Genomic DNA, 57,671 nt, shown 5'->3' with positions numbered 1-57,671 from the left:
TCGCGAGGCGAGCTCCATTGTCTTTTGATAGGCTTTGGCGCTGTCATAAATAAAGGGCAGTTCAAAATCGGAAAGATAGTTGCCAGCTACGAAGACACCGATCGAATCGATAACGGTGAATAGACCATCGGCAGAATGACCGGGTGCCAGATAGAAGTGCAAGGGCGTGGAACCGAGCGTGACCTGCTGGTATTCCTCCGTGATGACGATGTCCAGTGCGGGAAACTCGATCGGGTAGTCGCGCTTCAAGTAATAGGTCGCATCAAATTCGTGAATCAGCTGCAGCTTGTAATCCTTTTTGGGATGATGCTGCAAACCGTAGCTGCCAATCGTTTTGGCATCTGGAAAAGCCCGGTAGCCGATGATGTGGTCGAAGTCTCCGTGAGTAAACAGCAGGTAGAGCTCCTTGTCGCCGCGAATCGATTGCACGAAGCTTTGTATTTCTTGGATTTCGCCAGGGAGCCAGTTTGGATCGACGACGATTATCACTTCGTCCAACGAGATGACGGTAGTTGTGGTCTGAAACAGGGCGCTTTGAAAAACAGTGACACGATCATTTTTGTATTGAATCATGGGAAAAGGAGCTCCTTTCCGGGATCAAATAGATAGAGGCGATTACGCTGGGGGAGAGGCTGACGGAAAATTTCATCGCAAGGCGGAAGTTAGTCCTTTTGCGACAGGTTGTGCTTGAATGGGTTTCGCGGTCTTTGGGTCTAGTTCCTGCTTGGTTTCCCCGGGCTCGCTTCCCAAGTTACTTCGAAGTGGAGTAAATTTCAACCGCGCACCTCGCTGTCTTTTGTTACAATAAAAAAAGCAAACACATGATCGTGACGAGAGGATGAAAGGCATGCGCATTTTACATACAGCGGACTGGCATTTCGGGCGTCAGCTGGAAGGCAGGGACCGCCGGATCGAGCAAGCAGCATTTGTGGACGAGCTATGCCAGATTGCGGATGACAAAAGCGTGGATCTGGTGCTGATCGCGGGAGACGTATACGATTCCGTAAACCCTCCTGCCTGGGCGGAAGAGCTGTTTTACGAAGCGCTGGAACGATTGTCTGCGGAAGGCACTAGGGGAGTAGTCGTCATCGCGGGCAATCACGATCAGCCTGAGCGGGTGAGAGCGGCTGCGCCATTGGCTACGAAGCACGGGATTGTCCTGCTGGGTCTGCCAAAGGAATCGCCGCTGACCCCTGAGGAGACCGTAGAGGGGCGCGTGCGGATCGTCGATGGCGGTCCGTCTTGGCTGGAGCTTGCCGTGCCGGGGTGCGAGCATCACGCAGTCGTGCTGGCTTTGCCATACCCATCGGAGTCCCGCTTGAAGGAGCTTTTGTCCGAGAGCTTCTCCCAGGAGCAGATGCAGCTCGCTTTTTCCGAGCGGATCGGGCAGCTACTTACGGAGCTTTCCCGCCATTTTCGAGACGATACAGTCAACCTGGTCACGAGCCATCTATTTGTCATGGGCGGACTGGAGACGGATTCGGAGCGACCTATTCAAATTGGGGGAGCGATGACCGTGTCGCCGATGGCTTTCCCTGAGAAAGCAGATTACGTGGCGCTGGGACATTTGCACAGGCTGCAGAAGCTGCGGGAAAAGCCACTCGTGCGTTATAGCGGGTCTCCTTTATCCTACAGCTTTTCTGAGGCAGGACAGAGCAAAGCTGTCGTCTTGGTCGAGGTGGTACCGGGCAGTGAGGTGCAGGAGGAAATTATTTATTTGACGAGCGGTCGTCCATTGGCACGCTGGAAGGCGACCGAAGGAATCTCCCAGGTAGAGCAGTGGCTCGCAGAGGGCAGAGACGCGGGGGCATGGATCGATCTGGAGCTGCATGTATCTGACGTGATTGACCCGGCAGAATTTCAGCGTCTGCGCAAATTAAGCGATGATTTCCTCAAAATTCAGCGGGTCGTTGTGCGGGAAGACCGCCAGGATGAAGAGACTGAGCGGGTGGAGCTGGCCGAGCTGACACCGGAGCAGCTTTTCCGCCGCTTTTATGAAAGAAAACGGGGAGCACAGCCAGATGAGCGTCTGGTGGCGATGTTTGAGCGGCTGCTTGCGGAAACCGGTGGAGAGGAGGAAGCGCAGTGAGGCCGATACGATTAAAGCTTTCTGGAATGCACAGCTATCGGGAATTGCAGGAGGTAGATTTCGAAATCCTGTGCCAGGCTGGACTGTTCGGGATATTCGGTCCGACGGGAAGCGGAAAGTCTACGATTTTGGACGCGATTACGCTCGCTTTATACGGACAGGTTGTACGTCTGGGGGGAGGAAACCACCCCAAAGAAGTTCTCAATCAGCTGGAGCAGCGCGTCTTTGTGTCCTTTACCTTTGAGCTGGGAAAGGGCGAGGACCGCAAGCAGTACACGGTAGAGCGGGAATTTGGGCTGGACAAAAAGGGAAACAAGCGCCAGCCGGAAGTGCGCTTGATCCAATCGGGCGCCCTGACAGGTGAACCGGATGTCGTCCTCGAGTCCAAAGCGACAGCGGCTACAGCGGCGGTTGAGGAGCTGATCGGGCTGACACTTCAAGACTTTACGCGTGCGGTCGTCTTGCCGCAGGGGCAGTTTTCCCGCTTTTTGACGCTGAAGGGCAGTGAGCGAAATGAGATGCTGCAAAGGATGTTCCGCCTGCATATTTACGGCGAAAAACTGAGCGATCGCGTTCGTCATGCGCTGGAGCAGGCAAAGGAGCAGCTGCACCGTCTGCAGCTCGAGGCCGCAGCTCTGGGTGACGCAGGGTACGACGCCTTGGAGGCAGCCAGACAGACATGGACGGACGCAGCAGAAAAAGAACAGGAATTCCATTCGCAAAAGCGGGAGCTGGCTGAAAAGCTCAAGTCGCTGGAGCAGATTTACCGATGGCAGCAGGAGCTGGATACTGTACGCAAGCAGCTGGAGCAGTACACCGCGAGTCAGCCTGAAATCGACGCAAAGAAAACGCAAATTCGCGGGTGGGAGTCCAGTATTCGGGTATGGCCGCATGTGCAGCAGTGGGAAAGGCTGGATCAGGAGTGGCTCACGACAGGACAAGCAGTCGAGCGAAGCCGCGAGGAGCAGGACAGTGTCCGCGTACTGGCAGAAGCAGCCGAGCTGGAGTACCAGAAGGCCCAGGCATCTCTGCTTGCTCAGGAGCCTGACTTGACGCTGCAAAAGAGCAGACTCGCCCAAGCGGAAGAATGGGAGGCCGAGCTCGCGGCGATCCGGGCAGAATGGACAGGTCTGGAGCGGGAACGAGGCGAGATGATCGCTGCGCTGAACCAGACGGAGGAGCAGCTGGCTCGGGACGAGGAAGCGCTCCGGATTTGGGAGCAGGAGTGGAAGCGGCTGGACGAGCAGATGAAGCAGGCAGCGGTTACTCCAGAATGGCGCGATCAGGTGACAGCGGCGAGAGAAGCCAGACAGCAGTGGGAGCGAGAGATTGCCAAGCGCCAGGAGCTTCTGGACGAGGCGGTAGCTGCCGAACGACAGCTTCAGGAAGCGACGCAAAAAGCAGAGTACCATCGCAAGGCATGGGAAGCAAGTGCGCAAAAGCTCGAGCAGGCCAAGAACCGATGGAATTCGCCGGATTCCCAGCCGACGATGACTGATGGCGAATGGGAGCAGGCAAGAAGTAACCTAAACGAAATGAAGCAGGTTGGACGGCAGTGGCGTGAGCTAGTCCAGCAAAAAACAGACTGGAAGGATAAGTGGGAGCGCGCAAAGGCAGAGCAGCAGCACGCCGAAGACCGTTGGAGCGCCTTGCAAGCCGAGAGCGAGGCAAAAGAGGGGCAGGTGCTCAAGCAGCAGGAGAGCTTCCAGCGTCTGCGCGACTCGCTGGAGAGCTGGCAGCAGGAGAACATGGCACGTTATTTGCGCGAGCGTCTGGCGGACGGAGATGAATGTCCGGTATGCGGATCCACGCACCACAAGAGCGGGGAAACAGACCATGCGGGGCAGGAAGATGCACGCTCGGAAGGCGATGAGCTGCGTGCTCGCGTGAAAGCTGCGGAAGAGGCGTGGCGCGAAGCAGAACGATTGGCGCGGTCGGCCAAGGAAGCGCTGCTTACAGCCCATGTAGAGCAAAAAGCGTTTGAAGAGCGGCTCGCCACTTTGAAAAGCGAGTGGGATACGCTGGCTGCGCGCGAGGAGGCCCTCCAAAAAGAGTGCCGTGAAAACGGGGAAGCTTGGGCTTCGGTGGACTCTTTTGAAGATTTGCTGCGGGTGTACCAGTACGAGGAAAAAGAGCTTCTGGCAAAGCAGGCTGAGCGGGAACGTTTGAAAGAAGAGCGGGAAAAGCTTGCGCAAGAAATCGAGGTACTGCGTGAGGAAGAGGCAGGACAAAAAGGCCTGCTTGCACGAAGCGCGGTGATTGTAGAGCAGCTGGAAAAGGCGATCGCAGACGGAAAAAGCCGTCTGCAGGTCGCGGAAGAAAAGGTAAGGTATGCGGCGGAAGAGCTGGATGCCAAACGCAAAGACCTGCTGATCGAGGAAATCGAGCGCCACTTCGAGGAAATCGGCAGACGTGACCGGCAAATGGCAAGCCTGCAGAGTATTCGCGCGGAAAAAGAGCAGCTGCGAGTGACGCTTGCGACGCAATGCGATTCGGCGAAAGCACGCCGCAGCGAATGCAAGGCGCGGGAGGCGGCAGCGGCAGAAAAGCTTGCCGACCGCCAAAAGCTGTGGGAGCAAAAGCATGTGCAGTGGCTGGAGCGAACGGGGGGACAGCCTGCTCGCGAGCGCCTGCAAATGGTCGAGGAGACGCTCACAAAGCTGCGTCAGGCAGTTGTCGCGGCAGAAGAGAAACGGAAAGAGACTGCTGCCGTTCGAGAAAATGTCCAAAACAATTTGTTGAAGCATACGGAGGCATATGCAGTCCTGACTCGACAAAGATCCGAAGCATACGAAGCGATGCAGCAGGCACTTCGGGAAAACAGCATGGAATCCGCCGAGCAGGTGCGAAAGCTGTATGCGCAGCGCGATCAGCTGCAGGAGGCTGTTTCCGCAGTGGAAGCCTTTGAACGGGCGCGTGATCAGCAGCGCTATGACGAGGAGCGGCTCGTGCAATCTTTGGCTGGCCGCTCGGTATCCACTGAGGAGTTTTTGCTCGCCAAACAGGAGTGGGAGGCATGGGAGCAGACCTTCCTCGAGGTACAGAAGCAGGTTGCCGTAGCGAAGGAACAGGTAGACCGGATGGAGAGCAATCACGAAAAATGGCTGCTGCTTCAGGCACAGCTGGGAGAGCAGCAGGATGAGCAGAGCCGTCTGGAAGAGCTGAAAAAGCTGTTTGAAGCAAAAGCGTTTGTCCAGTTTATCGCTGAGGAAAAGCTGGCTTCGATCGCTCGGGATGCTTCCTATCACCTGAAGCGGATGACCGCCAATCGCTACGCGCTGGAAATCGGGGATGAAGGCGAGTTTGTGCTGCGAGATGAGGCAGCAGGAGGAATGCGCCGCCCTGTAAGCACGTTGTCAGGCGGAGAAACATTCCTGACCTCCCTATCACTGGCGCTGGCTCTCTCGATGGAAATTCAAATGCGGGGCGGGCGTCTGGAGTTCTTCTTCCTGGACGAGGGCTTTGGGACTCTCGACCCAGACCTGCTGGAAGTAGTGATGGATGCATTGGAGCGTCTGCGCATGGACGACTTTACGATAGGAGTCATCAGTCACGTCCCGGAAATTCGCGTCCGGATGCCGCGCAGGCTGGTCGTCACCCCAGCGGAACCAATGGGAGCGGGGAGCAAGATTCATCTGGAAATGGAATAGCGAGGAGAGAGAAAAATGGCCGTTCAATTTGTGCTGGGACGGGCAGGGACCGGGAAAACAACAGCGATTCACCAGCAGATTCGCGAGCATCTCTCTGCTAATCCGCTGGGAACGCCGATGATTTTGCTCGTTCCTGAGCAAGCCAGCTTTCAAGAAGAATACGCTTTGGCGACATTGCCCGGCTTAAATGGAGTTATGGGTACACAGGTACTCAGCTTTGGCCGGCTGGGGCATCGCTTGCTGCAGGAGCTGGGTGATTTGACGCTGGTTCCTGTAGACGATCTCGGCAAGCACATGGTATTGCGCATGCTGCTGGAGCGGCACAAGGATGAGCTGCAAATGTTCGCCCGTTCTGCTTTGCAGCCAGGCTTTGCCTCGCAGCTTGGCCGTCTGATCAGCGAGTTTAAATCGTATGGCGTGACACTTGCCCACTCGGAGAACTTGGAGTGGGGGAGTGCGAATTTAAATCAAAAGCTCCATGATCTTCGGCTGATCATGGCAGCTTACGAGGACTATTTGGCTGAGGGGTATTGCGATGCTGACGATATCCTGAATCGCGTAGCCACCATGATTCCTGACTCTGCCTACATCAAGAGCGCGGAGATTTACATCGACGGATTTACGGGCTTCACGAACCAGGAGCTGCGCGTGATCGAGCAGCTGATGCGCCATGCGAAAAAGGTAACGATCGCTCTCACCTTGGAGCCTACCGAACGCCATTCCTCCGTGGATGAGCTGGGATTGTTCCATCCGACCCTGCGAACCTACCAAGCACTTGAGCTGATCGCGCGGGAAGCAGGAGTTCGGATTGAGCAGCCGCTGCTGCAAAACGATTTGATTCGCTTTACAAATAGTCCTTGGCTTAAGCAAATCGAGCAGGTTTATTTTCAATGGGGAGATCCTGGAGCTGCTCCCGAGCCGAAGCGTGATAACGAGGTGGCGCTCCTGTCTGCCGCCAACAGGCGTTCTGAGGTGGAGGCAGTTGCGCTGCACATCGTAAAGCTTGCCCGGGAGGATGGGTACCGCTGGAAGGACATGGCGATTCTGTTGCGGGAGATCGGGACTTATGCAGATGAGATCAGCACGATCTTTACCGATTACGGCATTCCGCACTTTTTGGACCAGAAGAGAGGGGTGCTGCATCATCCTTTGGTGGAGCTTGTTCGTTCCGCACTCGAGGTCATCGTGACCAGATGGCGTTACGATGCCGTCTTCCGCTGCCTGAAGACGGATTTGTTTGCGCTGGATATTCTGGATGACAACGCGACACGAAAAGAAGTCGATCAATTGGAAAACTACGTGCTGGCACACGGGGTCTACGGCTCGCAGTGGGCGGACGATTCCGACTGGCACTTCCGCGGGGCAGCAAGAGCACAGGAGGACGCAGCAGCAGATGCTTTGCGACGCAAGTACAGTGCCCCGCTGCTTGCTTTTGAAAAGGAAATGAAGCAGGCGACGGGGATCAACGTACGGGCTATGACGATGGCCTTGTACAATCTGCTAGTTTCACTCGATGTCCCTGGCAAGCTGGAGCGTTGGCAGAGAAATGCGGAAGAATCAGGAGATCTGGATACGGCTCAGGTGCATGGCCAGCTGTGGACGGGCCTCATTGAACTAATGGATCAGATCGTGGAGGTTATGGGCGAAGAAGTCATGGATGTCACGACGTACGCACGCGTGCTGGACACGGGGCTAGAGACAATCGAGCTCGGCTTGGTTCCACCTGCACTGGACCAGGTGCTGATAGGCTCGATGGAGCGCTCGAGACAGCCGGACGTCAAAGCGTTGTTTGTGCTCGGGGTCAATGAGGGTGTCATACCGCTGCGACCAAAAGAAGAAGGCATTCTCGATGAATCGGAGCGGGAAAGGCTGGCAGAGATGGGGATCGAGCTGGCTCCCAGTGCCAAGCAGCGCTTGATGGCAGAGCCTTATTTGCTCTATCAGGCGATGACGCGGCCGTCTGAGCGCCTGATGCTCAGCTGTGCTTTGGCAGATCATGAAGGAGCGGCTCTCCTGCCTTCCTCGGTCTTTTCACGGGTAAAGGAAGTGCTGCCAGCGGTCTCGCACCAATTTTTCCATAACGAGCCGACGGGAGAAGCAAAGACCGATGCCTTTTTGCTCGGAAGCCCGCGACGTGTGTTTCACCATTTATTGACGCTTTTGCGCGGCATGAAAAAGACTGGGGAGCTGCCGGTATTCTGGTGGGAGGTCTACGATTGGTTTCTGCGTTCCTCCCGCGATGAGGCGAGAGAAAAATGGCTGCTGTCCGGTTTGCGTTACTCGAACCTGCCTGCCGAGCTGAAACAGGAGACAAGCTTTGGCTTGTACGGTACAGAACTGAAAATGAGCGTGTCACGTCTGGAGCGTTTTCAAGCCTGTCCTTTCTCGCATTTTTCCTCGCACGGCTTGCGGCTGTCCGAGCGTATGCTGTACAAGCTGGAGCGCTTCGATGTAGGGGAGCTTTTCCACGCCTCGATGAAACGGGCGGTGGAGAAGATGAACGAAGACAATCTGGAATGGGGCAAGCTGACGGAATCAAACAGCATGCAGCTGGCGAGCGACGTCATCGAAGAGCTGGTTCCCGCTACACGCAGCAGTATTTTGACGCGGACGGCGCGCTATCGCTACCTGTCAGGAAAATTAAAGCGAGCGGTAGGCAGGGCGATCTACGTCCTTGGCGAGCATGCCAAGCGCAGCCGGTTTGCTCCCGTTGGGCTGGAGGTTGCTTTCGGACCGAATGGGGACCTGCCTGGTCTGAGACTCAAGCTGGAGAACGGCGTGGATCTGCAATTGATTGGACGAATAGACCGGGTGGACCAATCGCTGGATGGGGACGTGCCGTATTTGCGGGTCATCGACTACAAATCCAGTCCCAAGCAGCTTCAGCTCTCGGATGTTTGGAACGGCCTCAACCTGCAGCTGTTGGTCTACCTCGATGTCGTGGTAGCCAATGCAGAGGAATGGCTGGGAAAACAGGCTGAAATGGGAGGAGTCTTCTACTATCAGGTAGCAGATCCGTTCGTGACGGCAAAACGGCTCCTGTCTTCCGATGAGGCGGCACGGGAGCGAGCCAAGCGCCTCCGCATGAAGGGCTTGATGCTGGCTGATCCCGAGCTGGCACGAATGATGGATGCTCATGTAGAGCAAGGGCCATCAGAGCTTTTGCCTTTTGAGATTAAAAAGGATGGGACGCTCTCTTCCCGCTCTTCCGTTGCGACAGCAGAACAATTTCAGTCGCTGACGACCTATGTGCGTGACACTGTGAAGGAAATCAGTACGCGAATGACCAATGGGGCCATTCACATCGACCCGTACTCCAACGGGACGATGACAGCTTGTGACTATTGCGCATACAAGCCAGTTTGTCAGTTCGATGGAGAGACGGGCGGCAACTCCCATCGTCAATTAACGAAATGGAACAACAAGCAGGTGTGGAGCATGCTTGAACAACAGCAGCTGACAGGAGAGGAGGGGATGAGCCTATGACGACACAACCGCCGGCACAGGCAAAGCCGGAGCAATGGACAGATGAGCAGTGGCAGGCGATCATCAAACGTGGTAACAACGTGCTTGTCGCCGCTGCTGCAGGCTCCGGGAAAACTTCCGTACTGGTAGAACGGATCATCCGCCGCATCATGGATGAGACAGAGCCGATCGGCGTCGACCAGCTGCTTGTCGTAACGTTTACGAACGCAGCTGCCGCGGAAATGCGCCATCGGATCGGCGACGCCTTGCGCAAGGCACTGAAGGAAGATCCCCATTCCGCTCATTTGCGTCGTCAGCTGGCATTGCTCCAACGTGCGACGATCACTACCTTGCATTCTTTTTGCTTGGGGATTTTGCGACAGTATTACTATCTGATCGATCTCGATCCGGATTTTCGCATTGCGGATCAGATGGAGGGGGAGCTTCTGCGGCAAGATGTCCTCGAAGAGCAGCTGGAGAGCTGGTACGAGGACGACGCCGACTTCCACGCACTGGCTGATGTCATGCTGGATGGGCAGGATGATCAGATTCTAGCAAATCTTCTTCTGCGTCTGTACGAGTTTTCGCGCAGTCATCCGGAACCAGCGCAGTGGCTGCAGGCTGCGGCTGACATGTTCGCGGAGGCAGGGAGGAAAGGAATCGACGGGCTGATGTGGGCGCGAAGTGTCTTGCGTTCGCTGGAGCTCGAGCTGGCAGGGCTTGCCGGCAAGCTGCAGCGTGCGGCTGCGCTCGCATCCTCGCCAGAAGGCCCTGCCGCTTACTTGCCGTTACTGGAGGCAGAAGCAGAGGCGCTCAAGCGCGCCCATGAAGCTTGTCGTGCTGGCTGGGAAGCGGCGCGACAGGCGGTCAACCTCGTCACCTTTGCCAAATTGCCGCCAGTGAAGGCCGCTGATACGAGCAAAGAAGTCAAAGAACAAGTGCAAGATCTGCGCAATAGTGTGAAGAAGTCTTTGGGCGATTTGGAGGAGCAGTATTTTTCCATGACAGCCGATCAGTATATAGCGGATTTGCATGCCATCGCACCTCATATGAATACGCTCGCCCGCCTGGTGACGGCATTTGCTGATGCATTCCAGCTAGAGAAGCGTTCACGGTCTATTGTGGACTTTGGCGATCTCGAGCATCTGGCCTTGCGCGTGCTCACGGAGAAGCAGGAGGATGGCACTATCGCACCGTCGCAGGTCTCCTTGCAGCTGCGCGAGCAATTTGCCGAGGTCCTCGTTGACGAATACCAGGATATTAACCTGGTGCAGGAGACCTTGCTGCAGATGGTATCCCGCGATGTAGCGACCAATGGTACAGCCAACCGTTTTATGGTAGGAGACGTGAAGCAGAGTATTTACCGATTCCGGCTGGCAGAGCCAAAGCTTTTCTTGGAAAAATATCTGACCTATCAAAAGGACAGCGAATCTTCCGAGCTGGCTGGCGATGAAGAGCCGATCGGTTTGCGAATCGACCTGGCTGCCAACTTCCGAAGCAGACGAGAAGTGGTGGATACCGTCAATTTCCTGTTCCGCCAGATCATGTCGCCGGGAGTCGGGGAGATTGATTACGATCCGTCCGCAGAGCTGATCAATCGGGCGAGCTATCCAGATGTGGAGGAAGGGCGGCTGCAGGCAGAAGTCCTTCTCATCGACAGGAAAAGCGATCTGACAGAACCAGAGGCTGCATCTGTTTCAGAGGGAAGCGAGGAGTCTGAAGGAGCCAGCATCCCGGATATTTCCATAGAAAATGCAGAAGAGGCGAGTGTAGCCCAGCTGGAAGCACGCCTGATCGCAAAACGGATACGGCGTTGGATGGAGCCTGGAGAGGGTGAGGCGCCGCTGCTCGTTTTTGATAAGAAGGCAGGAGGGCTTCGGCCGCTTGCGTACCGGGATATTGTGATTCTCCTGCGTGCCACCTCCGGCTGGGGAGAAACGATGCAGGAGGAGCTGCGTGAGGCGGGAATTCCCGTCTACGCCGAACAGACCGCGGGTTATTTTGCTGCAACAGAGGTCGAGACGATGCTCTCCCTGCTGCGAGTGATCGACAATCCCCTTCAGGATATTCCGTTGGCGGCGGTCCTTCGATCTCCCATCGTTGGCTTAAAAGAGGAAAATCTCGCGCAGATTCGGATTCGTTATGCGACGGGTCCCTTCCATCAGGCTGTCGTCCAGTACGCAGATGAACAAGCGGCAGATGAGGGCTGGGAAAAAAGGCTGCGCTACTTCTTTACGCGACTGAAGCATTGGCGGACGCAGGCTCGGCGCGGTGCACTATCAGAGCTTCTGTCTGTCCTGTATCGAGAGACAGGCTATCTGGATTACGTGGCTGCCCTGGAAAATGGCCAGCAGCGTGCGGCCAACCTGCGTGCCTTGTACGATCGTGCCCGTCAGTACGAAGCAGGCTCCTACAGAGGACTGTTCCGTTTCCTGCGCTTTGTCGATCGGATGCAGGAAGCAGGCAATGATCTGGGAGAAGCGCGGACGATCGGAGAAAATGAAGATGTCGTACGCATTATGACGATTCATAAAAGTAAAGGGCTGGAGTTCCCGGTTGTATTCGTTGCAGGGATGGGCAAGCAGTTCAATACGATGGATCTCAAAAGCCAATTTTTGCTGCACAAGGATCTGGGCTTTGGACCGATGGCTTTCGAGCCACAGCTGCAGCTGCGTTATCCGAGTCTCGCAGCGCTAGGGATTCGCCAGCAGCTTCGACGCGATATGCTCGCGGAAGAAATGCGTGTCCTTTACGTGGCGCTGACCCGTGCCCGTGAAAAGCTGATCTTGCTAGGCTCTTCCAAGAATCTGGTGAAAAGTATTACGGATTGGGGAAGACAAGGGGACGAAGAGCGGCTTAGCGACGAGGATCTGATTCAGGCAAAAGGCTACCTCGATTGGGTCGGCAGAGCTCTTTTGCGCCATCCGGCAGCTGACTCGCTTCGTTCATATCCAGAAGATCGGGGAACGGGAGAGAGGATTCAGGTGCGATCAATCCCGGACGAATCGGAGTGGTCCTTTCACTTTTATTTGGCTGATGACTTAAGAGAGCAGGCACAGACAGCAGAAGACGCGGCTGCTCTGTGGGAGCGTATGAGCCGGCGAGAAGAGATTCCTGATCGTCCGGTTGACGCCTCGAAGCGAGAGCTGATCGAGCACAGACTGGGCTGGAGCGATCCCCATCCGGTAGCGCCGCGTGTAGCAGCCAAGTGGAGTGTCAGTGAGCTGAAGCGACACGCACGAACAGGAAAAAGCGGGACTCCGATCGTCCTGCCATCGATCACGGAAAAGCCGAAGTTTTTGTCGGAGCAAAAGTCGCATCGATTGAGTGGCGCTGAAAAAGGAACGATCACGCACTTGCTCATGCAGCATCTTGATCTGAGACGGCCACTTGATGAGGCAGATGTCAAGGAACAGCTGGCTGACCTGGCTGCAAGGCGCTTTTTGACCGAGGAACAGCTGGGAGCGGTGGATGTGGGCCAGATTGCACGATTCTTTGCCGATCCGCTGGGACAGATGATGAAGCAGGCAAAAGTAGTCCATCGCGAGTTGCCGTTCACGATGACGCTCCCGGCCAATGAAGTGGAGCCCGAGCTGGGAGAGCAGACGCAGGAGCAGGTGATTGTCCAAGGCGTTATCGACTGCTTGCTGGAGGAACATGACGGTCGATTGATCCTCATCGACTTCAAGACAGACTGGATCGCCAAAGAACCGTCCCCTGCCATTATCGAGGAGCTCACGAAAAGGTACGAGGGCCAGCTCAAGCTCTATGTCAGAGCGATTCGACAAATCACAAAGACAGAGCAGGAAATCGACAGCTATTTGTACCTGCTCGCCGGTGGTTTTGCGATTCGTGTGTAAGGATGCATAATTTCCCCTGATTCGGCTCAAACTTCAACTGTTTTTCTTCTTGGAAAAATAGGCAAGCGCGGCCATTATTGGGGGTACTCTACGATGTCATTGAGTCAGCAATTATTGCGGAAAAAAAAGGTCGAGACGCTGCTGGAGCAGTCAGCGAGCAAAGAAGGTGCCTTGAAAAAATCGCTCAGCGCTTTTGATTTGACGATGCTGGGGATTGGCGCGATTGTGGGGACAGGCATCTTTGTTTTGACCGGTGTGGCAGCGGCAGAGCATGCCGGACCTGCTCTGGTGCTCTCTTTTGTCCTCTCTGCCCTTGCCTGTGTCTTCGCAGCCTTGTGCTATGCAGAGTTCGCCTCTACTGTACCTGTATCCGGCAGCGCGTACACATATAGCTACACGGCTTTTGGAGAGCTGGTAGCCTGGATGATTGGCTGGGACCTGATTTTGGAGTATGGCGTGGCGGCAGCGGCGGTAGCCAGCGGATGGTCCGGGTATGCCCAAGGTCTTTTGACGGGTTTTGGCATTCATTTGCCGACCGCGATTACCAGTGCGTTTGATGCCTCCAAAGGAACCATCATCGACTTGCCGGCTGTGGTCATTATTTTTGTCATAACCATGCTGCTGATGAAAGGGACGCGGGAATCCGCCCGCTTCAACGCCCTTATGGTCATCATCAAGGTGGTCGTCATCCTGCTGTTTCTGGCGGTCGGGATCGGCTATGTCAAACCCGAGAACTGGAGTCCGTTTATGCCGTTCGGCTTTTCCGGGGTGGCAACAGGAGCGGCTACCGTGTTTTTTGCCTTTATCGGTTTTGATGCCGTATCGACTGCGGCAGAAGAGGTCCGCAATCCCCAGCGAGATATGCCGATTGGGATTATTGCATCGCTATTGATTTGCACGGTTCTCTACATCGCGGTTTCCCTGACGCTGACCGGAATCGTCCCCTATGAGATGCTGAACGTCAAAAATCCGGTGGCGTTTGCCCTGTCTTACGTTCAGCAGGATTGGGTGGCAGGCTTTATTTCGCTGGGAGCAATCGTCGGGATCACTACGGTGCTGCTCGTGATGATGTACGGACAAGCACGGCTGTTCTTTGCGATGAGCCGGGATGGCCTCTTGCCAAAGGTATTCTCGCAGGTTCATGAACAGACACAGGTTCCCCGCAAAAGCACCCTGATTGTCGGCATACTGGTCGCGATTTTCAGCGGCTTGCTCCCGCTTAATAAGCTGGCAGAGCTGACGAATATCGGTACGCTATTCGCCTTTATCCTCGTGTCCATCGGGGTGGTTGTCCTGCGCAATACCAATCCGGATTTGCGGCGCTCTTTCCGTGTTCCGCTCGTCCCCTTGGTTCCGATTTTGGCCGTGATATTTTGCGGGTATTTGGTTTATAGCTTGCCGCTGGTAACGAAGCTCGGATTTCTCGGCTGGCTTGTCGTTGGCTTTTTCGTTTACTTTCTTTACGGACGCAGACACAGTCATTTGCATAAGGAAGCCACCAAAAATCGATGAAGATGGAAGGAAGGCATGTGTCTACAGGAGCATGCCTTCTTCGTATCTGCCAAAAAGATCCATTTCGTGGTAGAGTGAAGAGAAGGAAAACGATGAGGAGAACGGGCCATGAAGCGAAAACGAGCAGATCGTCCAGGCTGGAGACGAGTCAGACGTCTAGGTTACCAGGAAAAGTGGGTAGAAGCGCTATCCTTTACCGGCTATGCCGTTCGCTTGACACTGGAGGAGGTCACTGATCCTGCCTATATGTGGGTAGGAGAAAAGCGCCTGTGTGTCGGGGATAGAGGCTATGTGTACCTGCAGTATTTTCCCCATGGAAAGGCGTATGCCGTGACCAAGATGCTGGACGAATTGGGAAACGTCGTGCAGTGGTACATAGATATTTGCAAGGCACATGGCAAGGATCAGAATGGCCATTTGTGGTACGACGATCTTTATTTGGATATTGTGGTATTACCAGATGGCAGCGCGCACTTGCTCGATCAGGACGAACTGGATGAGGCGATGGAAAAAGGAATCATCAGCAAGTCGGAGCATCGCTTTGCCTGCGAGACAGCAGATGAGCTGCTGCAGAAAATTTTGGCTGGCGGTCGGGATGTTTTTGACTTTCCGAATTTCTTTGCTTAAAATGATGAAGAGTTTGGGGATTCTTAAAAAAGGGAGGGGCAGGTTATGACAATGATCACTTGGATTGGCCAGCCCGATACCTTTTGCTGAAAGAACGAGAGCGACATTTGCTTTCGTTCTTTTTTTCGTATAGCAAGATGGACCATCACAGGAGGGGGGAGCAGCATGCGGTACAAACGAGTCTTGGTGAAATTGAGCGGAGGGGCTGTAGCAGGCGACAACGGCTTTGGCTTTGATCCTGAGCAGCTGGAGAACATTGCAGGGGAGATTTTGGCTCTGCTGGACATGGGAGTTGAGGTCGCCATCGTCATCGGAGGGGGCAACATTTTCCGTGGGAATATGGCGGATCAGTGGGGGATCGAGCGCGTTGAAGCAGACAACATCGGTACGCTGGCGACTGTCATCAATAGTTTGATGCTCCGCGGTGTGCTCAAGGCGAGGGTGAACCGGGAAGTTCGTGTCATGACGGCCGTGCCGATCAATGCCGTAGCAGAGCCGTACATTCGTCTGCGCGCTGTACACCATCTGGAAAAAGGCTACGTGGTGATCTTTGCGGGAGGCAACGGCCAGCCGTACGTGACCACGGATTATCCAGCTGTCCAGCGAGCGCTAGAGGTCGAAGCGGATGCCATCTTGGTCGCCAAGCATGGCGTGGACGGCGTTTTTACGGCAGACCCGCGAAAGGATGCAGAAGCGAAGCAGTATCAGGCACTCTCCTGTGACGAGGTTATTCGCAAGGACTTGAAGGTCATGGATCAGTCAGCCATGATTTTGGCACGCGACCACGGTTTGCCTTTGCATGTGTTCAATTTCGATCAGCCTGGTGCGATGGCGAGAATTTGCCAGGGGGAGCAGATTGGGACGTACATCGCGCGGGATGTGGAGGCTGTTTTGAAATAGGGGTTACGGAAAAGGCGAAGAGCTCTCTCCTGGCGAGAGAGCTCTTCCTGCTGCTTATGACACCCTTTCCTCGGTGGTCAGCGAACGCCTGTCGTAGGCTACCAGTATCATCGCTGCACCGAGGATCGCGCAAAGGGTATACATCGTGGAATACGAGGTGAGATCTGCAACAGGTCCCAAGACGATGCCTCCTAGCGATATACCCAGATCGGCCATCGCAATGAACAAGCCGATTTGGGTAGGACGATCTTCCTTCGGCAACACAAAGCTTAAATAGGTTGTCAGTGTTGGATAGAGAAGAGCTTGAGCCACTCCCATTAAAACGGCGCCGACATAAAACAAAGCAGCTCCCGCCACTGCAGCCAGACTGACGCAAAGCGAAGCCATGGCTAGCAGCAGCATGGTGCTCATCGTAAAATACGAATGCCATTTTCCATCGGAAGGAATTTTTTTCATCAGTCCAAAGCGTGTTGCCACAACAACCGCTGCCTGTAGCATCAAATAGATAGCCGCGCTCCCACTGTCCAACTGTGCAGCATACAGCGGAACAAAGGCAGTTACGGCTCCGAAGATCACGGACGCGCCCAGCATGAGAACACTGCATTTGAACAAATGCGGGTTTTTTACCAATTGGCTGACGGATTGCAGCATTGCAGTCCCTTGATTTGGCTGCTGGGACACGTCTTTTGCATCATCCGGGCGCCTGTCCATTTTCGCCGTATAGCCTACTGCCCCCGTTAACACAGCAATCGCGATCATACATACAGCAAACATGTTCATCTCACTTGCCTGCAAAATGCCTATGGCGAGCAAAGGGCCGATCAAGCCCGGCAGGTAGGAGCACAAGGAATACATGGAAATGCCTTGCGAGCGATTCTTGTCGGGGAGGGCGTCAATCATGCCTAGCTGCAGCGCCATCGAAAAAAAGGCTGTGCATACCCCCTGCAGCACGCGAGCGGCGAAATAACCGCCAAGATCCGTAAACGCATACATGACGAGGGCAACTCCGTTTACCACCAAGATCATGCGCAGCACCTTGATCGGCCCGTGACGCTGAATCAGCCCGCCGGCCCAGGGACGGAAAAGCATGGTGGTAAACAGGTAGGCGCCCATAATGATCCCTATCGTCGTATTGGACGCACCCAGCGCTTCGCCTTTCAAGGGAATCACGACATGTAAAATCGAATTGCCGCTAAAATAGAACAGCGTCAGCAAATACAGCCGCAGAAACGGCCAGGCGAAAGCTCCTTTCACTGCTTGTACTCCTTCCTTGTCATGGGGTCCGAATTCATACCATAATTTTTCTCAGCAATTCCTTAGCGTAGAGGGACTGAACATCACCCAAACGCTCGACCTGGATCATTTCCTCTATTTGCCCGCTTCGAAAGATCATGACGCTGTCGCATAGATAGGAAGCTGCTTGGATATCGTGGGTGATAAAGATATAGCCCATGCCATGTGAAGTTCTCAGGCTTTTCAGCAGTTCGAGCACCTGCGTTTGAACAGAACCGTCAAGCGAGCTAATCGCTTCGTCCAGCACGATGCATGCGGGCTCGGTGGCGAGCGCTCGAGCGATGCATACCCGCTGTGCCTCGCCGCCAGAAAGCTCGTGGGGATATTTCGGGAGATAAGAGGCATCCAGACCGACTTGTACCAGCAGACCCTCCATTTTGCTCTCGCGCATTTTCTGTTCTTTCATGGCCAGCTGCAAGGGCTCAAGCATCGCTTGCTCGACCGTATAGAACGGATTGATAGAGGAGGTGTAATCTTGGAATACGGCACTGATGCCTCCCATTCTTGTCCTGCGATCGGTTACCGGTTTGCCAGCGAAAGTGATGTTGCCTCGATCCGGCTTTTCAATGCCAAGCAGCAGGCGTCCGAGCGTCGATTTGCCGCTTCCGCTTTCTCCGATAATGCCAAGACATTCACCCTGGTTCCAGTCAAAGCTGATATCATACAGCACCTGCTGCTGCCTTTTACGGAACCAGCCTCCTTTGCTGTACGATTTACACACACCCTCAACCCTCAGCAACGCCGTTCCCTCCCATCATCTGCTTGAAATGACGATTCAGCGCCAGCTTGGACGAAACCAAATAGCGAGTATACGGATGCAGGGGAGCGGCGAAGATGTTTTTCGTCGTGCCTCGCTCCACAATTTCTCCGTCCTTCATAACCAGTACCTCATCGGCAATGCGCTTGACCACGCCCAGATCGTGCGAAACAAAAATCATCGAGCTGCCAAGGCGGCTGCGCAATTGCACGAACTGCTCCACTACTTCATATTGCGAAATGGCATCCAGTGCAGTGGTTGGTTCGTCTGCGATGATCACGTCTGGCGCAAGCACGATAGCGAGTGCGATCATGACCCTCTGCAGCATGCCCCCGGACAATTCATGCGGATAACGGCTCATGACTGCGAGAGGATCCTTCAGACCCACACCTTCCATCGCTCGTTTTACTTGATCGGTCATCTCGCTGCGACTCCAGGGATAATGCACAGCCAGCGTTTCGTGCAGATGGGCACCGACAGGGCGAGACGGATCAAACGCACGCATGCCGTTCTGCATGATCATGCAGAGCTGCTTTCCTCTCCGCTTTCGCATTTCTTTCTCGGGAAGCTCCGATAGATTTACGCCGTTTAAGACAATCCGGCCAGACTGGCGAAGTGCCGCCCGATTCAGCCGCATGATCGCCCGGCAAGTCAATGATTTGCCGCTGCCGCTTTCGCCGACAATGGCTAGGCGTTCTCCTTGTCTAACGGAAAAGGAGCTATTCGGGACCAGGAGGCGACCAGTGAGGCCGTCCCATATTTTCAATTGATCGACTTCTAGCACATTCATGACTGGTTTAGGCAACCTCCTTCCCGCGCAGCTTCGGAAATGCTGCAAAGATGCGTGTCTTTGCGCCTCGTTTGGCAGTCATCAATTTCGGGTCGAGTGCGGTCTGCAGCGCGTCGGATAAGAAATTGACCGCAGACACGACTACCACGATCGCCAAACCCGGAATCAACATGAGCTCCGGCCTGGAGAACATGACGGATCTTGCTTCATTCAGCATCATGCCCCACTCTGCATGGGGTGCCTGAATGCCCAGGCCGAGAAAGGATAGCCCGGATATTTGCAAAATCATCGATCCGAAGGTACTGCTGGAAATAACCGCAAGATCCGGAAGCGCAACCGGCACGATATGCTTCACCATAATCCGAAAATGACCGACACCGAGCGTTTTGGCGAACTTCACATAATCAGCGTCCGCAAATTGCATGACGACAGTACGTATGACGCGGGCGAACCATGCCCACTTCATGAGGACAAACGTGATCAGTATATTTTCCAGTCCGGCTCCCAGCATGCCGACGATCGCGAGTGTCATCACGTAGCCAGGGAATGAAAGCATGCAGTCACACAGCCGCATCAATAGAGAGTCCATTTTCCCCTTGAAATAGCCCGCCACAAAGCCGAGTGCAGCTCCGATAAAGGCAGAAGAGGCCAACGCGACGAGTACCCACAGAACGCTGGGGCGAATCCCGTAAATGAGCCGTGACAATACGCAGCGGCCGAGATGATCGTTGCCGAGCCAATAGGACCAAGACGCTTCTGCAAAACGCAGTTCCATATGTACCTCATTTGGATCATGCGGAGCGAGGAGAGGGGCGCACAGCCCGATCAACAGGGTTGACGCGACGACGGCAAGCGATACGGCACCCAGTTTATCCTTCATCAATTGCACCAGCAGCTTCATCTAAAACTCCTTCCTTAGTCTGGGATTGAGCACCGCATTGAGAATGTCGGATACGGTGTTAAACAGCACGAAGGATGCAGCCAGCACCAGGACATACGCCTGGATAATCGGAAAATCCCGGCTCAGTATCGATTTGACGGTCAGAGTACCCAGTCCCGGCCATGCGAAGATGTTTTCCACTACAACCGTGCTGCCCAATAGGATGGGAATCGCAAGGCCAAATACCGATACAGCGACCTGGAGGGAATTGCGCAATATATGCAGCGTGATCCTTCTCTCCGGTAAGCCGCAAGCTCTGCCGTACAGCACGTAGTCTTCATGCAGATTGCTCAGCATGGAGCTGCGGATCGTCCGGAAATAGATGCCCGCGTAACCGATCACAATGACCGTTACCGGCAAGACATAGCTGCTGTACGAATCCATTCCACTGGTCGGAAGCCAATCCAGCTTGACCGAAAAATACCAGACCATGAGCGCGGCAAGCCAGTAAGGCGGCATCGAGGTAAGCAAAAAGGAGAAGCCGCGAATCGATAAATCTAGCCATTTTCCTTCTCTCAAAGCACACACGATGCCAAGCACGATCGACAGGACAATAATGAGGAATGCCGAAACCAGCGTCAGCTTGAGCGTGTTGAGCAAAGCCGGGCCGAGCAGCGACCAGACCGGTTTTCCCGTCACATAGGAGCTGCCAAAGTCAAGCTGCAGGCAGGATGAAAGCCAGTCAAAGTACCTGACGAACAGCGGCCGATCCATGCCGAGTGCCGCTCTCGTCTCTTTGATTAGCGCATCGGTTACAACCGGAACTTCCTGCGCGCGGAGGATGATCTCTGCCGGGTCCATCGGTGACAAATGGTTTAACACAAAGGCCAAAAAAGAAATGACAACGAGTAATGGCAACGCGATAAGCATGCGTTTCACGATGTAGCCGCCCAACATTCGGTTCCTTCACATCCCTCTGCCGGAAAATAGTTTTTTGCCCCTTACTCAAAATGCATTCGTTCAAAGGGCAGCTCGAATTGGGTTTGCTTGAAAGAAACGCCTTGTAAATGAGTTGGTGCGACGACTGTTATGCTCCCGTTCGTCAGCGGAATAAATACAGCTTCGTTATGTACGGAAGTTAAAATGTCGGCATACAGCGCTTGTCGCGTTTTTTCATCCTTCGCCACCATTACTTCGTCAATTTTCTGGTACAGCTCCTTGGCCGAAGAGATTCCGCTTGTCGCGTGAAGATAAGACGATTCGGAGGCAAAAGCAGCGATGGTGCTTTGCGGGTCGTAGGCGAGTCCCCACGATTGATTAAACAGCAGGTCGTAGTCGCCCTTCGATCTGCGATTCGCAATGGAGCTGGATTCTTCGCCGATCAATTCCAGCTTCATGCCGATCTTGGAAACTTCATTTTGAATGAGTTCGGCCTGCGTTTTCTGAGAAGAGGAGTTGGCATCGTAGTACAGCTTCATCGTTAGCGGATGACCACCCTTCATGCGAACCTCACCGTCTTTCGCGGCAATCCAACCAGCTTGCTCCAACAGGCGCTTCGCGGCTTCCGGATCGTATCCGCGCTTCTTCAGAGGAATATTGGCGTAGGCAACATTGGAAGAAAAGAGGGTTTCCGCCGCAGCTTCCGTCCCGCTGAAAATGGTTTGGCTAATCGTCGTTCGGTCGATGGAGTGCCAGATCGCTTCACGCACAGCCTTTTCGCTGACAGGGCTATCCGACTTGCTGCTATTGGCGACGATCATCTTCGTATTCATCGGCTCGCTGCGAACCAATTTGTATTTTCCCGAAGCAGTCAGTCGATTCATCGCATCTACGTCGATGCTGTCTGTACCGCGATCATCAGTGAAGACGAAGTTGACCTCACCTTTTTGCAGGGCCAGCAGAGTAGTTTCACCGGAAGGCAGCACTTTGGCTGTAATCTGCTTCACCTTGGGCGAGCCCCCCCAGTAGCTTTCGTTCGCTTGGAAGCGGGCGTATTGATCGGTCACATGTTCGGCCAGCTTATACGGGCCGGTGCCGTTGAAGCCCTTGACGCCATCCTTTGTTTCTCCATTCTGAAAATCATTAGGTGACAGAAAAACGTAAGGGCGCGTCATGGAAAGCTCCAGCAATGTGGGGTAGTAGGGCTCTGCAAGAGTTAACTGAACCGTATGTTCATCGATAATGCTTACGTCCTTAAGCTTCGAGGACAGTTTGATCCAAGTGTGCTTGCTCGCATTCCGCTGTACGGCTTCGATGTTTTGCTTGACTGCGTCCGCGTTAAAAGGAGTTCCATCGTGGAAGGAGACGCCTTTGCGTAAATGGAAGGTGTACACCTTGCCGTCATCAGAGATATCCCAGGATTCCGCCAATAGGGGCTTGATGCCGTCTTTGGTGTTCTCAACTAACGATTCGTACACGATGCCTTGCGCAGCCATCGATCCTGGGTACAGATGAGGATTCATGTCGTTTATGTCCTTTGCTGTTGCATACACGAGCTCGTGCACTTGATCCGATGGGGTTGAGATATCACTTTCGCTGCATCCACTCAGTAAAGCAATGGCGAAAAAGGCTGCAAACAGCCTGCGTACGGTTGTGTTGCTCATGTGTGAAATGCCTCCTTAAAAAAGAATCATTACGATTTATTTATTACCAATTTATCGTAATGATTCCTATTATCATTGTCAATCGAAATTATTTTCATTTGGATTGACAGCGCGCAGCTCTCCAGCAAGAAGCATCCGCAAGGGGAGTTGACACTGGGCAGAGCTGACGAGATTTGTCACTGAATAAAATGGTTTACGTAAACGCGGTGTGAAGCATATAATCAAAATGAAAGCGAGTAATCACTCACTTTGAGCTGACTTAGCCATTATTCAATGAGACCAGTTGTCCAATCCAATAGGAGACCGGTCTATTTTCACTCGTGCTAAATGAGTGAGTACTCGCTACAGTATAACAGAGGTGATCGTATGAAACGGATTCATTCTTACCTGCTAACGGCAGGGCTGGTATTCTCGCTGGCACTCTCAGGGTGTACAGGATTTTCTCAGGAAAAGGCTGCTTTATCCGGCACGATCGAAGCGGATGAATGGCCGATCGTAGCGGAAGTAGGCGGGCTGGTAACAGAAGTAAAGGTAGAAGAGGGAGCACATGTAAAAGCAGGACAGGAGCTGGCGGTGATCGACGAGCGAAGCTACCAGATCAGTGTCTCCGAAGCAAAGGCAGCGCTCGAGCAAGCAACGGCACGTCTGGAGGAAGCAAAAGCGGGCAGCCGGGATTCGTCGATTCAAAAAGGAGTGGCAGCTGTTCAACAGGCCGATGCGAACATCCGAACTGCACAGGCGCGCCAAAAACAGGCGGAAGCAGGGATACGCAGGGAAAAGGAGCAGCTGGCACAGACACAGTCGCAGCTGGCAGGCGCCAAGCACACGCTTTCCTACCAACAGAATCGGCTAGCAGAGACTACGGCGCTCTTCAAGCAGGGAGCCGTTTCCCAAAAGGACTGGGAGGCCCAGCAGGAGGCAGTCAGTCAGGCGCAGACACAGGTAAACCAGTTCGAGGCGCAGGTCGCAGCAGCACAGGCACAATATGCGTCCGCCCAAGGGGAAGCTGCAGCGGCCAACGCGCAGACGGGAACAGCACAAGCACAGCAGGCAGGGGCTGTAGCGGATTTGGATCTACTCAAAGAGGGCAGTACGGATTACACCATTCGTGCGCTGTTGGCAGCCCAGCAGCAGGCGCAGGCCAAGCTGGACCAGGCGGCTCTTCTTTTGGAAAAGACACGGATTACCGCTCCGGCAGATGGGATACTGCTCCGCTCCTCGATAGAGCAAGGCGAGGTTGCCAAAACGGGTGCAAACCTGTTCACGCTGATGAAAGCCGACCAGCTCAAGCTCAAGGTATACATCCCGGAAGCGCAGCTTAACCTCGTGCAGCAAGGACAAAATGTGAGGATTGGGGTCGATGCCTATCCTGGTGAGACCTTTGCAGGAAAGATCACGCTGATTTCCGAGAAGGCTGAGTTTACCCCCAAAAATGTGCAAACCCCCGATGAGCGTACAAAGCTCGTCTTTGCCGTCACGATTCAGATCACGGAAGGGCTGGACAAATTGAAGCCAGGCATGCCTGCCGATGTGATCTTGTCGGGAGCGTCGGAGGAGGGAAAAGGATGAATGCCGCTATTTCCTGCAACGAGCTGACGAAGCGCTTTGGTGATCGCGTTGCTGTGAACAGTCTGACGTTGAGCGTGCCAAAAGGCTCCATCTACGGCTTCCTAGGTCCAAACGGCTCAGGCAAGTCGACGACGATTCGCATGCTGTGCGGGCTTTTGGTGCCTACCTCTGGAAGCGGCACGGTGCTTGGCTTGGATGTCATGACGCAGAGTGAGGAGATCAAGCAGCGGATCGGCTACATGTCACAGAAGTTCAGCCTCTATGAGGATTTGACTGTCGAGGAAAATCTCGATTTTTACGCAGGTGTCTATCAATTGAATGCAGCAGAGCGCAAGCAGCGCAAGGCAGAGCTTATCGAGATGGCCGGGCTGACTGGCCGGGAAAAGCAGATCGCAGGCTCCTTGTCTGGGGGCTGGAAGCAAAGGCTGGCTCTCTCCTGCGCTCTCTTGCACAAGCCCGAGCTATTGATTCTCGATGAGCCGACTGCGGGGGTTGATCCCGTATCCAGGCGAATCTTTTGGGACGTGATCCACGAACTGGCTCGGCAAGGCATTACCGTGCTGGTCACTACGCACTACATGGACGAGGCGCAGACGTGCGACTGGATCGGCTTTATCTTTTTCGGCAACCTGCTTGCCCAGGGTACCCCACAGGAGCTGATTGAGAAGATGGATGCAAACAACCTGGAGGACGTCTTTATCGATTTGGTCAAGCAGGAGGAAGCCCGGCTTGCCCAGGCTCGCGCAGGGGAGGGAGGGCGATGAAGCGCTTTGTCTTTGGACGCTACTGGTCGGTGGTGAAAAAGGAAGTCATCCAGATCAAGCGGGACCGCCCCAGCCTAGGGATCGCTTTGGTGATGCCGCTCATGATGCTGTTTTTGTTTGGCTATGCTGTCAATACGGACGTAAACGATATCAAGATGGTCGTGTGGGATCAAAGCGCGACAGCCTACAGCCGCGAGCTGATCGACCAGTTCACGAATACACGCGTGTTTGAAGTATCTGCCCATGTGAGTGGCTACCGAGCGATCGAGTCGATGCTCGACGACGGCAGTGCCAGTGTCGCGCTGGTGATTCCTCCTGACTATGCACGAAAACGGGATCGAAACGAGCCGGCCAACATCCAGATGCTCATCGATGGCTCCGATCCAAACATCGCTCGTACGGCTGTCTCCAACGCCCAGCTGATCGTGCAAAATCGCTCGATTACCATGCAGGAGTCACGCATGCAAAAGCAGGGATTGAGCGAGCTGGAGCCGCCGCTGACACTGGATTCACGGGTCTTGTTCAATCCGAATATGGAGAGCATCGTCTTTAACATCCCCGGACTGATTGGCCTCATCATGCAGAACGTGACGATGATCCTGACCGCCTTTTCCCTCGTGCGCGAAAAGGAGAGAGGGACGATGGAGCAGCTGATCGTCACCCCGATCCGCCCGCTCGAGCTGATGCTTGGGAAAATTACGCCCTACGTCGGGATTGGTCTCTTTTCGTTTTGCCTCGTGCTTTTGGTAGGGACGTACTGGTTTGGCGTACCAGTCAAAGGGAGCATTTCCCTGTTGGTCAGCCTTTCGATTTTGTTCCTCCTCACGACGCTGACGCTCGGGATTTTTATTTCGACGATTGCCAAAACACAGCTGCAAGCGATGCAGATCGCTTTTGCCTTCATCCTGCCGAGCGTGCTGTTGTCAGGCTTCATGTTCCCGCGCGAATCCATGCCGCTCGTGATACAATGGTTGGGTGGTCTTGTCCCTTTGACCTATTTTTTAGAGGTTTTGCGGGGAATCTTTTTAAAAGCGGTGGATTTGACGGCGCTTTGGAAGGACGCGCTGGGGATGGGGATCTTTTTTCTCCTGATCTTGACGGTGTCCATGCTTCGTTTCCGCAAAAAGATTGAATAGAGGAGCGTATGGAAAAAGATGAACAAGCCATCCTTGGAAGAGGGCCTGTTGCAATTCGTAGAGGAATTAAAAGATGAGAGCGAGATGACGGAAAAGCAGAGAAGCATTCTGCGCGCGTCGATCAAGCTGTTTGCAGAAAAGGGATTCCATGCCAGCTCTACGGCGGAAATCGCGAAGGAAGCCGGGGTAGCAGAGGGCACGATCTTTCGGCATTACAAATCCAAAAAGGATATTTTACTTGCAGTCGTGGCCCCCGTGCTGGTCAAATTCGCAGGGCCGTTTATTTTAAAGGACGTGCGGGAAATCTTTCGCGAGCAGGCGAAGAAGCCATTTGCGCAAATCGCCCAGGAGCTGTACCGCAACCGTCTGGATGTGATCGTGAGCAACGAAAGAACGATTCGCATCTTGCTGCAGGAAGCCTTTTTTCACGACGAGATCCGGGAAGCGTTGATCGCGACTGTTTTTGCGGAAATAAAAGAGACGGTGCAAAAGCTGATTGAAGCCAAAATCATAGCAAAGGAACTGCGCCCGCTGCCAACTGAAGTCGTTTTTCGTGCGCTGTTGTCCTCGATGCTTGGGTTGATCCTGTTTCGCCAAGTGCTGGACAAAGGCGATTTCCAGAAGCATAGCGACGAGGAGCAGATTGATTTCACCGTCGATATTTTGATGAACGGAATCGGTTTTCGGGAACCATAGTTTCGCCGTGAATAAAAATTTTATTGATAAGTGAATCATGATGGGCCCATTTTGGCTATGGAAAAGCTAGCGGGGAATGGTATAATTGCAAACAACTTTTTGCTGTTCATCATGGAGGAGAGAGTAGATCATGCAACGTTTATCAGAGAGAGAATGGCAGGCGTATACGGAGAAATACAAGAATCGTGCACGCATGCTCATATCATGCCCGGACAGACCCGGAATCGTAGCGGCGATTTCCCATTTCCTGTTCCAGCAGGGGGCAAACATCGTACAGTCAGACCAATACACAACCGATCCGGAATCCGGCCGCTTTTTCATGCGGATTGAATTTGAGCTGAGCAACCTGGAAGAGCGCTGCGAGGTCATCAAGGCTGCGTTTAGTCCGATTGCAAAAAATTTCGAGATGGAATATTCCTTGGTGCAGGCAAGCAAGCGCAAAAAGGTAGCGATCTTTGTCTCCAAGGAAGATCACTGCTTGCTTGAGCTTTTGTGGCGCTGGAATTCGGGCGAGCTGTACGCAGACATCTCGGTCGTGATCAGCAATCACCCGGACATGAGAGAAACCGTAGAGTCCTTTGGAATTCCTTACCACTGTATCCCGGTTACCAAAGAGAACAAGCCGGAAGCAGAAATAGCCCAAATCGCCGCAGCCGAAGGGGCAGACCTCATCGTGCTGGCTCGCTACATGCAGATCCTCTCGCCGCGCTTTTTGGAAGACTACGCGATGCGGATCATCAACATTCATCACTCGTTCCTGCCTGCCTTTGTGGGGGCAAAGCCTTATGAGCAGGCTTATCGCCGCGGTGTAAAGCTGATCGGAGCTACAGCCCATTACGTAACCGAAGAGCTGGATGCAGGTCCGATCATCGAGCAGGACGTACAGCGAGTGACTCATCAGGAAGATGTGGAAACCCTCAAGCAGCTGGGACGTCAGGTGGAGCGCACCGTGCTCGCTCGTGCAGTGGGCTGGCATCTGGAAGACCGCGTGCTGGTCTATGGCAACAAGACGATTGTGTTTCCGTAAAGAATCATGCTGGCAAAAACAAAGGCCCATCCGTTTCGGATTGGGCTCTTTTGCTTTTTTGCCGCCGGCTTTACGACTCGGAGCTTTGAAAGAGGTTGGTGGCTTCTCACCGCTTATAAACCGGTTGCTTCTATAGCGGGTAGAGGCGGGGTGGTGAAAAGTCCAGAACTGTCTCCACAAAACGAGCGACAACCGGGCGCTGCCTGCTCGCATCCATGCGCAGGCACAAATAGAGAGGGCGCTTGATATCGATCCCGGGAACGGTGACCTGTCCCACCTCGCCGCGGCTAATCAGCTCACTGACAGCGAGCTCGGGGGCGAGCATGGTACCGTAGCCTGCGCGAACGGATTGGATCGATTCAAACAGACCGTGGTATTGCAGACCGATTTGCGGAGGCGGGACCTGATGCTCGCGGCAGAGCGAAAACAGCTTTTCTCGAGTGGAGCTGCCCGGCTCACGCAGCAAAAAAGGCTCTTGAACGAGCTTATCCAGTGAAATCTCTCGACCGGCAAATGGGTGAGTGGGAGGGACGATGAACCAGAACCGGACGTCCATCAGATGGATGCGCTGGATGGGGAGATCATTCCACACTTCATTTGTAATGATGGCGAGATCAGCTTCACAGCGCAGCAACCGTTCGATGGATTTCTGCGAGTTTCCGGTACGAATGTCGACCTCCACCTGGGGATGCTTCTGTTTGAAGCTCGCGAGCCACTGCGGAACCAAGTAGTGAGACGGCAGGAAAGTGGAGGTGAGGCGCAGCCGCCCCTTTGTTCCTTCTTTCATTTCTGCGAGCTGCGACTCGATTTCCTTTTCCCAATCATAGAGGCGGCTCGCTTGCTCATAGAGAAAGCGGCCTTCCTCCGTCAAGGATATCCCTCGTCCATCAGGAGCGACCAAGGGAATAGCCAGCTCGCTTTCCAGCTTGCGAATCTGTGCGCTTACGGCAGGCTGGCTGATGGAGAGAGCATCGGCAGCAGTGGTGACACTGCCTCTTCGCGCGACTTCTACGAAGATCCGAAGGGCATGCAGGTTCATAATCATTCTCCATTCATCACGTTTGCTTATGAATTCGTCAGTAAGATGTATTGGAAATGAGGAAGACTCCTCTGTACTGTATAGCATAGAAGCGTGATCGCGCAAAGGAGAAATACAGGAGTAAGATAGCGTTATCGCGCAAAGGAGAAAATCATGAGAGAGATAAAGGGGAAGACACAGGTCATCGCGGTTGCTTTGGTAACCGCCTTTTGCTTGTTGGGGGATTCCATGCTGTACATCGTCTTGCCGATCTATTGGCAGGAGGCAGGGCTGTCCTCACTGTGGGAGGTCGGGATTCTGCTTTCCGTCAATCGGCTGGTTCGCGTACCGCTGGGGCCATTGGTAGGGAAGTGGTACGAGCGCTCAGGGGGAAGAGTCGGGCTGATCGCAGCCGTCATCCTTGCGTTCGTCACCACGATGTCGTATGGGCTGCATGGGTTTTGGCTGTGGCTGGTAATGCGCAGTGTTTGGGGGATTGCGTGGACGTTTCTACGGTTGGGAGCGTACTCCCTGATCGTATCCGTGTCGGAGGAAGACAATCGTGGACAGCTGATGGGCTTGTACAATGGCTTGTACAGATTGGGCAGCCTGGGCGGAATGATCGCAGGAGCGTTTCTGGCATCGATCTACGGCTTGGCGACTACTGCTGTGGTATTGGGCTTCTTTTCACTGCCTGCACTGGTGCTGGTTTTTCGCTACATACGCCCCTCCTTTTCGAAGCGACACGTATATACAGACGCTGCTGCCATATCCGAGAGCTTTTGGAAGCAGCGAAGTGTCTGGGCAATCATGGCGACAGCGCTCCTCGTCGCGATGGTGTATCAGGGGATGTTTGCCTCTGCGCTGAGCAGGCTCATTGAAAATCGGCAGTCAGTCTTCGAGCTTGGGGGACTGGTGCTGGGAGCTGCTGTCATAGCTAGTCTTGTTCAGGGAGCGCGATGGGGGTGGGAGCCTTGGGCAGCACCGTGGTCTGGCAAGCTGTCTGATCGTTATGGGAGGAAGCGAATCTTTGCTTGTACCCTTCTCGCAGCAGCACTTTTTTTCGGCTTGCTGCAAACGCCAGTTGCCTTTCCATTCTGGGTCTGCTTTCTGATGGGGATCCAATTGACGGCAACTATTTTGACTACAGTCATGGATGCGTTGGCCGCAGATGAGGCGGCCAGACAGGCAAACAGTACGGCACTGATGACCGTGTACTCCGTCGTGACGGATATAGGAGCTGCGCTTGGGCCGCTGCTTGCCTTTTGGCTGGACAGTCGTCTGGGACTGGAGTCCATGTTCGGGGGGATCGCCCTTATCTTGCTGGCTCTGGCGATCGGGTGGGAGTATCTGCTGCCTCGTATTTGGAAGCGAAATGCGCTTTGATTTTCGCCAGAACGTGTGCAATCGCCTCTTCTTTGTCAGGTCCGTGCAAAATCATGTGGTTGGAGTGTTCATACCAGCTGATTTCCGCAGAGGCGGCTTCGTTCACAGTGGAAGCCAGGATTTCTGCGCTCACGGCGTGTACCGTATCGTCGTGGCGGGCTTGCAAAAGCACGTAGGGAGTGGTGATCTTCGGCAGCAGCGGCTTGGTCTCAGATAAAAGACGGCGGAACTGGACCATGCTGCTCAGGGGAATTCTGCCGATACCGTGTATGTAGCGGCGGGAATGTGTAGGGAAGTCCTCGCGCAAGTAGTGGAGGGCTTCTTTTACGTCCCAGTATTTGTATGGCGTATTGAGGGTGATGAGCAGCTCCACCGGATAGTTGGTGGTCAGGTGGAAAGCAAGCAGCCCTCCCATCGAAAAACCGATAACGACAATCGAATCCGCACGCATGCGCAGCCGCTTGTAGGCTTCATCTGCAGAGCGCAGCCAGTCATGACGGGTGCTTTTTGCCATTTGGCGGCGTGTGGTTCCATGTCCTTCTAGCGTGGGACATTCCACCTGGTAGCCTTCTTCGCGAAGTCGTATCGCCAGGGGAAGAATGTCGTTAATGTCTCCGGCAAAGCCATGAATGAGGAGACAACCGACTGTTTCGTTCATTTCGTATCGCCTCTCCAATCGCGTAAAAGTAGTCTGCCTACGTATTATATACCGCGAGCAGTCCGGAAGCGACTTCGCGGGTGTCTGAGCGCAAGATTTGTAAAAAAAGACCCCGCGCATCTGCGCCAAGGTCAAGGAATGAATGTGGTTATGATGCGGTTGCTGCTTACAGCCCGATCGTTTTCAGATCAGGGGAGACAATCAGCTGAGGCTGGGTGCACGCCTGAATGTCTTCAGCCGTGTAGCCTTCTGCCACTTCCACGAGGACGAGACCCTCAGGCGTGACATCGAGTACAGCACGGTCGGTGATGATGCGGTTCACGACCTTTTTCCCTGTGAGAGGGAGTGCGCACTCATTCAAGATTTTGGTTTCACCATGCTTGTTCACGTGGTCCATGATGACGACGATTTTTTTCGCGCCGTGCACCAGATCCATCGCGCCGCCCATGCCTTTTACCATTTTGCCGGGAATCATCCAGTTTGCCAGATCGCCCTGTGCAGATACTTCCATCGCGCCGAGGATTGCGAGATCGATGTGTCCACCGCGGATCATCGCAAACGATTCAGCACTAGAGAAGTAAGCGGCACCCGGGATAGCGGTAACGGTTTCTTTACCGGCATTGATCAGATCTGGATCGAGTTCTGCTTCTGTCGGATACGGCCCGATTCCGAGCAGGCCATTTTCCGATTGCAGCACAACCGTTTTGCCTTCGGGGATGTAGTTGGCTACCAGTGTAGGCATCCCGATCCCCAGGTTTACGTAAAAGCCATCCTCGACTTCCTGAGCAGCACGAGTGGCGATTTGTTCACGAGTCAGCGACATATCAGTGTCCTCCTTATGAATGGCGTTCGTTTCCGCAAAAGCTAGGAGCGGACGGTACGGCGCTCAATCCGTTTTTCGAAAGATGGCGCCTGGATAATACGTTGCACATAGACGCTTGGCGTATGAATTTGATTAGGGTCGAGCTCGCCTGTTTCCACGATTTCTTCGACTTCGACGATCGTGATTTTTCCGGCAGCCGCCATCATTGGGTTGAAGTTTTGAGCGGTTTTGCGGAACACGAGGTTGCCCATTTTGTCGGCCTTCCACGCTTTGATCAGCGCGAAATCTCCCGTGATGCCTTCCTCCAGCAAATACTCCTTGCCGCCAAATACGCGTGTCTCACGGCCTTCGGCAATCGGGGTACCTACGCCTGCCGGAGTGTAGAAAGCAGGAATGCCAGCGCCGCCAGCACGTACGCGCTCAGCCAGTGTACCTTGAGGAGTCAGTTCAACCTCCAGCTCGCCGGAGAGGAATTGACGTTCGAATTCCTTGTTTTCCCCAACGTAAGAGGAAATCATTTTTTTGATTTGCTTTTCGCGCAGCAGAAGCCCAAGACCCCAGTCGTCGACTCCACAGTTGTTGGACACGACAGTGAGGTTGCCCACTCCCTTGTCACGCAAGGCGATGATCAGATTTTCAGGGATCCCTACGAGTCCGAATCCACCTACCAAAAGGGTCGCTCCATCATGGATATCTGCCACGATGTCTGTGTAAGAGGTGAAAATTTTAGCCATGTCGATCACTCCTATCGTGAAAAAATGACGTTAATAATGGATAGGTAAGCGCTAACAATCCATAGCGCAACAATGTAAGTAGATTGCTCTTTTCTATCATACAGGATTCGAGTTACAAAAAAGTGACGAAATGAATGGATACGAAAAAATGATGCAAAAAAGGCGAGTGGCGAAGAGTTAATAAAAAAATATAAAAAATGACTGAAAAGTGATACAACTGCGAACTATTTCTGTAAAATATATTTTGTCAATTATGATTCTTATATGGTAGAAACGTGGCGAAATATGCGTGCTTTGCGGGAGTGTAAGAATATGAAAAAATGGATCTCTCTTTCAATAGTAGCTCTGCTTCTGACAGGCTGCGAAAAACTGGACAGCGAAATTGCTCAGTTGAAGAAAAATGAGGAAGAGACCGTGATCAAGGTGAAAACGGTCAACGCCTATACCGTGGAGCCGAATCAGGATGCCCTCACGCTGGAGGTATCCGGTGTCGTCTCTCCGCGGCAGGAGCTGGCTCTGTCTTTTGGAACATCAGGCAGAATCGCACAAATCCTGGTTCAAAAAGGAGCTGTGGTCAAGGCAGGGCAGACATTGGCTACGCTGGACACAGCCGCTTTGCAGCAAGGGATAAACGCTGCACAAGGACAGGTGGCGAGTGCCAACATCCGCCGAAGTAAAGCTGCGCAAGGCCCGGAAGTCCATGAGCTGCAGACGCAGAAGCTGCAGGTGGAAAAGGCAAAGCAAACGGCTGCAAAAGCAGAGCAGGAGCATGCGCAAGCCCAAGCGCTGTATGCGGGCGGGGCGATCTCCAAAGACGAGCTGGACAGGCTTGCTTTGGCGGATCGGCAGGCCAAGCTGGATCTGCAGGAAGAGGAGGTCGCGTACGGCAAGCTGCTCAAAGGAGCGGATCGACTCGATGTCGAGGAAGCCAATGCTCAGGTGCAGCAGGCAAACGTCGAGCTTTCCCGCGCCAAGCAGGAAGCAGCCGATGCCGTATTGAAGGCCCCGTTCTCTGGGATCGTGGCTGCGATTCCCCAAGCGCAGTCGGAACAGACAGGTCCCGGAAGCGAGGTCATCCGATTGGTGGATACCTCTTCCTGACTGGTCAAGCTGCAGGTGGAAAGTGAGCAGATCAGCAGCTGGCAGCCAGGCGCGGCTGTCACTGTAAAAGCGCAGGATGGGACGGAAGCGGAAGGGAAGGTAACCTTCGTCTCGCCTGTGATGGATCAAGCGCTGGGCTCCTATCCGGTAGAAGTAACCGTGGCAGGAAGCGAGGTCAACTGGAAGGGCGGCATGACGGTCACCTGTCATTACGCCCGGGAAGGAAAAGAAGCGGCTCTCGTGCCTGTGAGCAGTGTCGGGATTAGTGAAGAGGAAAACTACGTGCTGAAAATTCAGGACAATACGGTGAAAAAGACACCGGTGAAGCTGGGGGCTATCCAAGGAACGTTCTACGAAGTGCTGGAAGGTCTGGAAGCCGGAGATCAGGTCGTCGGGTCCGGTCTCTCCTATTTAGTAGATGGCGAGGCGGTGAAGGTGGCCGATGAGTAACCGGTCGTTTGTCTCTATTGTTCCTGCCTTGGCTCGTCTTCTCGCCGTCGTTTGCTGCCTGCTTGGGGTAGGAGCCCTTCTGCGGATGGACGTAACCACCTTTCCCGACCGCCCTGTGCCGGTGTACACGATCCATTTGGCAGCACCCGGGCTGACCTCCGAGAAAATCGATGAAAAGGTGACGCGTCCCATAGAAGAATCTGTTCGTGCAGTAGGGGATGCGCTTACGATCACAGCTGAGTCCCGTGCCGGCGCTTCATCGGTGACCGTAGAGACGGCGGAGAAGCTCGGCTCGGATTACAAAGAACGCCTGGAAAAGAAGCTGGGAGAAGTAGCGAAACAGCTTCCTGTAACGGAGTGGAGCATCAGTCAGGACAACCTGGCCGACAATCGCGTCGGGTTTTACCTGCTGCATGGCAACGATGTCCAAACCTTGTCTGATATTGCCCGCTATACCGTCTATGAAAATTTGATTCGGCTGCCCGGTGTTGCGCGGGTAGAGATCGATGACCGCTCGGCGAAGCAGCAGGTAGACTTGATTTTTCGTCCCTCCATGCTGCTAGCCTATGGGCTGACGCCAAAAGATGTGCTGGATCAGCTGCCCGGAGACGTAGTCAACGAGCAAGTGGGAAGCGTCGGTCAAAACAAGGACCAATCAGCCTTTTACTGGACAAGCATGTCGGAAGGTCCACAGGGGCTGGGTAAACAGCTGATCGCAACAGACCGGGGATATGTCACCTTGAAGACGCTGGCAGATATTCGCGATCTGCGAGGCAGCAAAGGGGACGAGGTCAGTGTGTATCGCGGCTCGCCTGCGATCGGCATCACCTTGCTGGCTGCCGACGTGGGACAGGTGCCCTCCATCCGGGAGCAGGCAGCGGATGTGATTGAGTCGCTCAATAAAGCGGCAGGTGACAAATACAGGATCGACCTATTTGACGATCATGCACAGCCCCTGTCCGGTGCGATCTATCAGCTGGCATGGCTCGCAGCGGCTGCGGCGATCGTATGCGCCCTGTTTCTCTATCTCGCACACAAACGAATGGCTGTGTCCCTCTTGTTGCTGTTTTCGGTTGTCATGGCAACGGGATTCACGCTTGGAGGGATGTGGCTTTCGGGGGTCCCTCTGAGCTATTCCACCGTGGGGCCAGTCGCCATATTTGCGCTTCTGTTCACGGGAGCAGGCTCGGCCTTGCTTCACCGAATGCATCGCCAAAAAGCAGTTTCCTTTCTCGGCGGCTTGCGGATCGCCGGGAAGCTGATGAAGCCCATTCTGTTGGCTATTGTGGTATGGACGTCCTGCTGGATGGGCTTGATGATGACCGACTTTCTCGAGGGAACGGACAGAATCGTGCTGGATCAAGCTTGGCCAGTGCTTGTTCTCGGAACGGGTGGGTTGATTCTCGTCTACGGTTTTCTTACACCGGTTTTGGCAGGACTATGGCTGACTCATCCCGTGGCTGAGGAAAGCCCGCGCTCCCGTATTCGTCCGTCAGGGAAAGCAGCAGGATATGTACTCGCACGCTGGGAACGCTTGGTCAAGCAGGGGTATCTCCCTTATGGAATTACACTTGTCGTATCCATTTTGGTGGTCGTGATGCTCCATTCCTTTGTGCTGGTGGACGATTACAGGGAGCTTGCGGCCAACGGGAAGGACCTGTCCCTGGAAATGGTACAAGGCAGCAGCATCGATGAAGCCATGCGCGCATCCCAAATCGCCGAGGAGCGTCTGCGCAGCTTGGCAGAAGTCCGTGATCTTTACACCGTTGCCTCCAAAGAACGTTTGTCGATCCATCTAAAGCTGGCAGACAAGTACGACTGGACGATGGAGAGAACGGATTTGGAGAAGGAGCTGGATAAGCGGCTCCGGGATATTCCGGGGACGGACCCATTCGCGTTTGTGGCGAGCGATGATGTGAAGACGCGTTTGGAGTTTACGGTAAAAGGTCCTTCCTTGCTGACTGCACAGGCGATCGCACAAGAGGTTCTGACACAGCTGGAGAAATACACGGCTCGCGATGAGGATGGACAAGAGATCATTACCGACGAAAGAATCGGAACCGGCACGGCCAAAACGATTATTGAAATTCGTCCCAAACCAGACATGCTGGCACGCTACCAGGTGTCTGAGGCAGAAATCAAACACCAGCTGGAGAGCTATCTGGGCGAAAAATCGGCGGGCAGCGTGTTCTGGAATGAGCAAAGTGTACCTGTTGTCGTGCGCTTTCCGGACAACTGGATGGAATATCCGGAGCAGGTGAAGAATATTTTGATCCGCACTCCGGCAGGCAAGGTGCATTTGGGAGACCTCGTTTCGTGGAAGCTTGGGAAAGAGCCTCCTACCTATCAGCGAGAAGATGGCCTGTACGTGTTTACCGTTAGCAGTGCAGTTCGGGATGCAGGACGGATCGATTCGCTCGCGTATGTGCTTCCACTACGGATGCAAAAGACGATGATTATTCCCGAGGGGTATTCCGTTCTGAATGCGGATGAGCTGAAAAAGTTAAATGAAGAGCAGTCGGACAAGGCTGACTGGAGTGGACGTGTTCTTGCGGTAATCGCCGTGATTGCCGCTGTGCTTTTGGCGAGTCTGCTTTTGCAGAGAAGGACCCGTGACGGTATTTTCGCTTTGGCGCTGCTTCCGGTATTGGCGGGCGGTGTCATGCTGGGGCTGCTCGTAATGGATCGACCGATGAATGGAATGGCCTTCTACGGGATGACAGGCGCAATTGCTTTGCTCGTACAGCAAGCGCTCGTGCTGCTGGAGGATCTGTACGCGGCCCAGGCTGAGGAATCCACGATCAAGGATGCGGTTCAGGCCGGGACAGCGCGTGCTTTTGCCAGCCAAGCAGCCGTGTTTGGCGCTGTCGCACTGGCATCGGTGCCACTGACTTTCGGGTGGGTGGGCGAGATCGATCCGTTTGCCTCTTTTGCCAGCACCTTGTTTTTTGGTACGCTGCTCGCGGCATTTGCTGTCATCGCTGTCTTGCCAGCCATGTACTACGCCGCCGAGTGGAAGCAAGCGACCAAGGTCGAAATCACACTCCCGATCGTACTGCAGCGCATTCATATCTGGTGGGAAAATGACCGAATCCGCAAGCAAGACGCCAAGGAACGCAAGCAATGGCTCAAGCAAAGAAGGGAGGAGCAGCGTAAGCGCCGGGTGGACAACGATGCTCCTGTGAAGAAGGATTTGACTCATCAGGACTTTTTGCCATTGTCTGCGCCATCCAACGATTTGAACCGGTAATGGATAAACCACAAACGCAAAAGAACCTCTTAGGCTGCCAGAACAATGGGCAGCCTTCTTTGTACAGATAGATAGCCCCCACATGGCCCAAACTCAGGTAAGATAGAGAGACCAGAAAAGAAACGGGGAGGGACATCCGTGCACAGATACAGGAAGCTCATTGACTTTACACTGTTGGCCGCGATCCTGATCGGGCTCTTCATATCCTCATCTACGCCCTACTACAAACAAGACATCCGTGGAACACTGTCGAAAGTGGTGGACAAGAATGGCTTGGCAGAGCAGATGGCAGACTGGTCGGTGGACTATGCAGGGAAGGAAATCAGCGTCGAGGAAAAAGGAGTGGCTGGATTTATCGAGTTCTTCTTGCGTAAAGCCACCCATTTCTCTGTCTTCGCGGTTCTTGCCCTCGTATTTTACCGGGTGCTGCGCTACCGTCTTTCCTTTGCGGTTGCCTTGCCCTGGAGCGCCCTGCTGAGCCTTCTGGTGGCGGTCCTCGACGAGTGGCATCAAACGTTTACCCCCGATCGAACAGGGATGGTCGGAGATGTTTTGCTAGATGCTTCCGGTTCAGCCAGTATGCTGCTAGTGGTAACTATTGTTCACTTGTATTCCAGAAAAACCATGTCATAATAGATATGGTGTCAGGACTCTCTAAGAGGTACCCTTCTCCTATGGGCAACGCAGAAAGAATAGGCTTTTCAGTATTTGAATTTCTCTGTTATACTAGGAGAATGAGGCTTCGGGTTGAGGTTCTCACCATTTTTCGGAAATGATAAAAGGAGTGCAAACTGGATGGCAGTACAAGTGGGAAGCATCATCGAGGGAAAAGTGACAGCGATTAAACCGTTTGGGATGTTCGTAGCAGTCAGCGAAACCGAGCAGGGGCTGGTCCACATTTCCCAAGTAGCAAACGGTTTTGTAAAGGATATCAATGATCACTTTACCGTTGGAGCACAAGTAAAGGTTAAAGTTCTCTCCATTGATGATGCAGGCAAAATCTCGCTTTCGGTTCGCGCCGCACTCCCAGCGCCTGAGCGTCCGGAACGTGAAGAGCGCCGTGGTGGTGGATATCGTGGGGGAGACCGCGGAGGAAATGCAAAACGCGATACGGGAGCATCCTTCGAGGACAAACTCAAAAAATGGATGAAGCATAGCGAAGAGAACCTTGCGACGATCAACAAAAAGAACGCAAAACGCGGCTACTAAGCCTTGCTATAACGGAACGCGAAAGGACGGGATCCACATCCCGTCCTTTTTCTTTTTCCCTTTTCACCTACCCAATGGATGGAGCCTCGGTTCCCAACGTCCCCTCCACCGGGTTTCCCTCCCGTCTCCAATATTCCATTCCCCCGATCATTTCCTTAACGCGAAATCCCAGAGCGGCGAGCTTGGCTGCCCCTTTGGTCGCGCCGTTGCAGGCCGGGCTCCAGCAGTAGACGACGATGAGCTTATCGGGGTCGAGCGCGGTAGTGGACGCTTCGCAGATGGTCGGATGGGGAAGCGACAGAGCACCTGGGATATGCGCTTCCAGAAAAGCTTTTTCACTGCGTACATCGACGAGCAGAAAGTCGGTGACACCATTTTGCAGGTCGCTCCACACATCGGAGACATCCGTTTCCACGGACAGCTTGGAAAGAAAATGATAGGCGGCTTGCTGGGGATGCGCAGCAGGGCTTTGCAGAACGAGTGACATCCATGATTCCTCCTTGTGAATGGGATGCGTTTAGCGTAGCATGGGATGTATCATCACAGTTATCTATACTAATTGATTCATATCATTACTCATTTCTATGGGAGGTTGTCATATGGAGCTGGTTTATCTGCATACTTTTCGCGAAATAGCCAGATGGGGCAGCTTTACCCGGGCAGCGGAAGAGCTCGGCTATGCGCAGCCAACCGTGACCGCACAGATGCAAAAGCTGGAGCATTCCTATGGAGCGCCTTTATTTGAGCGATTTGGCCGCAAGCTGAGGTTGACACAGGCTGGAGAAGTTTTGCTGCCATACGCGCAAGAATTGATTCGTCTGTATGGGGAATCTAAGGAGGTCGTGAGTCGGCAGCTGAGTGGACCTGTCCGCATCGGAACCATTGATACATTGGCAGCCTTTTTCCTGCCGCCACACCTGCAGCGCTTTCGGCAAGCAATCCCTGCGGTCGATCTCGTCCTGCAGACAGGGAGTGAAGCTGCTATTTTACAGCAAATCAAGGAAGGACTTGTGGATATAGGCTTTATCTACGATCGGCTCTGTTCAGACGACGAGCTGGTGGTAAAAGTGATTCGCCAGGAGGAGCTGGTGATGATCATGCCGCCCGATCATTTGCTGGCTACTCGTTCATCGCTTACTGTGCAAGACTTGCGGGACGCGTCTTTGATCGTGACCGAGGAAGGCTGTACATATCGCGGGATGCTGCTGTCTTTGCTGCAGGACGTAGGAGTAAGCTATCGCATCGCCTGTCAGTTCAGCAATCCGGAAGCGATCAAGCAGTGTGTGCAATGCGGTCTTGGGGTAGCCCTTTTGCCGCGGATGGCCGTGGAAAAGGAGATCAGGGAAGGGGGAGTCGTAGCTGTTCCGTTTCAAACGGGCAGGCAGCCCTTTTTCATTCAACTGGTCTATCACAAAAAGAAATGGCTTTCGCAGGCGATGGAGCAGTGGATAAACAGCATTGCGAGCGAGGGAGGAGAAATCAGATGAAGATGACACAGGACAAGTCCGTCGTCGAAGGCGTTCGACTCTACACCGTAAGCTATTTTAGCGAGGGGCTGCTCGTCAAGGCGGCATTGGCCGTGCCAGAATCGTATGCAGAGACAGGCCCCGCTCTGCCTGCTCTTCTTTACTGCCGTGGCGGAATACGGGGCGTCGGAAAGGTCAGACCGGAGAGAATCAGCCAAATGGCACAGTTTGGCTATGTCGTGCTCGCGCCTCATTATCGTGGCAATGAAGGCGGGGAGGGACGCGATGAATTCGGTGGGGCAGATCGTCACGATGTGTTTGCCGCCTACGAGCTTCTGCGCGAGATGCCGGGCGTAGACCCTGCGCGCATCAGCGTATACGGCTTTTCGCGCGGTGGCATCATGGCTCTGATGGCTGCAATGGAATGCAAGGAGATGCTCTCCTGCGTGGTGTGGGGAGGGGTCAGCGATCTGTTTTTAACCTATGAAGAGCGAGTGGACCTGCGCCGCATGCTCCGCCGCACAGTGGGACATCCACGTAAGCAGGAGGAAGCATATCGGGACCGTACGCCGCTGTACCGCATCTCAGAGATTGCTTGTCCGGTTTTGATCATTCATGGGGAAGAGGATGAAAACGTAGGCGTCGAGCATGCGCACAGGCTAGCCCATGCCCTGCAGGAAGGGGGAAAGCCGTATGAAATGTGGCTGGAGAAAGGAGCCAGCCACTTGTTTCAAGGAGCGGTTCTCGAGTCGTATACGCGCCGCATGTTTGCCTGGCTGGATGAACAGGGAGAGCGGCGCGTAGAACCGTCACGGCTGCAAGAGAAGCATTAAGAGAAAGAAGGCTTGCGCGGCAAGGAAACGATGATTTCCGTCCCTGCACCAAGCTTGCTGTTTACTTGTATCTCGCCTCCATGGTTTTCAACCATGCGGCGAGAAATCGGCAGACCGAGTCCAGTTCCGTCCTCCTTCAAGGAGAAGAACGGGTCAAAAATGCGGACAAGGTATTCCGGAGAGATGCCATCGCCGGTATCCCGAACGTGGATATGCACATATTTTTCGTCCAGGCGGCCTTCTATGGTGAGAATGCCGCCTTCTTTCATGGCTTCGATGCTGTTTTTCATCAGGTTGAGGAAGATCTGCTTCAGCTGCTCGACATCGACGTGTAGGCTTGTTTCTGGATCGCAGTTGCAGACGATTTCAATTCCGTGCAGGATCGCCTCCGCGTTCATCAGCGGCAAGATGGAGTGGAAGACCTCCGCAATCCTGACCTCGCGATAATTCGGCAGAGAAGGCTTGGAGAGCATCAACAGCTCAGTGACAATCTGGTTGACCCGTTCAATTTCCTGCAAGATGAGAGGCAAGTAATACCGTTCCTTCTCCTCCTTGGACAGCTGCTGCTGCAAAAGCTGGATAAAGCCGTAGATGACCGTCAATGGATTGCGAATCTCGTGGGCTGCACCGGCAGCCAGCTGTCCGACCATCGCCAGCTTTTCCGATTGATTGAGATACTCCTGGACCTGCTCCTGCTCGGTGATGTCCAAAAGAGCGACCATCCAGCCAGTCTCCGTATCCTGCAGATGATTGTGCAAAGGGATATAGGAAACGAGGGCTGTGAAGGGGGTTCCGTCTTTTTTCAGCAACGTCATTTTCCGGTTTACAAACCAAGGCGTGTGCGAATCATTTTCCCACACAGCCTTTGCATCCTTGGTGAGCGGGAGCCCGGTTTCATCCAGCTTGACCAGTTCCCGTGCAAGCTGGTTCACGTGAATGTCAGCGGATATGGGGCGGGTTATGATACCGACAGGGAGTGAATTGAGGATTTGCTCCCGCAGATTTCGCTCCTCGATCAATACCTGTCTTTGCGCCTGGTCTTGGGCAAACAAGGTGGCGATATTGCTGGACATTTTATTGAATTCCTCTGCTAGTTCGAAAAATTCGTCCTGATGCTTGTAAATGATCTGTTGCCCGAACGTCCCTCTGGATACTTCGCGCACCTGCTGCATCAAGGATTGGATCGGACGCAGAAGCTGGTTTCGAAAGTAGAAGGTGCAGAACAGACCAAACAGGATCGAAGCGACAGATACGGAATAGGTCAGGATCAGGGAGACGCGGATGCTTTCATTTGTGCGTTGGAACTCTTTGTTTGTCGTGTACTCCAGCTGATTCAAGGAAAAAGAAAGGTCCCGCTCGAGCTTGTCGAGCAATGGCTGGACCTCGTTGGAAAGAACGTAGCTGACAGCAGGGACGTTGTCGGCTTTCAGAAGTGGATTGATTTTGTTTAAGAACAGAAAATCCAGCTTCGATATCGAATCGATAACGGAAAAGAACTCGACATTTTCCTTCGTCTGCGGCACGGCGGCAAAGCGGGAGGTGTCAATGAGATGCGTGTAGTAGCTGTCCAGATAGGATTGATCTCGCGTAAGTGTATAGGTTTTCAGCGCGAAGGTCTTTGTGTAGATCTGGTTTTTGACTTCCATCAGGGCGCTTGTTTGCGGCAGGAGATGCTGGGTTAAATACATCTCGTCTGAAGTGACCTTCGTCATTTGGTAGCTGAACAGACTGGTTACACAACCGATCAAGAGCATCATGACGAGGTAGCTGAGCATCATTTTCTTCTGGAAGCCCAGATTGGAAAACACAGACATAAGGGTTAACCTCCATACGAAACCGGGCGTTGAAGAAACTTCTCCAGCTCCCGGTTGAATTCTTCACGAATCTTTTGTGGAACCATAGGCCCAAACGGACTGAATTGATTGACGCCCTCACCCAAGCCGTACATTACAGTTCCACTAGGCAGCTTGTTTTGCATAGCGGCCTCCATGATCATGCGATAGCATTGGCGTACGTCCTGCATCATGGCGGCAAGTACGTAATCCGGGGCGATATAACGCTGGTCGGCGATATAGCCGATGGTGTAGACCTTGGCGCGTTGTGCTTCCGTGATGACATCGAGATTGAAGCTGTCTCCCGTTGTGTAAATCACATCGACACCCTGCGCAATCATTTTCTGCGTCATCTTGATTGCACTAGGAGAATCGTTGAAGTCAGGGACCTTCCCTACGACGACTGAAGTGTTCGCCGAGACTCTTTTCACGCCTTCGCGAAACCCCTGGACTTGCGGGTATTCAGGCGGCTTGTCCACCATGATGTAGCCGACCTTGCCTGTCTTGGACATCTTGGCTGCCAAGAATCCAACCATGTAACCGGCAGGCTTCATATCGTAGCGAATCGTTGTTTGATTCGGATTGGGGGCATCGCCATTAAAGGAAACAAAGTGCGTTTTCGGGTAGGATCGTGCGACTTGATTGAATGGCTCGGAAAAAATGACGCCATGCCCGAGAACGAGCTGGTAGTCGTTGGATGCAAATTTAATGGCAGCTGACTTGATTTGCTCAGGCTTGAGATTATTGGCAACTTCCAGAGTGAAGCCGAACTTTTTCTGAAGCTCCGTCATACTCTCCAGTGCGCTGCTGTTCCAGCCTTGATCATAGGTAGGTCCCTCGAGAAGCAAAGCGACCCGCAGCTTTTCTGCTGAGTAGCCACGCTCGTTGAGGACGCGCAGATGATTCATACTGATCAAAAACTGGCTCGTAATGAGCAAAAGCATCCCGATGACCAAGCCAGCAAACAAGGCAGGGAATGGCTGTATTTTGGGCATGAGAAGCGCCTCCAGATTATGGGAAAAGTAATTCTTTGTGTAGATGGCAAATAAACAATCTTCTCTTTATATCGGGGAAAATCCTTCTGGGAAAAAGAGTGAAGTGGAATCGTGCAGCGGGGGAGAATGGAAAAGGGCAGACGGGACAATGATAAAAGGGGAATACCATCCTAGGAAGGGAAAGGAAGGGAGTTAGCATGAACATGGAAAACGATCTGGTGGAAATGCCGCAAACGGAAATACCGGATGAAGTAAGACAGGTGGAACTTCCAGAGATTGGCGAAACGACTCCGCATCCCAAACCGGAAAGCCCGCTTGCTGGAAACGAATCGACAGGACATGCCGAAAGCGGAAGTGCAGGAGAAAACGATCGTCCCATCGGTTTTGTATCTCCTTAGTTCGAGAAAAAAGGGAATTGAACAACTTAATTTTGAGATTTTTTTATGTGTTCGACAATTACAAGGTGGATTCGACAAAAGAAGTCATTATCTCTCGTGGACAACCGCTTCTAATTCTGCAAAATTATAAAGGAGACGTGAGTTAGTGAAGCGAGGGGATTGGGACATCATGGCCCGAGTACTGATTGTAGACGATGCTGCCTTTACGAGACGCATGCTGACCGATATGGTAGGTGCCAAGCACGAGATTTGCGGGGAAGCCTGCAACGGCTTGGAGGCAATCGAAAAATACAAGCTTCTGAAGCCGGACATTGTGACGATGGATATTACGATGCCCGAAATGCACGGGATCGACGCGATGGAAGAGATTCTGGATTACGATGGAAATGCCAAAGTGCTGATTTGCTCTGCGATCGGTCACCGCCAAAAAGTGCTCGAAGCCATGAAAAAGGGCGCGAGAGATTTTGTCGTGAAGCCTTTCCAGAAAGAACAGATTTTAGACGCGATCACACGGATCCTGCAATGATGAAAGAGAATGACCGCCCATCCTCCAGGGGACAGGCGGTCTTATTGTCTGTTCGGAGCGGAGCTAGAGGTTGATACTGACTCCGACACCGGCAGCCAATGCACGTTCGTATACCGATTTCGCTACGGTTGTATCGAGATAGGCGATACCGACTGATTTGTACAGCGTGATCTCATCCGCATGTTCGCGTCCAGTCTTTTTGCCAGCTACGATCTCTCCCAGCTCGGCGTGAAGCTGATCAAAGCTCCATTCCCCTCTGCTGACAGGGATGAGCAGATCACCTGCTTCGTGTAGACAGCCTTCCTCCGTATCCACGACGACCTTGCTGCTTCGGGTAAGAGTGGTCAAATCGACCTCCTGCATGTGCGGCAGGAAGGCGCCGATCGCGTTGATGTGCGCGCCTGGCCGGAGGTTGGCACCGTCAAAGAGGGGAGCCGTCGCTTTTGTGCTGCAAATGATGATATCGGCTTGTGCGACGGCCTCGTTTGCATCCTCCACGATCTTGATCGTTCCGTTCCAATTCGGTTCGTGGGCGAGGAGCGTCTCCTTCAATTCTTCCGCTTTCCCCTTTGTGCGATTGTACAGAAGAATTTCCGTTAAAGCGCGCACCTCCATGACAGCTTGGACCTGTCCCAGAGCTTGTGCGCCGCAGCCAAGGACGGCACAGCTTGTGGCATCCTCTTTGGCGAGGTATTTGGTCGCTACACCACTGCTGGCACCCGTTCTCATTACCGTAAGCAGGCTGGCGTCCATCATCGCCACATGCTGTCCGGTTTTCGCCTCTGACAGGAGAATGACGCTTTGGAGAGCCTTGATTCCATGGGCATGGTTCTCAGGAAAAATGCTGATGACCTTCACTGCGACATAATCGTCCGCCTCCAGATAAGAAGGCATGTACAGGCTGGTTGCGCCGTATTTGGGGTGATCGATGGCTGTGCGGACAGGTGTTACCACATGTCCTTCTATATGATCACGAAATACCTTTTCCACGTCTTGCAGACATTCCTTCATGGTATAGATGCGTGAAATATCTTCCCGGGTCAAAACCAGCATGTGATCCTTCCTCTCTTTCCTAAGGGGAATTGCCCCTGTTGATTCCAATCCATCCTAAAAAGCCCACATATGCCCTCGCAGGACTATTCGACAGAAAGACGTGCTGCGCCTCCCAAAGCATGGGCAAGTCCATACCAGATGCCAAGCGACAGCAAGGATAGCGGGTGTCAGAATTGAAGCATTACTTCAATTTCATGGGATAAAAAAAGCCTCCCGAAGAGCGCTGTTTAGGAAAATTATAAAGTGTAACAAGGATTGTAGCAACCGCAAAAACAGGAGATGCGGCGTTCTGCCAATTCCGTTGCGGGGACAGGCGAATCCTTTGCACCTTTGACTGGCAGAAGGTATGATAGTGATATCCTGCCTATTATGAGGTAACGTAAATGGATACAAACATGGGAAAGCTCATCAAGTCTTTACGTGTCGGCAAAAGGAAAACACTCAAGCAAATATCTGAAAAAACGGAACTCTCCATAAGCTTTTTGTCCCAGGTGGAGCGGGGGAAATCCTCGATCACGCTGGAATCACTAAAGAAAATTTCAGAAGCGCTGGATGTCAGTCCGAGCTATTTTTTCGCGGATGCACCTGCCCAATCGAAAACCAAGCTGAGAAGGGGAAGCCATACGTCTGTCCACAATCACCCCTCTCCTTTTATTTACGAGGATCTGTCCGGCGATCTCGAAAATCCTGCGATGGAGCCGATTCTGGTCACTCTCAAGCCTCATGATGAGAAGGGGACTCCATTTGTACACAAAGGTCAGGAGTTCGTGTACGTTCTCGAAGGCGTCCTCACCTTGCTGCTGGGGGAAGAGGAGCACGATCTGTACCCGGGAGACAGCATTCACATGGATTCTTCTACCCCCCACAACTGGTTCAATCGCACCGAGGAGATCGTTCGCTTTCTCTGTGTGAATTCGATGCGCACGTCATGAGAGGCTCGTACGCCCCTTGCTATTATCTATCGTATCTGAGGTGGAATTTTTGTCTCTTCAACCGAATTATTTTCAACAGTATCAGAACGCGGATATCGATGAACTAGCCGATGTGATAGGAGAGCTGCTGCAAAATCCGATAACGATCGAGGATGCTGATCACAAACTCATCGCGTACAGCTCGCATGGAGAAAGCACGGATCAGGCGCGCTGGTCGACGATCATGGGACGCAGAGTTCCGGAGAAAGTACTGACGCGTCTGTGGAAAGACGGCGTTTTCCAGGCGCTGCTGACACAGGACGATCCGGTACATGTACCGGCAAAGGACGAAATCGGTCTGGGAAAGCGGGTGGCCATCGCGATCCGCCGCAGCAGTGATGTACTGGGCTACATTTGGGCGCAGGAAGTGAACCGGCCGATTACAGAAGGTGACGATGAAATCCTGCGTCAGGCTGCTCGTGCGGCTGTGTCGAGGCTGATGCAGCGGCAGGGAAAGCGCAAAGCGGAGGAACAGCGGAGAAAAGAGTTTTTGTGGGAGCTTCTGCTTGGCAATCATACGAGTGAAGTCGCGATCAGGCAAAAAGCAGACAGCTTGCAGATGCAGCTGCCCGCTTCTTACCTGATTTGTGTGGTCGAGGCAGCTGGTGCGACGAGGCTCGATCAGTATTTGTACCCGCTGATGATGCGTGACAAGCTGTACTGGGTCGTTGACGGTTCACAAATCATCCTGCTGATCGGTCTCACGGAGGCTGGCGCCAAAAAGGATCAGAGTGATGTACTGATCCGCAAAGTGAGGCAATTTCTATCCGACTCGCTGGAAAAGCTGGAGGCGCACGTCAGCGAGGGACAGGTCACGGCTGGATATGGCCTTTCGTACACGGCGTACACGGACATCGTGAAAAGCTATCGGGAAGCCCTGCATGCGGTAAAGGTGAAAAAGCTTTTTCCGCGTGAGACGGACAGCATTCACGGGTATCACGAGCTGGGAATCTATCGCTATCTGCTGCAGGTAAAGCAGTGGGAAGAGGAGCAGGGCTACCGCAACGAGCGAATCGAGCAGCTCAAGCTGTACGACAGGGACAACCAGACGGCCATGCTGGAAACGCTGGAGACGTTTTTGGACGCAGCAGGCAAGGTCAATGTGACGGCGCAGCGCCTGCATGTGCATATCAACACATTGAGCTATCGACTTCGCCGGATCGAAGAGATCATCCGAGTGGATCTGGAGAACATGAATCAGCGTGCTGCGCTCTATCTGGAGCTGAAAATGGAGAAGTTAAATAGCGAACGGTAGTTCGTTTGTGGATTTTCACAAACAAGAGGACGACAAGATTAAAGGAATCCCCAAGGAAATGGACGCAAAAAACGCTGTACAATGATACCAATCTCACCAAATCGGCGTTTCCAAGGAGGACTACCTATCATGATCGTCGGAATTGCGAAGGAAATTAAAAACAACGAAAATCGCGTAGCTATCACCCCAGCAGGTGTAGCAGCGCTTGTACAAAACGGACACAGCGTACTCGTAGAAAACAACGCAGGTCTGGGCAGCGGCTTCACAAATGAAGACTATGCGGCACAAGGTGCCAAAATCGTTGACACGGCTGCAGAAGTATGGGCTGCCGAGATGGTCATGAAAGTAAAAGAACCACTTCCATCTGAGTACGGTCATTTCCGCGAAGGCCAAATCCTGTTCACTTATCTGCACCTGGCTCCAGAACCTGAGCTGACTCGTGCGCTGATGGAGAAAAAAGTGATTGCAATCGCTTACGAAACCATTCAGCTCGACAATGGTGCATTGCCGCTTCTGATGCCAATGTCTGAAGTAGCAGGCCGCATGTCCGTACAAATCGGTGCACAATTCCTGGAAAAACAATACGGCGGCAAAGGCGTATTGCTCGGTGGCGTACCTGGCGTTCCAAAAGGCGAAGTCGTAGTAATCGGCGGTGGTATCGTAGGTACGAATGCAGCGAAAATGGCGCTCGGATTGGGTGCAAACGTGACGATCCTCGACGTAAACGCTGATCGCCTGCGTCAACTCGACGACCTGTTCCAAGGCCGCGTGCAAACACTGATCTCCAACTCCTTCAACATCGCAAGCGCTGTGAAAAAAGCTGACCTTTTGGTAGGAGCGGTTCTGATCCCTGGCGCTCGTGCTCCTCGTCTCGTAACCGAAGAGATGGTAAAAGACATGACTCCAGGCTCCGTAATCGTAGACGTAGCGATCGACCAAGGTGGTTCCATCGAAACGATCGACCGCATCACGACTCACGACAACCCTACGTATGAAAAACACGGCGTTATTCACTACGCAGTAGCAAACATGCCAGGTGCGGTTGCTCGCACTTCCACACTGGCTCTGACCAACGTAACCGTACCTTATGCGGTTCAGCTGGCAAACAAAGGCTACGCACAAGCGATCCGCGACAACAAAGCACTGGCAAAAGGCGTGAACGTCATCGACGGAAAAGTAAGCTACAAAGCAGTAGCGGACGCTCACAACCTGCCATATGCTTCTGTTGAAGAAGTTCTGCTGGTGAAAAACTAAGCTGCCAATCGAAATAAAAGCCAACAGCCTGCCCTTGAAGAACGAGGGCGGGCTGTTTTTACGTGACTGGTCATTTGGGCAGAAGATCATCCGGGTAAAACCAATTTTGCTTCATCTTGCCTGAGTCACTCAGGTACAAGTGAACCGTTACCCCGTCGAGGGCTTCTGCTGATATTTTGTTTTCGTGATTTTTGGCAAACTGCTTCCAGGCTTCCACATCTCTTTTGTACAGGGTTTCTTCAAACCCGAATAGGTCGACCCCGCGTTCGACTCCCTTCAAAAAGGTCCCCTGGACTTGTTCAATCACTTCTTTTTCCGCAATGCGCTTGATCTTTTCGTTGGAGATTTCCCCCATCACTTCCCGAACAAAAGCTCTCATGTAGATATGGACATGAAAGGTAGGCTTGACGCCTTTTCGAACGGGGTGAACAGCGAGGCGTACATTTTTAATCCGCAGTGTTGCTTGGGGCTTCCCATTTTCACGGATAATGACCCCGGCAAATTCTGTGTGTGGATTCATCCAGCGCAGACCGAGCAAATCCGTATTGGGGAAAAAGCCCTCCCATTTCCCGCGATGAATGGCATGGATCCCATCTACCGAGAGTCGGGAAACAAATTTGTTATTTTCCTTCCAAGAACGCTCGTATATCGTAATGTTCGGCAAGGAGATCGTCGTGCTAGGATTCCAGAAGCGCTCGATAAATTTGTAGTATTGGATGGGCTCTATAAAAGAGCGTTGCTTATAGACCTCCTCGGGCTGGTGCAGCAGGGAAATCAAAGGCGAAAAGCCTGTCAAGGCATGGTTGCTGAGGACATCCTGGAGAGGCTCACGCGTCCCAAAAACCCATTTCGTATAACGCACCAGACCGTACCGATTCAAAATATCATAGGAGGGCAGAATGTTTCTTTTCAACAGCCGCTCGTGATAGATAATAGAGGAAATGAAGCCTGCAAACATCGGCACCTGGGAGTTCTTTTGCAGGTTGTCCAGTGCGTTTTGCAGCGTTTCCCCCCGGCCGATCGAGACTACGGCAGGAGGAGAGACTCCCGTCGCTGCCCCCTCTTGCTTGGCGACACTGGCCAGATCGGATGATTGGGCGTAGATGACGTATTCGTTGTCGACGTAATCGATCCCAAACGCTGACAGGTAAATCATATCTTGAATGGATTTCTGATCCCAGCAGCCGCTAAGTAGGGTGAGCAAGCAGGTGAGAAGGACGCTGGTGATCCATTTTCTCCTCAATTGACATCCCTTCCTTTTTTGGAGCTTCGCTGAAAGAGGCTGATGATCGGTCGGAACAAAACGAGAAACAGGGTAGACAGAAAGTTGGAAGACTTCAGGAGCAAGTAGGGCCTGCCGATAGAGGTCAGCGTCGATAGATAGTAAATGATCATGATGATGCTGACGACAAACCCGTATGTGCCCACTACTGCAGATAGCAAAAAGACAAAAAAACGGGCTACGGTCACAGCGCCGCTCAACGATTGGTTGATCAATGTAAAAGAGGCGACAACCGTAAGCGACCCGATGAAGAGCATCGAGGGCGACGTAAAGCCGGCGCGGATCGACGCATCCCCGATGATCAAGGCCCCAACGAGAGCCAGAGTCTGTCCGACAGTCTTCGGCAGTCTGGCACCAGCTTCCCGTAAAAATTCAAAGATGAACAGTACGCCAAACAATTCCATAGGCGCTGAAAAAGGCAGACCTTTTCGCCCTTCGGTAATCGTCGCCAGCAACTGAAAAGGAAACTCCTCGATATTGTAAGCGGACAAGGCGATCCAAAAGCCGGGCAGAAAAACAGAGATCCAAATGCCGCCGAGACGCAGGATGCGCTCCAACCATACATACCCGACCGGATATTGATCATCCTCAGGCGACTTGATCAGTTCAAGCAGTGTGACAGGAGCGATGAGGGCAACGGGTGACCCATCGACCAAGACCACGGCTTTCCCCTCCATCAGCATAAAGACCACAAAATCAGGGCGGCCGGAGTAATCGACAAGAGGAAAGAGGGAGTAGGCCTGATCGCTGAGCTTATGTTCCAAAATGGCACTGTTAATGACTTTTTTCGAACTGGAGCTAATCAGGCGGTCGCGGATTGTCTCTACGATGTCCGGTGGGGTTCCGTCCCTCATGTAGAGGAGTGCCACTTCCGATCGGGAACGAGTGCCGAGCGTCAAAAACTCACAGGCAAGAGAGAGTGTCCGCAGTCGTTTTCGGACGAGTGCGACATTCGAGGAGAGGTCCTCGATAAAGCCATCGCGTGGTCCTTTGATAGACACCTCTGTATTTGCGTCTTCGGTCGAGCGTTGGGGACGGCTGGAGATATCCCAGGCAAAAGGAGGCAGTTCACCTAGAAAAAGCAGCAGAACCCCGGCAAATAAACGATCTACCCACATATCCTCATCACTGCTGAGAAAGGAAATAGGGAGCGCGCGCAGATCGCCTTCCGACAAGCGGCTGTCGAGCTGAGGAATGACAACCTCCTGCATGTGATGAAGATCGACGAGTCCCTGGCAGTACACGAGGAGCATGGGTTGATTTTCTGCGGTTATGAAGCGAGTAATTATGACATCACCACAGTGAGAAAACAGTCTCTCCAGGTGTTCCTCACGCGTCATGGTCAGCATTCCCCTCTCTTTTGCGATTCCACAAGGCAATGCCAGCGATTACGAGTGTAATAAGTACAGTGATGAGCAAGTAGAGAGGGTAGTACACCTTGGTTAAAAACGTGACGAATTGCATGTCGCTAAAGGGGAGGCTGGTAAAGATAATCATGCTGATTCCTAATAGGGTCAGCACGATGGCTCGAGCCTTAGGTGTATGTACCTCCAAAATCTCTGTCAGCAGCATCAGGCAGAGTGAAATGCGGACGAAGGAGCCCGACAGCCACTGGAAAATCGCAAAAAATTCCATGTTCTCGATGTCTTTGCCAATCGAGAGCAGACGCCATTGTTCAAAGGCAGGGAAGCGCTGCCGTGCTGATTCGATCGGACCAAACTCAGCGATGGCTCCGGTTAGTGGGCTCAGGGTAAGGATAATGACGATGGCGATCATCGTGACGTAATGGACGAGTCGCAGCGGCTTCCTCACGTGATGCTGAAGCAAGAGAAGAAGGACCAGCTCAGAGAATCCTCCACCCGCATAGAGCATCCCATGCAGAATCGGAGGAAAGCCGTCTTGAAAGACAGGCAGCAGCAAGGTGTAATCTTTTTTTGCCACATTGCCAAAAGCAACAAAAAAGCCCAGCATTGCCACGAAAGGCAGCAGGATGGATGAAGTAATGCCTAGCGGCGCGACTCCTCCAAAGGCTGCGAGGATACAGATGCCCATTAACACGAGAGCGGTAAACCACTCTGGAGTCCGAGGCAAATAATTTACCGTTGTCCACGTTTGCGTATCGATAAGATGTACGAGTGCCATCCCGTAAAGACAAATCAATAGGGGAATGAGAATGAGGTAGCTGACGAACTTTCCACTCGTACGTCTAAGCCAATGATGCAAGGAGTGCTGGTGAAGACGTGTGTTTATGAAGGAAAGGATGCATGCCCACGCAACAAAAGGAATAGAGGAGAGCAGGACACTTAGCCACGAATCACGTTTGGCAGCACTGAGCATAAGCGGAATGACAGTGACATGGTTGGTGATTCCGATCGTCAGCATCATTGTCATGATCGCTTGGTTGATTCCGATTTTCCCATCGACTTTCATATCGTTTCTTCTTCACCTCCATACTGGGGGTACTGCTAGGATTTGCCTGCCCTCTTGGAAATATGTATCACGGATAAAGGTTACCCCCCCTATGAAAATGTGGTATTCTACTATGAGGAAAAAACGGAGCGAGGAGTGCTACAACGATGTATCAGCTTATACGCCAGTATCTGTTTCAGCAGGACCCTGAAGAAATTCATGAAAAGACGATTCACGCCCTGAAGCTGGCAGAGGATTCCGCTCCGGGGAAGGCGCTCTTGAGAATGGTTTATCAGCTGCGGGACAAGCGACTGGAAACCAATCTGTGGGGACTGAAATTTCCCAACCCTGTTGGTTTGGCAGCAGGCTTTGACAAAAATGCAGAAGTCTATCATGCGCTTGGAGCACTTGGCTTCGGCTTTGTGGAGGTAGGAACCATTACCCCGCAGGGACAGCCGGGCAATCCAAGACCGCGGCTGTTTCGTCTGCCGGAGCATCAGGCTGTCATCAACCGGATGGGCTTTAACAATCATGGTGCCTACCATGCCTCTCAGCATTTGGTTGACTTCGCCTACTCGGATGTTCCGATCGGCATTAACATAGGCAAGAATAAGGTCACACCGAATGAAGAAGCTGCGAGTGATTACAGCAAATGCATGGACATGCTGTACGCGTACGGTCATTACTTCGTCATCAACATCAGCTCGCCGAATACGCCGAATCTGCGCGACCTGCAGGAAACGGAAAGCTTGCGTGTGCTCGTGCGTGCCGTTCGGGAAAAGGCGGCGGAGCTGGAAGCGCGAGGCGTAAAGAAAAAGCCGGTGCTGTTGAAAGTGGCTCCCGATATGTCGGAGGAGCAAATGCACGACGTCGTACATGCGGCGGTTGAAGAGGGCATTTCCGGCATCATCGCGACGAATACGACGCTCTCTCGTGAAGCGGTAATCAACCATCCGAACGCGGAGGAAGCGGGCGGCTTGAGTGGAAGACCGTTGACCGAGCGTTCTACGGCCTGGGTCAAACAGATTTATCAGGAAATCGGAGACAAAGTACCGATCATTGGCGTTGGCGGCATTTACAACGGGGAAGATGCTTACAACAAGATTCGCGCCGGCGCAAGCCTTGTACAGGTGTATACCGGGATGATTTATCAAGGGCCTGGCATCGCCAAGCAAATCAATAAACAGCTGCTGAAGCTGATGGCGCGGGATGGATTTACGCATATCAGTGAAGTGGTCGGGGTAGACGCTAAATAAAAGTCTTTCTTTTGCAAGACAATCGGTGGTCCTCTCAGAGGGAGCGCCGATTTTTTTGTTCAGATACGTAACACGTACCCACAAGTCGAATCCATTGCCAATAGTTCTCTTTTTCAGTCACTTGCAGTATAATGTTGATGGACATCTCGGTCATGTCCAGGAATTTCATATTGTCGGCATGAGGTGCCTGTATGTGCAAACACACATACGGGGTAACAGGGAATCGGGTGAAAGTCCCGAGCGGTCCCGCCACTGTAACCAAGGAGTTCTCTTCGATTAGAATCCACTCATAGAATTATGGGGAAGGACGAAGAGTGCAAGGATCTGGAAGCCAGGAGACCTACCTTACAGCCACACCCAGAAACCTTCGCGGAAAGGAGAGGTGAATACGAGGCAATAGGACTGCCAGGTCAGTCTATTGTTTTGTGTACGCGGATCTCGTCCACTTTGGGGATGAGTTTTTTTTTGCCAAAAAAGGATTGGAAAAGGGAGGGAAGTGTCATCATGAATCGTTCCAGGCTGGTATCTAGCTGCTTGCTGATTGCTGGATTTATTCTCTACTTCATGTTCAATGAACCGCAGACCGGACACGCGATGCACATTATGGAAGGGTATTTGCCACTGTCTTGGGCTTTATTCTGGTGGGTCGTATTCCTGCCGTTTTTCATTTTCGGTTTGCGTTCGATCAATCGAATTGTAAAAGAGCATCCACAGATGAAGCTTTTGCTGGGGGTATCCGGGGCGTTCGCGTTTGTGCTGTCCGCACTGAAAATCCCGTCGGTGACGGGAAGCAGCTCTCATCCGACAGGAACAGGGCTTGGCGCGATCTTGTTCGGACCTTTGGCAATGACTGTGCTGGGCAGTATGGTTTTGCTGTTCCAGGCTTTGCTGCTGGCTCATGGGGGATTGACGACACTGGGAGCAAATGCAGTCTCGATGGCGGTTGTGGGACCGATGGTTGCCTACGGAATCTATCGGCTGATCGCACGCAGCGGCAAGCAGCGTCTTGCCGTATTTGCAGCGGCGGCTTTAGCTGATTTGTCTACCTATGTAGTGACCTCGATTCAGCTTGCACTGGCGTTTCCTGCTGAATCGGGCGGTGTACTCGCTTCGTTTGCCAAATTCGCAGGCATTTTTGCTGTGACTCAGGTGCCGCTTGCGATTAGTGAAGGCTTGCTCACCGTGCTTGTATGGAACTGGCTGCAAGCGTACAACACAAAAGAGCTCGTGCAATTACGCTTATTGAAACGGGAGGAATCACTGTGAAAAAAGGAATGAACTGGTTGCTGCTCCTCGGAGTAGTGGTATTGGCGGTGCTGCCGCTTCTGTTCATTAAAGATTCCGAGTTTGGGGGAGCGGACGGAGCAGCCGAAGAGGCGATCAAGGAAATCGCACCGAATTATGAGCCGTGGTTCCAACCGTTTATTGAACCGCCTGGAGGAGAAACGGAGAGCCTTTTGTTCGCGGTACAGGCGGCATTGGGGGCAGGAGTCGTTGGCTATGCAGTCGGTGTCTTTAAAGGACGCACAGAAAAAGGAAAGAAATGAACTGGCAGCAGCTTGATACCTTGTCCTACCAAAACAGGCTGAGGGATATATCGCCTGAGCACAAGCTCCTGTTCGGGGGCGTGCTGCTTCTCCTTGTATTGACGGGACATGCACTGGTTCAGCTACTGGTCTTTCTGTGGATGGGGGTGTGGGTCATCGGCTATGCCCGCATACCCGTGAAGGCTCATCTCCTGTTTCTGATCCTTCCCCTCTCCTTTTTTATCGCGGGTCTGCCTGCGATCCTGTTCGATTTGACGCAAAGCAGGATAGGGGCACCACCGGCAGGTGCCGTGCTGTCGTGGGAGGTTGGCTCCTATGTGATCTATGTGGGGCAAGCGTCTGTCAGCCGGGCTTTGGAGCTGTTCTATCGGGTGTTGGGCAGTCTCGCCTGTTTTTCGTTTTTGCTTTTCACGGTTCCTTTCGCAGAAATTTTGCAGGTCTTCCGCCGAATCGGTATGCCGGAGCTGGTTACGGATCTGCTGATGATCATGTATCGGTTTATTTTTGCCCTGCTGGACGCTTCCTTTCAGCTGTGGGTAGCGCAGCGGTCCCGTGGTGGGCACAGAGGATTTCGCGCGCTGCTGCGTGATGTCGGGATGGTGGCTACTCAGCTTTTTGTGAGGGCGATGAGAAAATACCAGTCTCTGTCCATGGGAATGGCAGCGAGAGGCTATTCTGACAGCTTCCACGTACAAAGCCTGCGCATACATACACGCTCGCCGCGTTACGAATGGGAGTCTATTCTCGGTTGCATCGCCTTGGTGCTGCTAGAGTGTCTGACGGGAGGTTGGCGGTTTTGACATCATGGTTACTGGAGTTTTCCAATCTGCAATTCACCTATCCGGGTGGCCAGAAGCCGGTGCTGAACGGGGTGAGCTTTGGGATTCCGGCCGGGAAAAAATGCGCGCTGCTCGGACGAAACGGCTGTGGGAAATCCACGTTGTTTCTGCACGCAAACGGCATTCTTCAGCCCCAGCAAGGGCAACTATTCTGGAAGGGCACTCCGTTTGTGTACAAACGGTCCTTTTTGCAGGAAATGACGCAAAAGGTAGGGCTGGTTTTTCAAGACCCAGAGCATCAGCTGATTGCAAGCACCGTCACGGAGGACATTTCCTACGGCTTGTTTAATCAGAAGCTGCCCCTTGAGGTGATTCGGGAAAAGGTCGCGAGGGCGCTCGAGTCGTTCGGATTGACCGAGCTTGCCGATGTTCCCATCCATCACCTGAGTCTGGGACAAAAACGCCGCCTCGCTTTGGCGGGAGTGATGGTCCTGGGGCCGGAGCTGCTGCTGCTCGATGAACCGACAGCCTATCTCGACCGCTATCAAACGAAAAACCTCATGCGCGAGCTGGATCAGATCCACAGAAGCGGCACGACGGTGTTGATGGCTACGCACGATATGGATATCGCTTTTGAATGGGCGGAATGGATTTGTGTGATGGATGGGGGCAGGCTCATTTTTGCGGGAGAGCCGCAGGAAGTCTTGTCCCAAAAAGAGCTGCTGGAAAGCCTGCATCTCGGAATTCCCTTGGTCGCCGAAGTATGGGAGCTGTTGCCCGCGTACTTGAAAAATGAGCTGGGAGCGGGAATCCCGCAATCCGTAGAGGAATTGAAAAAAAGACTGGAAGCCAAGCAGGAGGTCGCCTCGGTATAGAGGAGCCTCCTGCTTTTTGATTGTCCGAGATCGCATGAAAGCAGTACACGAAAAAGATAGGCTGCTTCCAGAAAGTCCAATCACATGACGGTGAGGTCTATCGCTAGACTGTGATATGGGGATGGTACTGGAATGCCGAGAATCAAAAGCTATAAAGGCTTCTTGCGATGAAAGCGGTTCTCCATTTTTTCTAGTAATGAAAATAGGAAAGCACGTAGAAAAAGTAAAAGGCTAGCTCAGGAAAAGGGAGAAATAAGCGAAGCTCTTTGGGACCCGGCCGAGGTGGAAGGAAAAAAGGGAAACACGCTTGTAAGCGTCCACCTCTGAGACGCGGCTTGGGATCTCTACTTTGGACGCGGTTTCCATTTTTTCCTGGAGCCGTGCAGAGATACCTCCTGGCAAGGGACCCAAGAAGCTGGAGCGTTTTCTCCCTTTTCCGCCCCTCCACCCAGCTTCCAGGTAAGGTGCTCAGTTCTGGGATTCCCAGATTCAATACGAGATCCCCAGCTCCTTCAGCTTCCGATAAAAAGTAGTTCGCCCCATCCCCAGCTTGGAAGCGAGCATGGTCTTATCCCCATAATATTTATCGATGTACTTGGTCATGATGACGCGTTCTGCCGCGATCAAGCTCTCCCGATAGCTTTCGTGCAGGTCAAACTCCAGCTTCTGGTCGCTCCCCCCAAGATCCGTAGA

At 53.2% G+C, this 57,671-nt stretch carries 49 protein-coding genes and 1 riboswitch (2 of these 50 only partly in view); of the genes, 30 read left to right on the top strand and 19 right to left on the bottom strand.

Annotated elements, in window-relative coordinates; genetic code table 11:
• Positions 1-573: the 5' portion of an MBL fold metallo-hydrolase gene (locus EDM59_RS11355; RefSeq protein ID WP_122923700.1), read on the bottom strand. 252 nt of this gene lie to the left of the window's left edge; only the first 573 of its 825 coding nucleotides appear in the window; it begins with the start codon at positions 571-573; its stop codon lies off the left edge, out of view.
• A 274-nt stretch (positions 574-847) separates the two neighbouring features.
• Between EDM59_RS11355 and EDM59_RS11350 the strand changes: the two genes are divergently transcribed.
• The 7 genes from EDM59_RS11350 to pyrH all read left to right on the top strand — a co-directional run bounded on the left by EDM59_RS11350 (position 848) and on the right by pyrH (position 16,103).
• On the top strand, positions 848-2,089 hold the full coding sequence (locus EDM59_RS11350; protein ID WP_092273619.1) for an exonuclease SbcCD subunit D: 1,242 nt from the start codon (positions 848-850) through the stop codon (positions 2,087-2,089).
• Complete coding sequence (locus tag EDM59_RS11345; RefSeq protein WP_122923699.1) at positions 2,086-5,739, top strand: AAA family ATPase; 3,654 nt, start codon at positions 2,086-2,088, stop codon at positions 5,737-5,739. Before EDM59_RS11350 ends, EDM59_RS11345 begins: the two co-directional genes overlap by 4 nt.
• Before the next feature lie 15 nt (positions 5,740-5,754).
• Entirely contained in the window at positions 5,755-9,225 is a 3,471-nt protein-coding gene (addB, locus tag EDM59_RS11340) for a helicase-exonuclease AddAB subunit AddB (protein ID WP_122923698.1), read from the top strand.
• On the top strand, positions 9,222-13,064 hold the full coding sequence (gene addA / locus EDM59_RS11335; protein WP_122923697.1) for a helicase-exonuclease AddAB subunit AddA: 3,843 nt from the start codon (positions 9,222-9,224) through the stop codon (positions 13,062-13,064). The genes addB and addA overlap by 4 nt, the downstream gene beginning before the upstream one ends.
• A 93-nt stretch (positions 13,065-13,157) precedes the next feature.
• Positions 13,158-14,576, top strand: coding sequence for a branched-chain amino acid transporter BcaP (gene bcaP / locus EDM59_RS11330; protein ID WP_122923696.1), 1,419 nt, complete (start codon positions 13,158-13,160; stop codon positions 14,574-14,576).
• Between the two features lie 108 nt (positions 14,577-14,684).
• The gene (locus tag EDM59_RS11325) at positions 14,685-15,203 is read left to right on the top strand and encodes a ribonuclease FAU-1 family protein (RefSeq protein ID WP_122923695.1); all 519 of its coding nucleotides are present in this window, start codon (positions 14,685-14,687) and stop codon (positions 15,201-15,203) included.
• A 165-nt stretch (positions 15,204-15,368) separates the two neighbouring features.
• On the top strand, positions 15,369-16,103 hold the full coding sequence (gene pyrH / locus EDM59_RS11320) for a UMP kinase (protein ID WP_122923694.1): 735 nt from the start codon (positions 15,369-15,371) through the stop codon (positions 16,101-16,103).
• Positions 16,104-16,157: 54 nt separating this feature from the next.
• Here the strand turns inward: pyrH and cntE are convergent, their stop codons facing one another.
• Genes cntE through cntA form a run of 6 tightly spaced genes read right to left on the bottom strand, consistent with a single transcriptional unit; the run spans position 16,158 to position 22,426 of the window.
• Complete coding sequence (cntE, locus tag EDM59_RS11315; protein ID WP_122923693.1) at positions 16,158-17,357, bottom strand: staphylopine family metallophore export MFS transporter CntE; 1,200 nt, start codon at positions 17,355-17,357, stop codon at positions 16,158-16,160.
• Positions 17,358-17,391: 34 nt separating this feature from the next.
• A complete protein-coding gene (locus EDM59_RS11310; RefSeq protein ID WP_122923692.1) occupies positions 17,392-18,135 on the bottom strand; it encodes an ABC transporter ATP-binding protein in 744 nt (247 codons plus the stop codon).
• Positions 18,122-18,943, bottom strand: coding sequence for a staphylopine uptake ABC transporter ATP-binding protein CntD (cntD, locus tag EDM59_RS11305; protein WP_122923691.1), 822 nt, complete (start codon positions 18,941-18,943; stop codon positions 18,122-18,124). Before cntD ends, EDM59_RS11310 begins: the two co-directional genes overlap by 14 nt.
• A gap of 7 nt (positions 18,944-18,950) precedes the next feature.
• Complete coding sequence (gene cntC, locus EDM59_RS11300) at positions 18,951-19,844, bottom strand: staphylopine uptake ABC transporter permease subunit CntC (protein WP_122923690.1); 894 nt, start codon at positions 19,842-19,844, stop codon at positions 18,951-18,953.
• Entirely contained in the window at positions 19,845-20,777 is a 933-nt protein-coding gene (gene opp1B, locus EDM59_RS11295) for a nickel/cobalt ABC transporter permease (protein WP_122923806.1), read from the bottom strand.
• Positions 20,778-20,824: 47 nt separating this feature from the next.
• The gene (gene cntA / locus EDM59_RS11290; protein ID WP_122923689.1) at positions 20,825-22,426 is read right to left on the bottom strand and encodes a staphylopine-dependent metal ABC transporter substrate-binding lipoprotein; all 1,602 of its coding nucleotides are present in this window, start codon (positions 22,424-22,426) and stop codon (positions 20,825-20,827) included.
• Positions 22,427-22,792: 366 nt separating this feature from the next.
• Between cntA and EDM59_RS11285 the strand changes: the two genes are divergently transcribed.
• The 5 genes from EDM59_RS11285 (at position 22,793) to purU (ending at position 27,618) form a co-directional block, all read left to right on the top strand.
• Positions 22,793-23,995, top strand: coding sequence for an HlyD family secretion protein (locus EDM59_RS11285; protein WP_122923688.1), 1,203 nt, complete (start codon positions 22,793-22,795; stop codon positions 23,993-23,995).
• Positions 23,992-24,759, top strand: coding sequence for an ABC transporter ATP-binding protein (locus tag EDM59_RS11280; RefSeq protein WP_122923687.1), 768 nt, complete (start codon positions 23,992-23,994; stop codon positions 24,757-24,759). Before EDM59_RS11285 ends, EDM59_RS11280 begins: the two co-directional genes overlap by 4 nt.
• Positions 24,756-25,895, top strand: coding sequence for an ABC transporter permease (locus EDM59_RS11275; protein WP_122923686.1), 1,140 nt, complete (start codon positions 24,756-24,758; stop codon positions 25,893-25,895). The genes EDM59_RS11280 and EDM59_RS11275 overlap by 4 nt, the downstream gene beginning before the upstream one ends.
• Positions 25,896-25,913: 18 nt before the next feature.
• Positions 25,914-26,591, top strand: a complete 678-nt coding sequence (locus tag EDM59_RS11270) for a TetR/AcrR family transcriptional regulator (RefSeq protein ID WP_122923685.1) — start codon at positions 25,914-25,916, stop codon at positions 26,589-26,591.
• 130 nt (positions 26,592-26,721) lie between these two features.
• Positions 26,722-27,618 carry a formyltetrahydrofolate deformylase gene (gene purU, locus EDM59_RS11265; RefSeq protein WP_122923684.1) on the top strand — a complete coding sequence of 299 codons (897 nt, stop codon included), beginning with the start codon at positions 26,722-26,724 and terminating at the stop codon, positions 27,616-27,618.
• Positions 27,619-27,748: 130 nt separating this feature from the next.
• Here the strand turns inward: purU and EDM59_RS11260 are convergent, their stop codons facing one another.
• Positions 27,749-28,657: a LysR family transcriptional regulator gene (locus tag EDM59_RS11260; RefSeq protein ID WP_122923683.1), complete on the bottom strand. Its 909-nt coding sequence runs from the start codon at positions 28,655-28,657 to the stop codon at positions 27,749-27,751.
• Between the two features lie 153 nt (positions 28,658-28,810).
• Between EDM59_RS11260 and EDM59_RS11255 the strand changes: the two genes are divergently transcribed.
• Positions 28,811-30,022, top strand: coding sequence for an MFS transporter (locus EDM59_RS11255; RefSeq protein WP_122923682.1), 1,212 nt, complete (start codon positions 28,811-28,813; stop codon positions 30,020-30,022).
• On the opposite strand, the gene EDM59_RS11250 is transcribed toward EDM59_RS11255, so the two are convergent.
• The 3 genes from EDM59_RS11250 to EDM59_RS11240 form a co-directional block, all read right to left on the bottom strand.
• Positions 29,952-30,680 (bottom strand): alpha/beta hydrolase, encoded by a 729-nt coding sequence (locus EDM59_RS11250; RefSeq protein ID WP_122923681.1) that lies wholly within the window; start codon positions 30,678-30,680, stop codon positions 29,952-29,954. The two genes, EDM59_RS11255 and EDM59_RS11250, sit on opposite strands and share 71 nt — an antisense overlap.
• A 166-nt stretch (positions 30,681-30,846) precedes the next feature.
• Entirely contained in the window at positions 30,847-31,503 is a 657-nt protein-coding gene (locus tag EDM59_RS11245) for a CoA transferase subunit B (protein ID WP_092273571.1), read from the bottom strand.
• Between the two features lie 41 nt (positions 31,504-31,544).
• A complete protein-coding gene (locus EDM59_RS11240) occupies positions 31,545-32,237 on the bottom strand; it encodes a CoA transferase subunit A (protein ID WP_122923680.1) in 693 nt (230 codons plus the stop codon).
• Between the two features lie 312 nt (positions 32,238-32,549).
• Here EDM59_RS11240 and EDM59_RS31390 point away from each other — a divergent pair, with 312 nt between their 5' ends.
• The 5 genes from EDM59_RS31390 (at position 32,550) to EDM59_RS11220 (ending at position 38,247) form a co-directional block, all read left to right on the top strand.
• A complete protein-coding gene (locus tag EDM59_RS31390; protein ID WP_246011006.1) occupies positions 32,550-33,338 on the top strand; it encodes an HlyD family secretion protein in 789 nt (262 codons plus the stop codon).
• A gap of 15 nt (positions 33,339-33,353) precedes the next feature.
• Positions 33,354-33,788: an efflux RND transporter periplasmic adaptor subunit gene (locus tag EDM59_RS31385; protein ID WP_246011005.1), complete on the top strand. Its 435-nt coding sequence runs from the start codon at positions 33,354-33,356 to the stop codon at positions 33,786-33,788.
• On the top strand, positions 33,781-37,038 hold the full coding sequence (locus EDM59_RS11230) for an efflux RND transporter permease subunit (RefSeq protein ID WP_122923679.1): 3,258 nt from the start codon (positions 33,781-33,783) through the stop codon (positions 37,036-37,038). The genes EDM59_RS31385 and EDM59_RS11230 overlap by 8 nt, the downstream gene beginning before the upstream one ends.
• Before the next feature lie 138 nt (positions 37,039-37,176).
• Complete coding sequence (locus EDM59_RS11225; protein ID WP_092273559.1) at positions 37,177-37,671, top strand: VanZ family protein; 495 nt, start codon at positions 37,177-37,179, stop codon at positions 37,669-37,671.
• A 162-nt stretch (positions 37,672-37,833) separates the two neighbouring features.
• The gene (locus EDM59_RS11220; RefSeq protein ID WP_092273556.1) at positions 37,834-38,247 is read left to right on the top strand and encodes a S1 RNA-binding domain-containing protein; all 414 of its coding nucleotides are present in this window, start codon (positions 37,834-37,836) and stop codon (positions 38,245-38,247) included.
• A gap of 67 nt (positions 38,248-38,314) precedes the next feature.
• Here the strand turns inward: EDM59_RS11220 and EDM59_RS11215 are convergent, their stop codons facing one another.
• Positions 38,315-38,734 carry a rhodanese-like domain-containing protein gene (locus tag EDM59_RS11215; protein ID WP_122923678.1) on the bottom strand — a complete coding sequence of 140 codons (420 nt, stop codon included), beginning with the start codon at positions 38,732-38,734 and terminating at the stop codon, positions 38,315-38,317.
• Between the two features lie 112 nt (positions 38,735-38,846).
• On the opposite strand from EDM59_RS11215, the gene EDM59_RS11210 reads away from it, so the two are divergent.
• Complete coding sequence (locus EDM59_RS11210; RefSeq protein ID WP_122923677.1) at positions 38,847-39,734, top strand: LysR family transcriptional regulator; 888 nt, start codon at positions 38,847-38,849, stop codon at positions 39,732-39,734.
• A complete protein-coding gene (locus EDM59_RS11205) occupies positions 39,731-40,546 on the top strand; it encodes an alpha/beta hydrolase family protein (RefSeq protein WP_122923676.1) in 816 nt (271 codons plus the stop codon). The genes EDM59_RS11210 and EDM59_RS11205 overlap by 4 nt, the downstream gene beginning before the upstream one ends.
• On the opposite strand, the gene EDM59_RS11200 is transcribed toward EDM59_RS11205, so the two are convergent.
• Positions 40,543-42,360 carry a sensor histidine kinase gene (locus EDM59_RS11200; protein ID WP_122923675.1) on the bottom strand — a complete coding sequence of 606 codons (1,818 nt, stop codon included), beginning with the start codon at positions 42,358-42,360 and terminating at the stop codon, positions 40,543-40,545. The two genes, EDM59_RS11205 and EDM59_RS11200, sit on opposite strands and share 4 nt — an antisense overlap.
• Positions 42,361-42,365: 5 nt before the next feature.
• Entirely contained in the window at positions 42,366-43,373 is a 1,008-nt protein-coding gene (locus EDM59_RS11195) for a BMP family ABC transporter substrate-binding protein (protein ID WP_122923674.1), read from the bottom strand.
• A 197-nt stretch (positions 43,374-43,570) separates the two neighbouring features.
• Here EDM59_RS11195 and EDM59_RS11190 point away from each other — a divergent pair, with 197 nt between their 5' ends.
• Together EDM59_RS11190 and EDM59_RS11185 are read left to right on the top strand one after the other, a co-directional pair.
• Positions 43,571-43,771, top strand: coding sequence for a hypothetical protein (locus EDM59_RS11190; RefSeq protein WP_246011004.1), 201 nt, complete (start codon positions 43,571-43,573; stop codon positions 43,769-43,771).
• A gap of 169 nt (positions 43,772-43,940) precedes the next feature.
• A complete protein-coding gene (locus tag EDM59_RS11185) occupies positions 43,941-44,297 on the top strand; it encodes a response regulator (protein ID WP_122923804.1) in 357 nt (118 codons plus the stop codon).
• Positions 44,298-44,360: 63 nt separating this feature from the next.
• Here EDM59_RS11185 and EDM59_RS11180 read toward each other — a convergent pair whose 3' ends face one another.
• On the bottom strand, positions 44,361-45,350 hold the full coding sequence (locus EDM59_RS11180; protein WP_122923673.1) for an ornithine cyclodeaminase family protein: 990 nt from the start codon (positions 45,348-45,350) through the stop codon (positions 44,361-44,363).
• Positions 45,351-45,733: 383 nt separating this feature from the next.
• Here EDM59_RS11180 and EDM59_RS11175 point away from each other — a divergent pair, with 383 nt between their 5' ends.
• From EDM59_RS11175 to ald, 3 genes are all read left to right on the top strand, one after another.
• Positions 45,734-46,282 (top strand): helix-turn-helix domain-containing protein, encoded by a 549-nt coding sequence (locus EDM59_RS11175; protein WP_122923672.1) that lies wholly within the window; start codon positions 45,734-45,736, stop codon positions 46,280-46,282.
• A 49-nt stretch (positions 46,283-46,331) separates the two neighbouring features.
• Complete coding sequence (locus tag EDM59_RS11170) at positions 46,332-47,576, top strand: PucR family transcriptional regulator (protein WP_122923671.1); 1,245 nt, start codon at positions 46,332-46,334, stop codon at positions 47,574-47,576.
• A gap of 129 nt (positions 47,577-47,705) precedes the next feature.
• Complete coding sequence (gene ald, locus EDM59_RS11165; protein ID WP_122923670.1) at positions 47,706-48,830, top strand: alanine dehydrogenase; 1,125 nt, start codon at positions 47,706-47,708, stop codon at positions 48,828-48,830.
• Between the two features lie 70 nt (positions 48,831-48,900).
• On the opposite strand, the gene EDM59_RS11160 is transcribed toward ald, so the two are convergent.
• From EDM59_RS11160 to EDM59_RS11150, 3 genes are read right to left on the bottom strand one after another with little or no spacing between them, the layout of a single operon-like run.
• Complete coding sequence (locus tag EDM59_RS11160) at positions 48,901-50,073, bottom strand: Ger(x)C family spore germination protein (protein ID WP_122923669.1); 1,173 nt, start codon at positions 50,071-50,073, stop codon at positions 48,901-48,903.
• Positions 50,070-51,452: a spore germination protein gene (locus EDM59_RS11155; RefSeq protein WP_122923668.1), complete on the bottom strand. Its 1,383-nt coding sequence runs from the start codon at positions 51,450-51,452 to the stop codon at positions 50,070-50,072. The genes EDM59_RS11160 and EDM59_RS11155 overlap by 4 nt, the downstream gene beginning before the upstream one ends.
• Positions 51,442-52,542 carry a GerAB/ArcD/ProY family transporter gene (locus EDM59_RS11150; protein ID WP_122923667.1) on the bottom strand — a complete coding sequence of 367 codons (1,101 nt, stop codon included), beginning with the start codon at positions 52,540-52,542 and terminating at the stop codon, positions 51,442-51,444. Before EDM59_RS11150 ends, EDM59_RS11155 begins: the two co-directional genes overlap by 11 nt.
• A gap of 146 nt (positions 52,543-52,688) precedes the next feature.
• On the opposite strand from EDM59_RS11150, the gene EDM59_RS11145 reads away from it, so the two are divergent.
• The 5 genes from EDM59_RS11145 to EDM59_RS11125 all read left to right on the top strand — a co-directional run bounded on the left by EDM59_RS11145 (position 52,689) and on the right by EDM59_RS11125 (position 56,978).
• Positions 52,689-53,777, top strand: coding sequence for a quinone-dependent dihydroorotate dehydrogenase (locus EDM59_RS11145; protein ID WP_122923666.1), 1,089 nt, complete (start codon positions 52,689-52,691; stop codon positions 53,775-53,777).
• A gap of 164 nt (positions 53,778-53,941) precedes the next feature.
• A riboswitch (cobalamin riboswitch) is annotated at positions 53,942-54,139 on the top strand.
• Positions 54,140-54,281: 142 nt separating this feature from the next.
• The gene (locus tag EDM59_RS11140) at positions 54,282-55,043 is read left to right on the top strand and encodes an energy-coupling factor ABC transporter permease (RefSeq protein ID WP_122923803.1); all 762 of its coding nucleotides are present in this window, start codon (positions 54,282-54,284) and stop codon (positions 55,041-55,043) included.
• The gene (locus EDM59_RS11135; RefSeq protein ID WP_092273071.1) at positions 55,040-55,324 is read left to right on the top strand and encodes an energy-coupling factor ABC transporter substrate-binding protein; all 285 of its coding nucleotides are present in this window, start codon (positions 55,040-55,042) and stop codon (positions 55,322-55,324) included. The genes EDM59_RS11140 and EDM59_RS11135 overlap by 4 nt, the downstream gene beginning before the upstream one ends.
• Positions 55,321-56,124, top strand: a complete 804-nt coding sequence (gene cbiQ, locus EDM59_RS11130; protein ID WP_122923665.1) for a cobalt ECF transporter T component CbiQ — start codon at positions 55,321-55,323, stop codon at positions 56,122-56,124. Before EDM59_RS11135 ends, cbiQ begins: the two co-directional genes overlap by 4 nt.
• Entirely contained in the window at positions 56,121-56,978 is an 858-nt protein-coding gene (locus EDM59_RS11125) for an energy-coupling factor ABC transporter ATP-binding protein (protein WP_122923664.1), read from the top strand. The genes cbiQ and EDM59_RS11125 overlap by 4 nt, the downstream gene beginning before the upstream one ends.
• 489 nt (positions 56,979-57,467) lie before the next feature.
• Here the strand turns inward: EDM59_RS11125 and EDM59_RS11115 are convergent, their stop codons facing one another.
• Positions 57,468-57,671: the end of a sigma 54-interacting transcriptional regulator gene (locus EDM59_RS11115; protein WP_183192888.1), read on the bottom strand. Its footprint extends 1,743 nt past the window's final position; the window shows 204 of its 1,947 coding nt (coding positions 1,744-1,947); the start codon falls outside the window, past its right edge; its stop codon occupies positions 57,468-57,470.

The organism is Brevibacillus nitrificans (assembly GCF_003710965.1).
GTDB classification, from domain to species: Bacteria; Bacillota; Bacilli; order Brevibacillales; family Brevibacillaceae; genus Brevibacillus; species Brevibacillus centrosporus.
This window is presented reverse-complemented; position numbering and strand designations above follow the sequence as displayed.

Coding starts and splice junctions, on each gene's coding strand:
- EDM59_RS11185 (WP_122923804.1), top strand. CDS start 43,941: ATGGCCCGAGTACTGATTGTAGACGATGCTGCCTTTACGAGACGCATG.
- cntA (WP_122923689.1), bottom strand. CDS start 22,426: ATGAGCAACACAACCGTACGCAGGCTGTTTGCAGCCTTTTTCGCCATT.
- EDM59_RS11230 (WP_122923679.1), top strand. CDS start 33,781: ATGAGTAACCGGTCGTTTGTCTCTATTGTTCCTGCCTTGGCTCGTCTT.
- EDM59_RS11275 (WP_122923686.1), top strand. CDS start 24,756: ATGAAGCGCTTTGTCTTTGGACGCTACTGGTCGGTGGTGAAAAAGGAA.
- EDM59_RS11350 (WP_092273619.1), top strand. CDS start 848: ATGCGCATTTTACATACAGCGGACTGGCATTTCGGGCGTCAGCTGGAA.
- EDM59_RS11260 (WP_122923683.1), bottom strand. CDS start 28,657: ATGAACCTGCATGCCCTTCGGATCTTCGTAGAAGTCGCGCGAAGAGGC.
- EDM59_RS11150 (WP_122923667.1), bottom strand. CDS start 52,542: ATGAAAGTCGATGGGAAAATCGGAATCAACCAAGCGATCATGACAATG.
- purU (WP_122923684.1), top strand. CDS start 26,722: ATGCAACGTTTATCAGAGAGAGAATGGCAGGCGTATACGGAGAAATAC.
- EDM59_RS11145 (WP_122923666.1), top strand. CDS start 52,689: ATGTATCAGCTTATACGCCAGTATCTGTTTCAGCAGGACCCTGAAGAA.
- EDM59_RS11245 (WP_092273571.1), bottom strand. CDS start 31,503: ATGTCGCTGACTCGTGAACAAATCGCCACTCGTGCTGCTCAGGAAGTC.
- EDM59_RS11140 (WP_122923803.1), top strand. CDS start 54,282: ATGAATCGTTCCAGGCTGGTATCTAGCTGCTTGCTGATTGCTGGATTT.
- EDM59_RS11220 (WP_092273556.1), top strand. CDS start 37,834: ATGGCAGTACAAGTGGGAAGCATCATCGAGGGAAAAGTGACAGCGATT.
- addA (WP_122923697.1), top strand. CDS start 9,222: ATGACGACACAACCGCCGGCACAGGCAAAGCCGGAGCAATGGACAGAT.
- EDM59_RS11250 (WP_122923681.1), bottom strand. CDS start 30,680: ATGAACGAAACAGTCGGTTGTCTCCTCATTCATGGCTTTGCCGGAGAC.
- bcaP (WP_122923696.1), top strand. CDS start 13,158: ATGTCATTGAGTCAGCAATTATTGCGGAAAAAAAAGGTCGAGACGCTG.
- EDM59_RS11255 (WP_122923682.1), top strand. CDS start 28,811: ATGAGAGAGATAAAGGGGAAGACACAGGTCATCGCGGTTGCTTTGGTA.
- EDM59_RS31390 (WP_246011006.1), top strand. CDS start 32,550: ATGAAAAAATGGATCTCTCTTTCAATAGTAGCTCTGCTTCTGACAGGC.
- EDM59_RS11240 (WP_122923680.1), bottom strand. CDS start 32,237: ATGGCTAAAATTTTCACCTCTTACACAGACATCGTGGCAGATATCCAT.
- EDM59_RS11175 (WP_122923672.1), top strand. CDS start 45,734: ATGGATACAAACATGGGAAAGCTCATCAAGTCTTTACGTGTCGGCAAA.
- EDM59_RS11210 (WP_122923677.1), top strand. CDS start 38,847: ATGGAGCTGGTTTATCTGCATACTTTTCGCGAAATAGCCAGATGGGGC.
- EDM59_RS11270 (WP_122923685.1), top strand. CDS start 25,914: ATGAACAAGCCATCCTTGGAAGAGGGCCTGTTGCAATTCGTAGAGGAA.
- EDM59_RS11180 (WP_122923673.1), bottom strand. CDS start 45,350: ATGCTGGTTTTGACCCGGGAAGATATTTCACGCATCTATACCATGAAG.
- cntC (WP_122923690.1), bottom strand. CDS start 19,844: ATGAAGCTGCTGGTGCAATTGATGAAGGATAAACTGGGTGCCGTATCG.
- EDM59_RS11325 (WP_122923695.1), top strand. CDS start 14,685: ATGAAGCGAAAACGAGCAGATCGTCCAGGCTGGAGACGAGTCAGACGT.
- EDM59_RS11155 (WP_122923668.1), bottom strand. CDS start 51,452: ATGACGCGTGAGGAACACCTGGAGAGACTGTTTTCTCACTGTGGTGAT.
- pyrH (WP_122923694.1), top strand. CDS start 15,369: ATGCGGTACAAACGAGTCTTGGTGAAATTGAGCGGAGGGGCTGTAGCA.
- cntD (WP_122923691.1), bottom strand. CDS start 18,943: ATGAATGTGCTAGAAGTCGATCAATTGAAAATATGGGACGGCCTCACT.
- EDM59_RS11280 (WP_122923687.1), top strand. CDS start 23,992: ATGAATGCCGCTATTTCCTGCAACGAGCTGACGAAGCGCTTTGGTGAT.
- addB (WP_122923698.1), top strand. CDS start 5,755: ATGGCCGTTCAATTTGTGCTGGGACGGGCAGGGACCGGGAAAACAACA.
- EDM59_RS11285 (WP_122923688.1), top strand. CDS start 22,793: ATGAAACGGATTCATTCTTACCTGCTAACGGCAGGGCTGGTATTCTCG.
- EDM59_RS11200 (WP_122923675.1), bottom strand. CDS start 42,360: ATGTCTGTGTTTTCCAATCTGGGCTTCCAGAAGAAAATGATGCTCAGC.
- EDM59_RS11215 (WP_122923678.1), bottom strand. CDS start 38,734: ATGTCACTCGTTCTGCAAAGCCCTGCTGCGCATCCCCAGCAAGCCGCC.
- EDM59_RS11205 (WP_122923676.1), top strand. CDS start 39,731: ATGAAGATGACACAGGACAAGTCCGTCGTCGAAGGCGTTCGACTCTAC.
- cbiQ (WP_122923665.1), top strand. CDS start 55,321: ATGAACTGGCAGCAGCTTGATACCTTGTCCTACCAAAACAGGCTGAGG.
- ald (WP_122923670.1), top strand. CDS start 47,706: ATGATCGTCGGAATTGCGAAGGAAATTAAAAACAACGAAAATCGCGTA.
- EDM59_RS11190 (WP_246011004.1), top strand. CDS start 43,571: ATGAACATGGAAAACGATCTGGTGGAAATGCCGCAAACGGAAATACCG.
- EDM59_RS11195 (WP_122923674.1), bottom strand. CDS start 43,373: ATGCCCAAAATACAGCCATTCCCTGCCTTGTTTGCTGGCTTGGTCATC.